The sequence below is a fragment of the Luteibacter sp. PvP120 genome, assembly GCF_054055715.1.
Genome location: NZ_JBSRXP010000005.1, coordinates 54,608 through 112,278, shown reverse-complemented (window position 1 = coordinate 112,278; position 57,671 = coordinate 54,608). Strand labels below are relative to the sequence as shown.

49 protein-coding genes (2 of these 49 running past the window's edge) are annotated in these 57,671 nt (G+C 67.0%); 7 read left to right on the top strand and 42 right to left on the bottom strand.

The window, feature by feature from the left end:
* A protein-coding gene (locus ACVKN3_RS11760) for a YggT family protein (RefSeq protein WP_285404036.1) crosses the window boundary here: on the top strand, positions 1 to 307 show its 3' portion. Its footprint begins 269 nt before the window's first position; the window shows 307 of its 576 coding nt (coding positions 270-576); its start codon lies beyond the left edge, outside the window; the stop codon is at positions 305 to 307.
* A 99-nt stretch (positions 308 to 406) separates the two neighbouring features.
* A complete protein-coding gene (locus ACVKN3_RS11755) occupies positions 407 to 1,924 on the top strand; it encodes a glycosyltransferase (protein ID WP_354515509.1) in 1,518 nt (505 codons plus the stop codon).
* A gap of 1 nt (position 1,925) precedes the next feature.
* Here the strand turns inward: ACVKN3_RS11755 and ACVKN3_RS11750 are convergent, their stop codons facing one another.
* Together ACVKN3_RS11750 and hrpA are read right to left on the bottom strand one after the other, a co-directional pair.
* A complete protein-coding gene (locus ACVKN3_RS11750) occupies positions 1,926 to 4,031 on the bottom strand; it encodes a bifunctional (p)ppGpp synthetase/guanosine-3',5'-bis(diphosphate) 3'-pyrophosphohydrolase (RefSeq protein ID WP_354515511.1) in 2,106 nt (701 codons plus the stop codon).
* Entirely contained in the window at positions 4,028 to 8,026 is a 3,999-nt protein-coding gene (gene hrpA, locus ACVKN3_RS11745; RefSeq protein ID WP_354515513.1) for an ATP-dependent RNA helicase HrpA, read from the bottom strand. Before hrpA ends, ACVKN3_RS11750 begins: the two co-directional genes overlap by 4 nt.
* 116 nt (positions 8,027 to 8,142) lie before the next feature.
* Between hrpA and ACVKN3_RS11740 the strand changes: the two genes are divergently transcribed.
* From ACVKN3_RS11740 to ACVKN3_RS11720, 5 genes are all read left to right on the top strand, one after another.
* On the top strand, positions 8,143 to 8,610 hold the full coding sequence (locus tag ACVKN3_RS11740; protein ID WP_036136949.1) for a Dps family protein: 468 nt from the start codon (positions 8,143 to 8,145) through the stop codon (positions 8,608 to 8,610).
* A gap of 160 nt (positions 8,611 to 8,770) precedes the next feature.
* Entirely contained in the window at positions 8,771 to 11,407 is a 2,637-nt protein-coding gene (locus ACVKN3_RS11735) for a glycosyltransferase family 2 protein (RefSeq protein WP_456991799.1), read from the top strand.
* A gap of 89 nt (positions 11,408 to 11,496) precedes the next feature.
* The gene (locus tag ACVKN3_RS11730) at positions 11,497 to 13,263 is read left to right on the top strand and encodes an autotransporter assembly complex protein TamA (RefSeq protein WP_285404040.1); all 1,767 of its coding nucleotides are present in this window, start codon (positions 11,497 to 11,499) and stop codon (positions 13,261 to 13,263) included.
* Between the two features lie 11 nt (positions 13,264 to 13,274).
* Complete coding sequence (locus ACVKN3_RS11725) at positions 13,275 to 17,021, top strand: translocation/assembly module TamB domain-containing protein (RefSeq protein ID WP_354515516.1); 3,747 nt, start codon at positions 13,275 to 13,277, stop codon at positions 17,019 to 17,021.
* A gap of 1,068 nt (positions 17,022 to 18,089) precedes the next feature.
* Positions 18,090 to 20,396: an FdhF/YdeP family oxidoreductase gene (locus ACVKN3_RS11720; RefSeq protein WP_354517218.1), complete on the top strand. Its 2,307-nt coding sequence runs from the start codon at positions 18,090 to 18,092 to the stop codon at positions 20,394 to 20,396.
* Between the two features lie 58 nt (positions 20,397 to 20,454).
* Here the strand turns inward: ACVKN3_RS11720 and ACVKN3_RS11715 are convergent, their stop codons facing one another.
* From ACVKN3_RS11715 to flgG, 40 genes are all read right to left on the bottom strand, one after another.
* Positions 20,455 to 20,859: a DUF2802 domain-containing protein gene (locus tag ACVKN3_RS11715; RefSeq protein ID WP_354517220.1), complete on the bottom strand. Its 405-nt coding sequence runs from the start codon at positions 20,857 to 20,859 to the stop codon at positions 20,455 to 20,457.
* 85 nt (positions 20,860 to 20,944) lie between these two features.
* Entirely contained in the window at positions 20,945 to 21,394 is a 450-nt protein-coding gene (locus ACVKN3_RS11710; RefSeq protein ID WP_285406125.1) for a chemotaxis protein CheW, read from the bottom strand.
* The gene (locus ACVKN3_RS11705) at positions 21,391 to 21,963 is read right to left on the bottom strand and encodes a chemotaxis protein CheW (protein WP_285406127.1); all 573 of its coding nucleotides are present in this window, start codon (positions 21,961 to 21,963) and stop codon (positions 21,391 to 21,393) included. Before ACVKN3_RS11705 ends, ACVKN3_RS11710 begins: the two co-directional genes overlap by 4 nt.
* Entirely contained in the window at positions 21,963 to 22,772 is an 810-nt protein-coding gene (locus tag ACVKN3_RS11700; protein WP_285406130.1) for a ParA family protein, read from the bottom strand. Before ACVKN3_RS11700 ends, ACVKN3_RS11705 begins: the two co-directional genes overlap by 1 nt.
* Positions 22,772 to 23,722, bottom strand: coding sequence for a flagellar motor protein MotD (motD, locus tag ACVKN3_RS11695; protein ID WP_354517223.1), 951 nt, complete (start codon positions 23,720 to 23,722; stop codon positions 22,772 to 22,774). The genes ACVKN3_RS11700 and motD overlap by 1 nt, the downstream gene beginning before the upstream one ends.
* Positions 23,719 to 24,459 carry a flagellar motor protein gene (locus ACVKN3_RS11690; RefSeq protein ID WP_285406136.1) on the bottom strand — a complete coding sequence of 247 codons (741 nt, stop codon included), beginning with the start codon at positions 24,457 to 24,459 and terminating at the stop codon, positions 23,719 to 23,721. Before ACVKN3_RS11690 ends, motD begins: the two co-directional genes overlap by 4 nt.
* Positions 24,459 to 26,534 (bottom strand): chemotaxis protein CheA, encoded by a 2,076-nt coding sequence (locus ACVKN3_RS11685; RefSeq protein ID WP_285406138.1) that lies wholly within the window; start codon positions 26,532 to 26,534, stop codon positions 24,459 to 24,461. Before ACVKN3_RS11685 ends, ACVKN3_RS11690 begins: the two co-directional genes overlap by 1 nt.
* 7 nt (positions 26,535 to 26,541) lie before the next feature.
* Complete coding sequence (locus ACVKN3_RS11680) at positions 26,542 to 27,183, bottom strand: protein phosphatase CheZ (protein WP_285406140.1); 642 nt, start codon at positions 27,181 to 27,183, stop codon at positions 26,542 to 26,544.
* Positions 27,184 to 27,193: 10 nt separating this feature from the next.
* Complete coding sequence (gene cheY, locus ACVKN3_RS11675; RefSeq protein WP_036136973.1) at positions 27,194 to 27,595, bottom strand: chemotaxis response regulator CheY; 402 nt, start codon at positions 27,593 to 27,595, stop codon at positions 27,194 to 27,196.
* A gap of 56 nt (positions 27,596 to 27,651) precedes the next feature.
* The gene (locus tag ACVKN3_RS11670) at positions 27,652 to 28,383 is read right to left on the bottom strand and encodes an RNA polymerase sigma factor FliA (protein ID WP_036136975.1); all 732 of its coding nucleotides are present in this window, start codon (positions 28,381 to 28,383) and stop codon (positions 27,652 to 27,654) included.
* Positions 28,380 to 29,255 (bottom strand): P-loop NTPase, encoded by an 876-nt coding sequence (locus ACVKN3_RS11665; RefSeq protein ID WP_036136977.1) that lies wholly within the window; start codon positions 29,253 to 29,255, stop codon positions 28,380 to 28,382. Before ACVKN3_RS11665 ends, ACVKN3_RS11670 begins: the two co-directional genes overlap by 4 nt.
* A 69-nt stretch (positions 29,256 to 29,324) precedes the next feature.
* Positions 29,325 to 30,707: a flagellar biosynthesis protein FlhF gene (gene flhF, locus ACVKN3_RS11660; RefSeq protein ID WP_354517227.1), complete on the bottom strand. Its 1,383-nt coding sequence runs from the start codon at positions 30,705 to 30,707 to the stop codon at positions 29,325 to 29,327.
* Between the two features lie 27 nt (positions 30,708 to 30,734).
* Positions 30,735 to 32,846 (bottom strand): flagellar biosynthesis protein FlhA, encoded by a 2,112-nt coding sequence (flhA, locus tag ACVKN3_RS11655; protein ID WP_285406147.1) that lies wholly within the window; start codon positions 32,844 to 32,846, stop codon positions 30,735 to 30,737.
* 3 nt (positions 32,847 to 32,849) lie between these two features.
* On the bottom strand, positions 32,850 to 33,995 hold the full coding sequence (flhB, locus tag ACVKN3_RS11650; protein ID WP_285406149.1) for a flagellar biosynthesis protein FlhB: 1,146 nt from the start codon (positions 33,993 to 33,995) through the stop codon (positions 32,850 to 32,852).
* A gap of 6 nt (positions 33,996 to 34,001) precedes the next feature.
* Entirely contained in the window at positions 34,002 to 34,769 is a 768-nt protein-coding gene (gene fliR, locus ACVKN3_RS11645) for a flagellar biosynthetic protein FliR (protein WP_354517230.1), read from the bottom strand.
* The gene (fliQ, locus tag ACVKN3_RS11640) at positions 34,769 to 35,038 is read right to left on the bottom strand and encodes a flagellar biosynthesis protein FliQ (protein WP_036136992.1); all 270 of its coding nucleotides are present in this window, start codon (positions 35,036 to 35,038) and stop codon (positions 34,769 to 34,771) included. Before fliQ ends, fliR begins: the two co-directional genes overlap by 1 nt.
* The gene (fliP, locus tag ACVKN3_RS11635) at positions 35,035 to 35,805 is read right to left on the bottom strand and encodes a flagellar type III secretion system pore protein FliP (protein ID WP_285406153.1); all 771 of its coding nucleotides are present in this window, start codon (positions 35,803 to 35,805) and stop codon (positions 35,035 to 35,037) included. Before fliP ends, fliQ begins: the two co-directional genes overlap by 4 nt.
* A complete protein-coding gene (gene fliO / locus ACVKN3_RS11630) occupies positions 35,802 to 36,215 on the bottom strand; it encodes a flagellar biosynthetic protein FliO (RefSeq protein WP_285406155.1) in 414 nt (137 codons plus the stop codon). Before fliO ends, fliP begins: the two co-directional genes overlap by 4 nt.
* A 5-nt stretch (positions 36,216 to 36,220) precedes the next feature.
* Entirely contained in the window at positions 36,221 to 36,496 is a 276-nt protein-coding gene (gene fliN, locus ACVKN3_RS11625; RefSeq protein WP_240003940.1) for a flagellar motor switch protein FliN, read from the bottom strand.
* Between the two features lie 273 nt (positions 36,497 to 36,769).
* Positions 36,770 to 37,792 carry a flagellar motor switch protein FliM gene (gene fliM, locus ACVKN3_RS11620; protein ID WP_285406157.1) on the bottom strand — a complete coding sequence of 341 codons (1,023 nt, stop codon included), beginning with the start codon at positions 37,790 to 37,792 and terminating at the stop codon, positions 36,770 to 36,772.
* A gap of 16 nt (positions 37,793 to 37,808) precedes the next feature.
* A complete protein-coding gene (locus ACVKN3_RS11615; protein ID WP_036137000.1) occupies positions 37,809 to 38,309 on the bottom strand; it encodes a flagellar basal body-associated FliL family protein in 501 nt (166 codons plus the stop codon).
* Positions 38,310 to 38,509: 200 nt separating this feature from the next.
* Positions 38,510 to 39,679, bottom strand: coding sequence for a flagellar hook-length control protein FliK (locus tag ACVKN3_RS11610; protein WP_354517234.1), 1,170 nt, complete (start codon positions 39,677 to 39,679; stop codon positions 38,510 to 38,512).
* Complete coding sequence (fliJ, locus tag ACVKN3_RS11605; protein WP_354517236.1) at positions 39,676 to 40,113, bottom strand: flagellar export protein FliJ; 438 nt, start codon at positions 40,111 to 40,113, stop codon at positions 39,676 to 39,678. Before fliJ ends, ACVKN3_RS11610 begins: the two co-directional genes overlap by 4 nt.
* The gene (gene fliI / locus ACVKN3_RS11600) at positions 40,113 to 41,474 is read right to left on the bottom strand and encodes a flagellar protein export ATPase FliI (RefSeq protein WP_036137006.1); all 1,362 of its coding nucleotides are present in this window, start codon (positions 41,472 to 41,474) and stop codon (positions 40,113 to 40,115) included. The genes fliJ and fliI overlap by 1 nt, the downstream gene beginning before the upstream one ends.
* Positions 41,471 to 42,142 (bottom strand): flagellar assembly protein FliH, encoded by a 672-nt coding sequence (locus tag ACVKN3_RS11595; protein ID WP_354517238.1) that lies wholly within the window; start codon positions 42,140 to 42,142, stop codon positions 41,471 to 41,473. The genes fliI and ACVKN3_RS11595 overlap by 4 nt, the downstream gene beginning before the upstream one ends.
* A complete protein-coding gene (fliG, locus tag ACVKN3_RS11590) occupies positions 42,142 to 43,131 on the bottom strand; it encodes a flagellar motor switch protein FliG (protein ID WP_285406213.1) in 990 nt (329 codons plus the stop codon). The genes ACVKN3_RS11595 and fliG overlap by 1 nt, the downstream gene beginning before the upstream one ends.
* A gap of 13 nt (positions 43,132 to 43,144) precedes the next feature.
* Positions 43,145 to 44,851 carry a flagellar basal-body MS-ring/collar protein FliF gene (fliF, locus tag ACVKN3_RS11585; protein ID WP_285406171.1) on the bottom strand — a complete coding sequence of 569 codons (1,707 nt, stop codon included), beginning with the start codon at positions 44,849 to 44,851 and terminating at the stop codon, positions 43,145 to 43,147.
* A gap of 51 nt (positions 44,852 to 44,902) precedes the next feature.
* Complete coding sequence (gene fliE, locus ACVKN3_RS11580) at positions 44,903 to 45,232, bottom strand: flagellar hook-basal body complex protein FliE (protein ID WP_354517241.1); 330 nt, start codon at positions 45,230 to 45,232, stop codon at positions 44,903 to 44,905.
* A gap of 67 nt (positions 45,233 to 45,299) precedes the next feature.
* The gene (locus ACVKN3_RS11575) at positions 45,300 to 46,724 is read right to left on the bottom strand and encodes a sigma-54 interaction domain-containing protein (protein WP_285406176.1); all 1,425 of its coding nucleotides are present in this window, start codon (positions 46,722 to 46,724) and stop codon (positions 45,300 to 45,302) included.
* A 290-nt stretch (positions 46,725 to 47,014) separates the two neighbouring features.
* Positions 47,015 to 47,590, bottom strand: a complete 576-nt coding sequence (locus tag ACVKN3_RS11570) for a PilZ domain-containing protein (RefSeq protein WP_354517243.1) — start codon at positions 47,588 to 47,590, stop codon at positions 47,015 to 47,017.
* Positions 47,591 to 47,617: 27 nt separating this feature from the next.
* Positions 47,618 to 47,914, bottom strand: a complete 297-nt coding sequence (locus ACVKN3_RS11565) for a flagellar protein FliT (protein WP_285406181.1) — start codon at positions 47,912 to 47,914, stop codon at positions 47,618 to 47,620.
* A complete protein-coding gene (gene fliS / locus ACVKN3_RS11560) occupies positions 47,911 to 48,327 on the bottom strand; it encodes a flagellar export chaperone FliS (protein WP_354517246.1) in 417 nt (138 codons plus the stop codon). Before fliS ends, ACVKN3_RS11565 begins: the two co-directional genes overlap by 4 nt.
* Positions 48,328 to 48,347: 20 nt before the next feature.
* On the bottom strand, positions 48,348 to 49,709 hold the full coding sequence (gene fliD / locus ACVKN3_RS11555; RefSeq protein ID WP_354517248.1) for a flagellar filament capping protein FliD: 1,362 nt from the start codon (positions 49,707 to 49,709) through the stop codon (positions 48,348 to 48,350).
* 136 nt (positions 49,710 to 49,845) lie between these two features.
* Complete coding sequence (locus tag ACVKN3_RS11550; RefSeq protein ID WP_354517250.1) at positions 49,846 to 51,300, bottom strand: flagellin N-terminal helical domain-containing protein; 1,455 nt, start codon at positions 51,298 to 51,300, stop codon at positions 49,846 to 49,848.
* Between the two features lie 310 nt (positions 51,301 to 51,610).
* The gene (gene flgL, locus ACVKN3_RS11545; protein WP_354517252.1) at positions 51,611 to 52,807 is read right to left on the bottom strand and encodes a flagellar hook-associated protein FlgL; all 1,197 of its coding nucleotides are present in this window, start codon (positions 52,805 to 52,807) and stop codon (positions 51,611 to 51,613) included.
* Entirely contained in the window at positions 52,807 to 54,678 is a 1,872-nt protein-coding gene (gene flgK, locus ACVKN3_RS11540; RefSeq protein ID WP_354517254.1) for a flagellar hook-associated protein FlgK, read from the bottom strand. Before flgK ends, flgL begins: the two co-directional genes overlap by 1 nt.
* A gap of 15 nt (positions 54,679 to 54,693) precedes the next feature.
* A complete protein-coding gene (gene flgJ / locus ACVKN3_RS11535; protein ID WP_354517256.1) occupies positions 54,694 to 55,701 on the bottom strand; it encodes a flagellar assembly peptidoglycan hydrolase FlgJ in 1,008 nt (335 codons plus the stop codon).
* Position 55,702: 1 nt separating this feature from the next.
* Positions 55,703 to 56,827: a flagellar basal body P-ring protein FlgI gene (locus ACVKN3_RS11530; protein ID WP_285406193.1), complete on the bottom strand. Its 1,125-nt coding sequence runs from the start codon at positions 56,825 to 56,827 to the stop codon at positions 55,703 to 55,705.
* Positions 56,827 to 57,507 carry a flagellar basal body L-ring protein FlgH gene (gene flgH / locus ACVKN3_RS11525; protein ID WP_354517259.1) on the bottom strand — a complete coding sequence of 227 codons (681 nt, stop codon included), beginning with the start codon at positions 57,505 to 57,507 and terminating at the stop codon, positions 56,827 to 56,829. The genes ACVKN3_RS11530 and flgH overlap by 1 nt, the downstream gene beginning before the upstream one ends.
* Positions 57,508 to 57,515: 8 nt before the next feature.
* Positions 57,516 to 57,671, bottom strand: the 3' end of a protein-coding gene (gene flgG, locus ACVKN3_RS11520) for a flagellar basal-body rod protein FlgG (RefSeq protein ID WP_036137032.1). The gene runs 630 nt beyond the window's last position; the window shows 156 of its 786 coding nt (coding positions 631-786); its start codon lies beyond the right edge, outside the window; its stop codon occupies positions 57,516 to 57,518.

Below are 57,671 nucleotides of genomic sequence, written 5' to 3'. Positions count from 1 at the left end.
CGCCCCGAACGTACTCGGCCTGGCGATCGCCGGCCTGGGCGAGACGCTGGATATCTTCCTGCTGACCTGGGTGGTGCTGGTGTTCGCCTGGTCGATCATGAGCATGCTCTCGACCGATCGCTACCACCCGGTGGCGCGGCTGGTGACCAGCCTGGCCGAACCGCTGGTCCGTCCGTTGCGCGGGCGCATGACCATCGGCGGACTGGATTTCTCGCCGACCGTGGTGATCCTCGGGCTGATCCTGGCGCGGATGCTTATCGCGGCGCCGATCAAGGATTGGGGCGTGGCGATGATGATGGGTGCCTGACGCCCGTAAAATCAGCGTTTTACCGAGGTACGCAGGACGCGACGATTCCTAGGCTTTGAAGGCCTGCCCAACCGGGCGGGTCTTCCCAAGGAGATCGTCATGAGCAATATCCTCATCGTCCTGCCCTTCAGCGGCAGGACCTTCGGCGGTGGCCTCGCCGTGTTCAACCAGGAATTCACCCGGGCACTGCTCGCCAGCAGGACCGGCGAACGCCCAAGGCACAGCGTGAAGCTGCTGACCCTCAATCTCACCGATGCCTCGCGCCCGCCGCCGGCCGAGTCGATCAATCCCACGAGTGAGAACCACGGCGGGGCGGAAATCATCTTCCTCAACGACGCCCCGACCAACCTGGTCAATCCCCGTGGTATCGACAGCGAGCGCGAAGGCCTCTACGCGTGGATCAACGATCCGGCCAAACTCCTCGCCAAGGCGGACATCCTGGCGACGAAAATCGGCGGCAAGGACAAGTCATGGGTCCCCGACATCATCATCGGGCATTCCCGGTTTTCCGGACCGGCGGCGATCCTGCTGAAACAGCAGCTGTTCCGCACGGCGAAGGTGAATTACTTCCTCCATTCCTACCCGGTGGAAGGCACAGTCCTGACGGGCTACAACGCCTACCACGAGCAGATCGACACCGCCTCCGCCGCGCGGAAGATCGCGATGGAGGCGGAGTGGATGAAGAAGGCCGACGTCGTCGTGCCTGTGGGGCCGTTCCTGCGCGCAGGCGCGCTGAAGTTGCTCGGCGGCGCCAAGGTACGCGTGCACGAATGCATCGGTGGCACCGATGGCAAGGAGGCACAGGCCACGTTCAACGACCCCGGTCGCGACGGCAGGCGCAAGATCCTCTTCAACGGCCGCGCCAACGCACCGATCAAGGGACTGGAAGACATCCTCCTGGCGGCACAGACCCTGCGCGACGATCCCGCTTGCCCGCCGATCGATATCAGCGTCCGTTTCTGGGAATCCAAGGATTTCTACCCGCCCGCGCAGGACGCACCCAGGACAGCCGGCACGCACGTCGTGGACGTCGCGTACGTGCAGGAGTTCGCCAACGCCATCGTTGGACGCCAAGGTACGTCCGACAAGATCACGGTCACGATCGGGGCGGCCACGAAAGAGATCATGAACGAGGTGCGCGCGTCGCACGGCGTGCTGATGCCCTCATACATCGAGCATTTCGGACTGGTGCCCATCGAAGCTTTGGGTGTGAACGTACCGGTGCTGGTCAACGAGGTGAGCGGTTCGGGCATGTTCCTGGCCGATGCGCATCGCTTCGGCACCGCGGGCGGGCACTGTGTCGTCGCAGACTTCCATAAGCGTGTATCGCCATCGGTACCGGACGATTTCCTGGACCCGGCCCGGGTGCCGTCCCGGGCCTTCGATGCGCGTCCGACGGCCTGGGCCGCGGCCATCAAGGCGTTGGTGCTAAACCTGCCCAACCGTTTCGCCGAAGCGAAGACACTGGGCAACACACTGCGCGAGAACTACACATGGACGCACTGCGCGGAGGGTGTCGTCAACGCGAACCGCGTGGGTTATGCCACCAGCGCCATCACCCAGCAGGGACCGCAAGGCGTGGTGTGGGACCCCACCGGTAACACGATACCGACCTGAGTCAGCGTCCGCCGAGGCGGCGGGCGTCCGTCACGTTGGGCAGCGCGCTCAGCCTGCCCAACACCATCGACAACTGCTCGTAATCCTTCACCCGCAGGGTAAAGCGCATCTCCACTTCGCCGGTGCGCACCTGCACGCGGCTGGACGATGCCACGATATGCGGACCGGTGTTGCTGATGGTGGTGGCGACGTCTTTTTGCAGGCCCTTGCGGTCGTAGCCGCGCAGCTCGATGTCGATCTCGTAGCTCTGCACGTCCACCCTGCCCCAGCTGACGTCGATCACGCGCTCGGGGCTGCGACGGGCCAGCCGTGACAGGCTGGCACAGTCGGCGCGATGCACGGAGACGCCACGACCGCGCGTGATGAAGCCGCGCACCGGGTCGCCCGGCAGCGGCTGGCAGCAGCGCGCCAGGGTGGTCAGCAGGTTGCCCAGGCCTTCGATGGAAAGGGCCCCGCGGTCGTGCTGCGCGGCGCGCGACGCCACCGGATTGGACGACTGCGTGATGCCCGGCTCGGCCGGCTCCTGCTGCGAACGGGCCACCTGGCCCAGGGTCACTTCGCCCAGGGCGATGGTGACATACAGCTCCTCCACCGATTTCAGGCGGAAATGCGTGGCCAGCTTCGCCAGGTCCACGTCGTCCAGGGCCAGGCGGCGCAACTCCTTCTCGAGGCTGAGCTTGCCGGCCACGATGTTGGCCTCGTGTGCTTCACGACGGAACCAGGCGCGCACCTTCTCCTTCGCCCGCGACGTGTGCAGGTAACCGTGGTGCGCCGAGAGCCAGTCGCGGCTGGGCTCGGATACTTTCGTGGTCAGGATCTCGATGCGATCGCCGCTGCGCGGCTGTGTGGTCAGCGGCACGATCCGGCCGTTGAGCTTGGCGCCACGGCAGCGATGACCCACTTCGGTATGGATGTGGTACGCGAAATCCAGCACCGTCGCGCCGCGCGGCATGTCGATCACCTCGCCCTTGGGCGACAGCACGTAGACGCGGTCTTCCATCAGCTCCGTTTCGAAGCCGGCGGCCAGTTCGGCCTCGTCTTCCCCACGGGGCTCCAGCAGCTTGCGCATCCAGGCGATCTTGGCCTCGAACTCCGCATCCGCCCCGCCGCCTTCCTTGTAGCGCCAGTGCGCGGCGACACCCAGTTCGTTGGCGCGGTGCATCTCGTGGGTGCGAATCTGTACTTCCAGGGTCTTGCCCTGCGGACCCAGCACGGCCGTGTGCAGCGAGCGATAGCCGTTGCCCTTGGGCCGCGCCACGTAGTCGTCGAACTCGCCCGGCACATGCGGCCAGAGGCTGTGGACCAGCCCCAGCGCCGCGTAGCAGTCGGCCACGCTGTCGACCAGGATGCGCACGGCGCGGATGTCGTAGAGGTCGGAGAATTCCAGCCCTTTTTTCTTCATCTTCTTCCAAATGGAGAAGATGTGCTTCGGCCGGCCCGCCAGGTCGGCGCGCACGCCGGCGGTATCCAGCGTCTCGCGCAGGGTGGCCAGGCTGGAGGCGATGAAGGTTTCGCGGTCGGTGCGGCGTTCGTCCAGCAGCCGCGCGATGCGACGGTAGGTGTCGGGCTCGAGGTAACGGAAGGCGAGGTCTTCCAGTTCCCATTTCAGCTGCCAGATACCCAGCCGGTTGGCCAGCGGCGCATGGATATCGGCAGTGAGCTGGGCCAGCTCGCGCCGCTCGTGGTCCGGCAGCGCCATGGCGGTGCGCATGGCGGCGAGTTGGCGCGCCAGCAGCACGAACACCACGCGCAGGTCGCGGATGATCGCCAGCAGCAGCCGACGCAGGCCCTCGGCACCGCTGGCGGGCCCGCGCTGCGCATGCAGCGCCCAGACCTTCTCCGCCTCGCCCTGCCCTTCGACCAGCCGGCGCAGGGTCGGCGCCCAGGTCGCCGCCGCCTCGTTCGCCGCCCCCGGCAAGCCGTTGACCAGCGAAAACCACAGGGCCGACGCGCAGGTTTCATCGTCGCATCCCAGCAGCCGCAGCAGCTCGATGACGGTTTCGCCCTCGGCCCGCGCGGCCACGGGCAGCACGGCGCAGGCCTGCCTTGCCTGCTCCGTCAGGGGCATGCCCGGGTCCTTCGCCGCCATGGGCCGTGCGTCGCTCATCGTGATGCCGCCTGCGCGTTGTCCAAAGCCTTGGCCAGCCGTTTGGCCGACACCGGCTCCGCGGTTTTCAGTTCCTGGGCGAACAACGACACGCGCCATTCCTCCAGCAGCCAGCGCAGTTCCCCCCAGGCGTCAGCATCCAGCGCCGTGCCGCCGCCCTGCAGCAGGGCGCGCCAGTACGGCAGCACCTGAAGCATACGCGACTGATCGCGGGCCGGGTCCTGGCGCAGTCGTTCGCCGCGCAGGCGCATGGCCTTGAGGTAACGCGGGATGTGCGACAGCCGCGCGGTGGGCAGTTCGCGCAGGAACCCCGGCTGGAACAGGGCCGCCAGTTGTTCGCGCAGGTCGTCGTAACTGGCCTTGGCAAAGCCCATCAGCGGCGGCTCCATCCAGGGCCTGAGTTCGGCCTGCGCCTCGATGATCGGCTCGGCAAGCTTCTGCCGTGCCATCGCCGCGCCGAACAGCTTCTGCGCGAACTCCGCACGCAACGCCTCGAACGCGGCATGCGTGCGCACATCCAGGCGGCGCCCCTCGAGCAGGTCGGCGAAGCCGCCTTCGACCAGGTCATCGCGCAGGCCATCGATGCTGCCCATGGGGGCGTACTTCAGCGACAGCGGGTTGGCGATGGGCAACTGCCGGCGCGCACGCTTGAACTCGGGCCCCAGGGCCTCGCGCAGCAGCCGTTCCACGCCGCCCGCATGCGCCTCGACGGCTTCGTCGGCACGCTCGAACACGCGCAGCGCCACAGCCTCGCCCAGATCCACCAGCGCCGGGTAGGCCACCAGGCCGGCGTCGGAGCGCACCTCCGCCGGAATCGATTCGAAGTCCCACGTCACGATGTCCTCGCGCGTGAGTTCGATATCCGTCTTGCGCGAGAAGGCCTCGCGCGCCTGGCTTTCCCATTGCGCGCGGATGGCCGTGAGGTCGCGGCCCTCGGCCAGCGTGCGGCCGTTCTCGTCGTGCACGCGGTACCGCATCAGCAGGTGTGGCGGCAGTTCGGCGTCGGCGAAGGCCGCCGCATCGACATCCACGCCAGTGGTCTTCTTCAGGAAATGGGCCAGCGCCGCCGGCAGCGACGCATCGCGTGGGGCCTCGGCTTCCACGAACGCACGGGCGAAATCCGGTGCCGGCACGAAGTTCCGGCGCAGCGCCTTGGGCAACGCGCGGATCAACTCGGCCACCTTGTCGGCCAGCAGGCCGCCGACCAGCCACTCGCCGCGGGCCAGCGGCAGCGCGTTGAGGAAGGCCAGCGGCACGTTGATCGTGACGCCGTCGGCAGGGTCACCGGGGACGAAGCGATATTCGAGCCGGTAGCGGTGCTGGCCGACGTCGATGGTCGCGGGGAACGCCTTGGGATCGAGGCCGCTGCCGGTGTCCATGACATCCGCCAGGGTCCAGCGCAGGGCGGCCTGTTCCCCGGGGGACGCCTTGCGGTACCACGCGTCGAGTGCGCGCACATCGGCGATCTCGGCGGGAAGCTTGCCCTCGAAGAAGGCGGCAAGCGCATCGTCGGATCGCAGCAGGCCCGCGCGCCGTTGCTTGGCCTCGATGTCGTGGGCCTGTTCCAGCACGCGTGCGTTGGCGCGCACGAAGTCGGCACGACTGTCGATATCCGCGCGCACCAAGGCTTCGCGCACGAAGATATCGTGGGCCAGTTTCGGGTCCTGCCGGTGGAAGGTCACCGGACGCCGCTCCACCAGCACCAGGCCGAACAGCGTGACCTGCTCGTAGGCCACCACGGTGCCGCGCTTGCGCGACCAGTGCGCGTCGCGTGCCGTGGCGCGCACCAGATGGCCGGCCTGGGATTCGATCCAGGCCGGATCGACGCGCGCGTTCATCATCGCCCAGATGCGCCCGCCGATATCCAGGATCTGCGCGGCGAAGATCCAGGCCGGCGGCGCCTTGGCCAGCGCGGAGCCCGGAAACACCTGGAAACGGCGCTCGCGCGTGCCGCGGAACACGCCCTTCTCGTCCTTGTGCCCGACCTGGGTGGGCAGGCCGGCCAGCAGGCTGCGGTGCACCGCCTCGAACAGTCCATCGCCAAGTGCATCGCCTGCGGGGGCACCCTTTGGGGCGTCCTTGGCGTCCTTGGCCCTGGTGTCGTCCTTGGCGTCCCTGGTTCGCTTCGTGTCGCCGGGCACGGGCCCGGCGGGCTCCTTGCCCTGCGTACCCCAGTCGATGTCGCGCACCACCAGCACCAGCTGGCGGTGCAGCTCGCGCCATTCGCGCATGCGCATGAAGCTGAGGAAATGCCGCGAACACCAGTCGCGCAGTTTCGACGAGGTCAGTTCCTCGGCGGCGGCGAGGTAGCCGCGCCAGAGGTTGAGCACGCCGACGAAGTCCGACTTGGGGTCGGCGAACTGCGCATGGGCGGCATCGGCCTGCCCGCGCGCCTCGGGCGGACGCTCGCGTGGGTCCTGGATGCTGAGGAAGGCGACGATGGTGGTCAGTTCGGCCAGCGCGCCCAGGCGCCGCGCTTCCACCATCATGCGCGCCAGCTGCACGTCGATCGGCAGCCGCGCCACGGTGCGCCCCGTCGCGGTCAGCCGGCGATCGTCGTCGATGGCACCGATCTCGGCGAGACGACGGTAGCCGTCGGCCACGACGCGCGGGTCCGGCGCCTCGAGGAAGGGAAAATCCTCCACCTCACCCAGGTCCAGCGCCAGCATGCGCAGGATCACGTTGGCCAGCGACGAACGCAGCAGTTCCGGGTCGGTGAACTCCGGCCGCAGGTTGAACTCGGCTTCCTCGTACAGGCGGTAGCAGATGCCGGGGCCCACGCGCCCGCAGCGGCCCTTGCGCTGGTTGGCGGCCGCCTGGGAAATGGGTTCGATGTGCAGGCGTTCCAGCTGGCCGCGCTGACTATAGCGTTTGACCCGCGCCGTGCCCGGGTCCACCACGTAACGGATGCGCGGCACCGTGAGTGAGGTTTCGGCGACGTTGGTCGCCAGCACGATGCGCCGCTTGGGTCCCGGACGGAACACCCGGTCCTGCTCCTGGGCGGACAGCCGCGCGTACAGCGCCAGCACTTCCGTCTCGCGGTACTGCTTGCGCGACAGCAGCAGGTGGGTATCGCGGATCTCGCGTTCGCCAGGCAGGAACACCAGGACGTCGCCGCGGGGGTCTTCGCGGGTAATGTCGTCCATCGCGTCGGCCACCTGCTGGGCGACGTTGCCCTCGCCGCGCTCGCCCGGCGGCCGATAGCGCACTTCCACGGGGAACGTGCGGCCTTCCACCTCCACTACCGGGGCGTTGCCGAAGTGCGCAGCGAAACGCTCCGTATCGATGGTGGCGGAGGTGACGATGATCTTGAGATCGGGGCGGCGCTGGGCCAGCCGGCGCAGGTAACCCAGGAGAAAATCGATGTTGAGGCTGCGCTCGTGGGCCTCGTCGATGATGATCGTGTCGTACGCCGACAGCCAGGGATCGGACTGGGTCTCGGCCAGCAGGATGCCGTCGGTCATGAACTTGACCAGGGCCTGGTCGGACACGCGCTCGGTGAAGCGCACCTGGAAGCCGACCTTGTCGCCCAGCGGCGTCGCCAGCTCCTCGGCCACGCGGGTGGCCACGGACCGGGCGGCCAGGCGCCGCGGCTGGGTGCAGCCGATCATTCCCGCCTCGCCGCGACCGGCGGCCAGGCACAGCTTGGGCAGCTGCGTGGTCTTGCCCGAGCCGGTTTCGCCCGCAAGCACCACCACCTGATTCTCACGGATGAGCTTGATGATGTCTTCCGCCCGCGCGGCGATCGGCAGGGAGGCATCCACCGTGATCGGCGGCTTGGAGGCGGCCCGCGCGGCGCGGCGCTCCCGGGACACGGCGATATCGCCCGCCAGGGCCTCGATGCGGGCGGCGTCGGGCTTGCGGGACAAGGCACGCCAGCGCCCCAGCAGCCGCCCGACATCGCGGCTGCTCACCGCATCGAGCGCATGGCGAAGCTCGCGAAGGCGCGGATGATCGGGCGACGGAGGGCGTGCGGGACGTGTGGGCGTACTCATCGACACCCATGATAGCGTGCGCCTATGGTCCGGATCGGAACGTTTCATTTCACAGCGGTTCCCGGCGGGCGGTAAAATGCCTCATCGCAAACAAAAAAACCAAGGAGAGTCGCAACATGGCCATCGATATCGGCATTGCCAAGAACGATCGTGAAACGGTTGCCGAGCACCTCTCGAAGCTGCTCGCCGATACGTACTCGCTCTACCTGAAGACCCACAATTTCCATTGGAACGTGACCGGACCGCAGTTCAACAGCCTGCATGCCATGTTCGAGGTGCAGTACAACGCCCTGTGGCTGGCCGCCGACGAGGTCGCCGAGCGCATCCGTATCCTCGACGTGTTCGCGCCCGGCTCCTACAGCCAGTTCGGCAAGCTCACCTCGATCAAGGAAGAAGCCGGCGTGCCGGACTGGAAAACCATGGTGGCCCAGCTGGTCGAAGGCCATGAAATCGCCGCCGCCACCTCGCGCGACACCATCCGTGCCGCCGAGACCGTGGGCGACGAAGGCACCGCCGACATGGTCACCGGCCGCCTGAAGGAACACGAGAAAACGGCCTGGATGCTGCGTTCGCTGCTCGCCTGACACCCTGGCGGCCCGCCCTTTCACCCGTGGCGGGCCGCGGTTTCTCTGAGGCCAGCCTGACCGGCTATGCTGCAATGCGTTGAGCCGGTCCCCTTCGTTGGTTAAGCTCCCCCGGTTACCATCTGACTCCACTCGGGGGCCGACCGGTCCGGGGATTGTTTTGAGCGCTGCCACCAAGACCGACCGAAGCCACCCCATCCTTGCCGCGCTGATCCTCGCGGTCCTCGTCGCTGGCCTGAACTTCGGCCTCTGGCTGGTCGCCAACCTGCCCAACGGGCCGAGCGACTGGCACGGGCCCATTCCCGGTTTCGCGTTCACCGCGTACCAGCGCTACCAGAATCCCATGAAGGGCGATTTCTCCACGGATCCGGAGATCGACAGCGACCTGAAGCTGGTGCGGCGTTATTCCCCGCGCATCCGCACCTACTCGATGCTGGAAAACCCCCAGACCATCCGCCTGGCCGCGAAAGAGGGCCTGGATGTCATGGCGGGCGCCAACATCGACACGCGCCTGGAAAACAACGAGCGCGAGATCGAAGCGCTGATCGCCCAGGCCAACCGCTACCCGAAAACGATCTCCCGCGTGATCGTGGGCAACGAGTCGTTGTTCCGCGGCGACATGAAGCCAGCGCAGATCATGGCCTACCTCGACCGGGTGCGCGCCGCGGTGCGCCAGCCGGTGTCGGTGGCCGAGCCGTTCCACGTGTGGATCCAGAATCCCGAACTGGCCGACCACGTCGACTTCATCACCGTCCACCTGTTCCCCTACTGGAACGGCATCGAGGCCCGTGCCGGCGTGGCCGATTCCATCGGCACGCGCAACGCCGACGGCAGCAACGACACCGAGGGCAGCTACCAGGCCCTGCAGAAGGTCTTCCCGGGCAAGCACATCGCCATCGGCGAGATCGGCTGGCCGTCGAATGGCGATCGTTTCAAGTACGCCTACCCCAGCGTGTCCAACGAAGCCATCTTCCTTCGCGAGTTCTTCAACGTCGCCAAGCGCAAGGGCATCGACGACTACTACGTGCTGGAAGCCATCGACCAGCCGTGGAAGGAAAACCTGGGCGAAGGCCGCACCGGCGCGTACTGGGGCATGTTCAACGCCGATCGCCAGCTGAAATTCCCGTTCACCGGCCCGGTCACCGAGGACGTGGGCTGGCCGTGGAAGGCGTTGGCCGCCTCGCTGCTGGCGTTCTTCCCCATGCTCTGGTTCGGCTACCGCTTCAGCCGCTTCAAGCTGATGGGACGCCTGTTCTTCATGGCGCTGGTGCAGCTGGCCTGCGGCCTGATCGTGTGGTCGGCCACCCTGCCCTTCAACTTCTACCTCAGCCCGTTCGACTGGGCGATGCTGATCCTGCTGTTCCCTGCGCAGATCGCCATCCTCAGCATCCTGCTGATCAACGGCTTCGAGTTCACCGAGGTGCTGTGGCGGCGCGAGTGGATTCGCCACGCCGGCATGCTGCCGAAGGACCCGGTGGAGCGGCAGCCCTTCGTGTCCATCCACCTGGCCTGCCACAACGAACCGCCGGAGATGGTCCAGGTCACCCTGGATTCCCTGGCCGCGCTGGACTACGAGAACTACGAAGTGTTGGTGCTGGACAACAACACCAAGGACCCGGCGGTCTGGGAACCGGTCAAGGCCTACTGCGAGCAGCTGGGCGCGCGGTTCCGCTTCTTCCATCTCGAACCGTGGCCCGGCTACAAGGCCGGTGCGCTGAATTTCGGCCTCACCGCCACCGACGAGCGGGCCGACGTGGTCGCGGTGATCGACGCGGACTACGTGGTCCGCGAAGACTGGCTCGCGTCGCTCACGGGCTACTTCCACGACGCCAAGGTGGCCGTGGTGCAGTGCCCGCAGGCCCATCGCGATTTCGAGAACAACCGCTTCCGCCGCATGACGGCCTGGGAATACGACGGCTTCTTCCGCATCGGCATGCACCACCGCAACGAGCGCAACGCCATCATCCAGCACGGCACCATGACCATGGTGCGCCGCTCCGCGCTCGAGGGCACCGGCGGCTGGTCCGAGTGGACCATCTGCGAGGACGCCGAGCTGGGCCTGCGCCTGATGCACGCCGGCTACGAGCTGGTCTATGTCGACGAGCTGATGGGCAAGGGCCTCACCCCTGCCGACTTCAAGGCCTACAAGAGCCAGCGCTACCGCTGGGCCTTCGGTGCCATGCAGATCCTCAAGGGCCGCTGGACCTGGATGACCCGCAAGGGGCCGTTGTCGGCCGGCCAGCGCTTCCACTTCCTCACCGGCTGGTTCAGCTGGTTCGCGGACGCGCTGCATTTCATCTTCACGATGATGGGCCTGTTGTGGACCGCTGGCATGATCTACGCGCCGCAGTACTTCAACCTGCCGATGCAGCTGTTCCTCATTCCGGTTATCGGGTTCTTCTTCGCCAAGGCCATCTTCGGCTTCGTGCTCTATCGCGCGCGTGTTCCGTGTAGCTGGTACGACACGATCATGGCCTCCGTGGCCAGCATGGGCTTGTCGCATGCCATCGCGCGCGGCATCCTGCACGGGCTGACTCGCGAGAAAACCGCGTTCGTGGTGACCGCGAAGAGCCGGCGTATGGGTGGCAGCAGCTTCGCCGCCTTTGCACCGGTGCGCGAGGAAGGCCTGATGGCCATCGCACTACTGTGCGCCGTGATCGGCATGGCGCTGCACTACGGCACGGCATATACGGAAAGCGTGCTCTGGATGTTCATCCTTGCGGCGCAGTCCATTCCGTATGTGTCCGCCCTGGTCGGTGCGTGGATCGCACACCGCGCGGGCGACGAGGCGGGCTGATTCGGCCTCGTTCACCTTTGTGTATCGACCTTACACATCCGGCGCGGTAAGTTAGGCCGGAGACAAGCCACGAACGGAACAGGACGCTCATGCGCCTTAAAAGACGCCATGGACTGCTGCTCCTGCCGTGGTTCCTCCTCCCCGGCCTGGTCCACGCGGGCATCGTGCTCACGGTGGACGGTGTCGACGACACCCTCAAGAGCGCAGTCGTGGCGGGTGTCGACCTGTCGCAGTACACGCAGCGTGATGTCACCGCCGCGCAGGTGCGCCGGCTCTACGAAAAAGCGCCCGAACAGGTCCAGGCCACGCTGCGGCCCTACGGTTACTACGAAGCCTCGGCCACGGGCGACCTGAAACAGGTCGGCAAGGACTGGCAGGTCACCCTGCATGTCGTGCCGGGCCTGCCGGTCAAGATCACTGCCGTTAACGTCACCGTGGACGACGATGCCGGCAAGGTGCCCGCAGTTCGTCGTGCCGTCCGCGGTGTTACCGCGTTGAAGGACCAGCCGATGAACGACGGCGCCTACGAGGGTGCGCGCGATGCCGTCAGCGGTGCACTCACCGCCACGGGATACCTCGACGCGCGCCTGGTCACGCACACCGTGGAGGTGAACCGGGCCGAGCACAGCGCCACGGTGAACCTGGCCTGGGACACCGGCAAGCGTTACCGCTACGGCCATGTCGTATTCAAGAACTCGCAGTTCCGCGACGGTTTCCTCGATCGCTACGTGCCGTTCAAGAGCGGCGACTATTTCTCGCAGGGGCAGTTGCTGGACTTGCAGCAGGCGTTGAACGGCGCCGATTACTTCGCCGTGGTCAACGTCATCCCCGATACGGACAACGCGAAGGACGGCACCATCGACATCGCCGTGGAACTGGCGCCGGCCAAGCGCACCATCTACACGGGCGGCCCCTTCTACGGCACCGACACCGGTCCCGGCCTGCGCGGCGGCATCGAAAAACGCTGGATCAACGACCGCGGCCACAAGTGGAAGAACGAGCTGGTCGTGGCCCAGCGGCTGAAGACGATCTCCACGCTCTACCAGATTCCCCTGCCCGGCCCCAACCAGCGCAGCTTCAATTTCGGCGCCAATTTCCGCGATGCGGACACGGTAACCTCGCAGTCGCGCACGCTGCAGCTGGTGGCCAACGAAACCCGGCTCTGGCACGGCTGGACCCGCACCATCGGCGTCAGCGCGCTGTCCGGCACCTTCACGGTCGGCAAGCGCGGCGACGAAAGCGACACCGCCGAAGGCCTCGAGCACGGCCGCAGCACCCTGCTGTATCCGGAAGTCACGCTGAGCCGGAAGAAGGGCGACAACCCCACCTTCGTGCGCAGCGGCTGGTCGCTGACGCTGACCGCGCGCAGCACCGCCGGCGGCCTGCTCTCGGATGCGCGGTTCTCCCAGGTGATCGGCGACGCGAAGTGGATCCAGTCGTTCTGGGGCCGCAACCGCCTGATCCTGCGCGGCACCGCCGGCAAGATATGGACGGACGATTTCAGTGCCCTGCCCCCGCAGCTGCGTTTCTTCGCCGGTGGCGATCGCTCCGTGCGCGGCTACGATTTCGAGAGCATCGGCCCGCGTAACGCGTTCGGCCGCGTGATCGGCGGCGAAGGCCTGCTGGTGGGCAGTACCGAGGTGGAGCACTACTTCACACGCAACTGGGGCATGGCCGCGTTCGTCGACGCCGGCAACGCCTTCACCGGCACCGATTACAGCCCGCGCGTGGGCGCCGGCCTGGGTGTGCGCTGGCTGTCACCGGTGGGCATGATCCGTGCCGACGTCGGCGTGCCCGTCGGCGACAAGAACGAGCATGGCATCCATCTGCATGTCGTCATCGGGCCCGACCTGTGAGGAGCGTCCGCATGACATGGTTCGTCCGTATCGCCGTGGCGCTGGGCACGTTATTGCTCGTGGTCGTCCTCGGCGTCTGGTGGCTGGTCGGCAGCGCATCCGGCCTGCGCTTTGCGCTGGCCCGCGCGCAAGGTTTCACCGATGGCGCCCTCACGGTGCAACAGGCCGAGGGCCGCCTCGCCGGGCCGCTGGATATCACCGGCCTGCGCTACCGCGACGGCAAGGGCATGGATGTGCGCGTCGCCACGGCGCACCTGGACGTCGCGTTCGGTGCGCTGCTGCGCAAGCGCGCCCACATCTACACGCTGACCGCGGACGGCATCGATGTCGCCCTCGGACCCAGCCAGCCGGACACCCAGCCCTCCGAGCCCTTCTCGCTCAAGCCGCCGCTCGACATCGTGCTGGACCGGGTCAAGGTCGGCCATGTGCGGGTCACCCAGGAAGGCAAGCCGCTGTTCGAGTCGAACTCGCTGGACCTGGCCGGCTCGTGGACGGCGGACGGCATCGCGCTCAAGACACTGGCACTGCGCGCACCCGATGGCCAGGCGGACCTGGGCGGCACGCTGGCGGTGGGCAAGCAGTACCACGGTGACGGCAAGGCGAGTTTCCGCTGGAAAGTCGGCGACATCGACTACGCCGGTGATATCGAAGCCCACAGCGATGGGTCCCGGGCGCACACCATCGTCAAGTTGACCCTGCCGTTGCTGGCGCAGGTGGATGCCAACCTGCAGCAGAGCGGGGATTTTCCCTGGACGGCATCCATCGATGCGCCGTCCTTCGATCCGAAGCCACTGCTGGGTGAGACCAGCCTGACGTCGCTGGCCCTGGCCGTGAAGGGCAGCGGCAACCGCTACGGCGCCAACCTCACGGGGGACCTGTCGCTCAACGATTACGTCGTGCGCCTGGCGCCCTTGAAGGCCACCTTCGATCACGACTACAAGCGCCTGACACTGGACGAACTGACCGTCGGCTCGCCGCAGGTCAAGGGCTCGCTCACGGCGAAGGGCACGGTGGACATCGCGGCCGCGCCCGTCTCGGCCGATCTGGCACTGAGCTGGAAGGACGTACTGGTGCCGGCCAACGTCGCCGGGCAGGACCTGGCCAGCACGGGACAGCTCGGCTTCAAGGGCAGCGCCGACGCCTACCACGCTGCCGGCGATGTCGATATCGGGCCGCCGGGACGGCTCGGCAAGTTCACCCTGGACGTGGACGGCACGCCGGATCTCGTCACGCTGCACACGGTGGAGCTGAAGCAGGCCAACGGCAACCTGGGCGCCAGCGGCACGCTCACCCTGAAACCCGCGCTGGCGTGGAAACTCGACGTCAAGGGCAACCGTTTCGACCCCGGCCAGTTGCTGGCCGACTGGCCCGGCGCCCTCAACCTCGACCTCTCCACGGAGGGGCACCTCGTCGACGGTCAGCCCCTCGGCACGCTGGCCCTGCGCAAGCTGGACGGCACGCTGCGCCAGCGTCCGTTGCGCGGCAACGGCGAACTGACACTGAAACCGCATGAGGTGGTCAACGGCACGCTCGACCTCGCCTCCGGCGGCAGCACCATCCGCCTGGATGCCAAGGGCGACACCGCCAACGATGCCACGCTCAAACTCGCCATCGCGTCGCTGGGCGACTGGCTGCCCGATGCCGGCGGCCGCGTGCAGGGCGACATCACCGCGCGGGGCAACCTGCCGAAGCTGGCGGTAACGGCGAAGCTGCGTGGCGGGGCCATTGTCTACGCCGGCCAGAAGATCGACGCGCTTACCGTCGACGCCGACATCCCCGATATCAGCGCACCCGGCGGCAAACTCGATCTCGTCGGTACCGGCGTCAACGCGGGTGGGCTGGCCTTCGACCGCCTTGCCGTGGACGCCGACGGCACGCAGGAAAAACACCAGCTCAGCATCGATGCCCGCGGCCGCCCGCTCACGGCCGGCCTGCGTCTCTCGGGCGCACTGCGTGACGGCGCCTGGAGCGGCACCCTGTCGGCGCTGGACCTCGATTACCAGGGCCTGCCGCGCTGGCGCCTGCAGAATCCCAGCCAGCTGGCCTACAAGGACGGCGCGGCCAGCCTCGGCGACCTGTGCCTTACCGCGGGCGATCCTCTGCTCTGCATCAACGCCCGCCAGGACAAGGCTGGCAACCTCGATGCCAGCTATCGCCTGCGCCAGGTGCCACTGGCGCTGCTTATGACGGCAGCACAGGCCTCCGACAGCCCCATGCGCGCGGACGGCATCATCGAAGGCGACGGCACCATCCGCCGCACTGCCGCGGGTGCCCTGTCGGGGCAGGCCGATGTGCGCTCGGCCCACGGCACGGTGGCCTATGCAGATCGTGCGGACCAGCCGCTGGTGGTCTACGACAACCTGTCCGCCAACGCGCAGCTGTCACCCGGCAGCCAACGGCTCACCCTCAACGCCAACCTCGACCACGGCGGCACGCTCGCGGGCAACGTCTCGCTCAGTGGGGCGCAACAGGCCCTGGGCGGCACCATCGCCCTGCACCTGAAGGACCTCGGCATCATCGAGCTGTTCACCACGGAAGTTGCCGAAGTGAAGGGCGGCCTCGACGCCGATTTCAACCTGGGCGGCACGGTGGCCGACCCGTCGATCACGGGCCAGGCCGTGGTGTCGGGCTTCGCGGCCGAGGTGCCCAGCGCCGGCCTGAAACTGAAGAACGGCCGCATCAGCGTCACCACCGCCGACGCGAAGAACTATGTGGTCGACGGCACCGTCGGCTCGGGCGACGGCACGCTGGGTATCAAGGGCACGGCGCTGCTGGGAACGGGCGCCACGATGCGGCTCGGCGTGACGGGGTCGAAGTTCACCGCGGTGGATATCCCGGCGGCCAAGGCGATCCTCTCACCGGACCTAACCATCGTGCAGGACGCCAAGGGCATGAACGTCAGCGGCAAGCTCAATGTCGACCTGGCCGACGTCAACGTCGAACGCCTCCCCGGTGCCGGCGCGACCAAGGCATCTTCCGACGTCGTCGTGGTGGACGACAAGAAGCGCGAAGCCGCCGCCGAGGCGTCGCCCATCCGCGCCGACATCCGCGTCGATCTTGGCCAGAAGGTACACCTGGTCGGTTTCGGCATCGACGGCCGCATCACCGGGCAGCTCGACGTGCGCGAACGCCCGGGCCGCGCGACGACCGGCCAGGGTCAGATCGGCGTGGACGGCACCTACAAGGCCTACGGTCAGGACCTGAGGATCGAGCAGGGCCAGCTGTTGTTTGCCAGCACCCCCATCGACAACCCCGGCCTGAACATCCGTGCCGCACGCACCCTCAACCCGAACGCCACCGTCGACGAAGGCCAGAAGGTTGGCCTCTACGTCTCGGGCACGGCACAGCGCCCTATCCTCACGGTGTTCTCCAACCCGGTGATGGAACAGTCAGACGCGCTCTCCTACCTCGTCACCGGCAAGCCCCTGTCGCAGGTGAAGGGTGGCGAAGGCAACATGGTGGGCGCGGCCGCGCAGGCGCTGGGCTCCGCCGCCGGCGACCTGCTGGCCAAGCGCGTGGGCTCCCGCATCGGCGTGGACGATATCGGCGTGACCAACAGCGACGCCCTCGGCGGCGCCTCGGCATTCACGGTGGGCAAGTACCTGTCGCCGCGCCTCTACCTCAGCTACGGCGTCGGCCTGTTCGACCCCGGCCAGGTCATCACGCTGCGCTACCTGTTCAGCCACAAGTGGAATTTCGAGGCACAGAACGCTACCGATTTCAGTCGAGCTAGCTTGAATTACCGGCTCGAGCGGTGAGGGTTTGGGGCTAGAGCTTTGGTACTTTGGGCCTGAGAGCAAAAGCCAGCGGGCTGGGGCAAGAGCCGGCGGGTGCCACCCTCGTGGCCACGCCTGCGGCGACCCGGAGGAAAGGCCGCTAGCGCGGCCGTGTATCTGGTTCGCGCACATCGTGCGCTCCTACGCGCGGCCGTTTATGGATTGCCCTACGGGGCGGGTCGGGCTTCGCACGGGGGTTTCCGATTCGCCATCCATGGCTCAGCGGAAACGGCCGGCCGTCCTGGCCGGCCCCCTGACGGGCCTTTTCCGTTCGAAGCCCTCGCCTGCGGCTACCGGCCCCGAGGGTGGCACCCGCCGGCTCTTCCTGACACTGAGGTTGTGTGTGGAGAGAGCTTGGAGCCAGGTTTCGCCTCGTTGCTGGGAACGCTCGCTTGCCTGGTTTGCATGGCATCGGTCGCCTTAGGTATGTCGAGGGTTCGCGCACGTGCGTGCGCTCCTACCCAGCTGGCGGATCACGCGTTGGATATTCCACGGGCTGCCCTACCCCTGGGGTAGGAGCGCACGATGTGCGCGAACAGCCAATAAAGCGGTGAAGCCGTACCACGACCCCTGCTCGTTCACCCCACGCGCTGCTCACCCAACACGCAACCTCCGTTTGAGGAAGAGCCGGCGGGTAGCCCCCTCGGGGCCGGTAGCCGCAGGCGAGGGCTTCGAACGGACAAGGCCGCGCCGCGGGGCCGGCCAGGACGGCCGGCCATTTTCGCTGAGCCATGGATGGCGAATCGAAAATCCCCGTTCGAAGCCCGACCCGGGGCCGTAGGGCAATCAATAAACGGCCGCGCGTAGGAGCGCACGATGTGCGCGAACCAGATACACGGCCGCGCTAGCGGCCTTTCCTCCGGGTCGCCGCAGGCGTGGACCCGAGGGGGCTACCCGCCGGCTCTTGCCCCAAGGCGCCAAGGCTCGAAAGCTAAACGCGATGCCGAAGGCGAGCCCTACGCCGAGGCAAAACATCCTTACCAATAGCTTCCCACCCCCCTCACAGCCCACGTGATTCCCTCGACCAGGTAACCGCATGGGAGACCCACGATGGCATCCGGTAAAGAACAGGGCATCCAGCACGAAGGCGCTGCCGGCGGCTGGGGATCGGTATCGGGCATGAGCCAGGTGCTGTTGCGCGAAAAGCCCACGCCCGCGTCGATGGACACCCTGCTCCACCAGAACAAGCCACACGGCTTCATGTGCACCTCATGCGCGTGGGGCAAGCCGAAGAAACCCCATCGGTTCGAGTTTTGCGAGAACGGCGCCAAGTCCACGCTGTGGGAGCTGACGTCCGATCGCTGCACGCCGGCCTTCTTCGCCGAACACACCGTCACCGAACTGCTTGACTGGGCCGACTTCGACCTGGAAATGCAGGGGCGCCTGACCGAGCCGATGCGTTACGACGCTGACACCGATCGCTATGTCGCATGCTCGTGGAACGAAGCGTTCGAAGGAATCGGCGCCACGTTGAAAACGCTCGACCCAAAGTCCGTCGTCTTCTACGCCTCGGGCAAGTCGGCGCTGGAGCAGTCCTACCTGTACGGACTGACCGCGCGCTTCTACGGCAACAACAACCTTCCCGACAGCTCCAACATGTGCCACGAGACCACCTCGGTCTCGCTGAAGCAGGTCATCGGCTCGCCGGTCGGTACGTGCGTGCTGGAAGACTTCGACACCTGCGACGCCATCTTCTACTTCGGGCAGAACCCGGGAACCAACAGCCCGCGCTTCCTGCATCCGTTACAGGAAGCGGTGAAGCGCGGTTGCCGGATCGTGACGTTCAACCCCGTCCGCGAACAGGGGCTGGTGCGTTTCGTCAATCCACAGAACCCGTTGCAGATGCTGACCGGTCATGCGACCGAGTTGTCGCACATGTACCTGCAGGTAAGGCCGGGCGGTGACATCGCCGCGCTCATGGGCGTGTGCAAGCATGTCTTCGCGCTCGACGAGGCGCGGCGTGCCGCTGGCGACGAGGGCATCGTCGATCGCGCTTTCATTGCTCAGCACACCAGCGAATTCGACGACTTCGCCGCCAAGGTGCATGCCACCGCGTGGGATGACATCGAGCGGGAATCGGGCCTGGCACGCTATGACCTCGAGGCGGCCGCAGAGGTCTACGCCACGGCGAAGCGCGTGATCGCCGTCTACGGCATGGGGCTGACCCAGCATGTCCACGGTTCGCAGTCGATCGGCGTGCTGGTCAATCTCCTGTTGCTGGGTGGACACATCGGCCGCGAAGGCGCCGGCATCTGCCCCGTGCGTGGTCATTCCAACGTGCAGGGACAACGCACCGTGGGCATCTCGGAGAAGCCCGAGCTGGTGCCACTGGACGTACTGGCGAAACAGTTCGACTTCGAACCGCCACGCGACAAGGGCATGGGGACCGTCGAGGCGTGCGAGGGCATCATCGCGGGCACGGTGAGCGGTTTCATCAGCCTCGGTGGCAACTTCGTTCGCGCCGTGCCGGATCGCGACGTGGTCGAGGCGGCGTGGACCGCCCAAGCGCTCACGGTCTACATCGCGACCAAGCTCAATCGCAGCCATCTCGTCCACGGCAAGGCGTCTTACCTGTTGCCATGCCTTGCGCGCTCCGAGGACGACGTGCAGGCCAGCGGAAGCCAGTCGGTATCGATGGAGGACAGCTTCAGTCACATCCACGGCTCCATCGGCAAGCGCACGCCGGCCAGCGAGCACCTGCTCTCCGAGGTGGCCATCGTGGCCGGCATCGCCAAGGCCACATTGCCCTCGAACCCCGCGTGGCGGTGGGACGCATGGACGGCAGATTACGGTCTCATCCGCGACCTGATCGAACAGACGTACCCGGAACAGTTCAAGGATTACAACGCGCGCATGTTCGACGCTGGCGGCTTCTATCGCGGCAACCCCGCGCGCGAGCGCGACTGGAAAACGGAAACGGGCAAGGCGCGCTTCACCACGCCATCCGTGCTGTCGGCCGTGGGCGTCGGCGATGCGCCGGGACGCTATCACCTGATCACGATGCGCTCCAACGACCAGTTCAACACGACCATCTACGGGCACAACGATCGCTTGCGTGGGCTGGAAGGATCACGCGCGGTGTTGCTCATGAATCCCGCGGATATCGACCGCGATGGATTGCACGCGGGACAGGTCGTATCGCTGGTCGGGGATGCCGGCGACGCGGCATCGCGCGCCGTGGCCGGGCTGACGGTCACGCCGTTCAACCTGCCGTCCGGTTGCGTCGGCGGTTACTACCCCGAGATGAATCCGCTGATGCCGCTGTGGTACCACGACGTGGCGTCGAAGACGCCCGCGGCGAAAGGCGTACCGGTGCGTATTCTCGCCGCCACGCCGGCCGGGCACGTTACCGCCTGATAGTCGGCCTGGTCGTCGGGACGCGCGCCGACCGGGCCGCGTCCCGCGTTGCCGGGTGTCAGCGCGCCGCGTGCAGGCGATGCAGCAGCTCGGCCTCGGTAAGGGAGATGCCGCAGGTTTCGGCAATGTCCTTCGGCGTGGCGCCCTGCCGCGCCAGGCGCTGGGCCAGGGCCAGCGAACGGTCGCTGGTGCTGCCCGGTTCGGAGGCCAGCGTGACCGTGGGTGCATGGCGCACCTGCTCTTCGATATCCCCCAGGCGGTTTTCCAGCCGCCGCAGCATCGTATTGAGCGTATCGGGGGCGATCACGGGGTCCGCGGGCGCCGTGGGTGGCGGCGCCGGCTCGGCCACGGGCGTCGCTGCCGGGGTCATGGCCGCCCTACCCAGCCGGCGAAACACCAGCAACAGGCCCAGCAGGTTGACGAGGGCCAGTCCGACGAGGACGTATCCGACGATGGGGTTCATGCGGTAAGGCTCCCGGTATGAGCGCGGACACGTTAGCGCAACGCGGCGGCGCTGCCTACCGACGCCGCAGCTGACGCCGCTCGCGTCAACTGCGGCACAGCCGCGCCACGTCGATCAGCGCGATGAACCCGTCGTCGCGGGTGATGACGCCGGTGACCGGATCGTCGCGCCGGTCGGCACGGCCGGGCGGCGGCACGTCCACGTCGACGGCATCGAACTGCAGCATGTCGCCGATCACGTCGATGAGCATGCCGACGATGCTGCCGCTATCGTCGAACACGATGACGCGGTGGGTATCCTCCGCGCCGGGCTCCACGTGGCCGTCCAGGCCGAAACGGCGCCGGCCGTCCAGCACGGGGACGATCTGGCCACGCAGGTTGACGATGCCCAGCACGTCCGCCGGCCCGCCGGGCACCGGCGTGATGTCGCCCGGGCGGATCACTTCGCGCACGCTGGCCAGGGGCACCGCATAACGTTGGCCCTTGAGCGAGAAACCCAGCCAGGTGCCCTGGCCGTTGCCTTGTGAGTCGGTCACGGATCCAGCTCCTTTTCCAGCCATTCGATCAGCGCGATGGTATCCACCACGCCGCATTTGGGATCTTGCGACATGCCGGCCAGCCACGGCCGGGTGGTCGCACCATGGCGCCATTGGATGACGTCCGTATGGAGTTCCACCGGCTCGTCCACGACGATGCAGGCCAGCGCCCAGCCGCGCTCGCCGAGCAGCACCAGGGTGGATGCCAGCGCGCCGGCCATGTCCGGGGAAAGGATGGCCGCAAGATCGGCCACCCGTGCTTCACCGCCAGGATGACGCCACCGGCCCAGGCAGATCGGATTGGGCGTGTTCGGCGGCGACAACGGCGGAATGGGCAGCACGTGGCTGACCTCGGCCATCGGCACGGCCAGCTTCACGCCAGCCGCGATGCACAGCAGATAGCGGGCGTCCACACGCGGGCCGACGGGCTGCGAGGGTGCATTGCGCCAGGTTTCGATGGCCACCACCGCGCCGCGCGTTTCGGGAACGGCCGGCGGCGCGACGGCCGGTGTCAGCAGTTCGGCCAGGTAGTCGGCCACCACCTGTTCGGCGTCCTGCTTGGCACGCATCACGCTGCCGCGCCGGTGGTGCTGGTGGCGACGGGTGCCTCGCGCGCGGGCAGGCGCAACTCGTCGAGCAACTGCCGATACGCCAGGCCGCCGCGTTTCGCGGCCGGCCACGACGCCAGCGGAATACCCGCCGCGCTGGCCTCGCGAATCTGCGTGTCGGTAGGGATCACGGCTTCGCTCACGCTGTCGCCGTACTGTTCGCGCAACTGCGCGAGGCAGGCACGCGAGGCGTGGGTGCGCGCGTCGTAGAGAGTGGGCACGATGGTGCGCGGCAGCGGCCGGCCGCGCGAGCGTTCGATCATCGACAGGCTGCGCAGCATGCGCTCGAGGCCGGCAAGCGCCAGGGCCTCGGTCTGCGTAGGCACCACCAGGCGATCGCTCGCCGCCAGGGCGTTGACCATCAGCACGCCCAGGGTCGGCGGGCAGTCGAGCAATACATGGTCGAAATCGGGTGCCAGTTCCGCGAGCGCCTGCGACAACACCAGGCCCTGCCCGGCACGCGTGCCCAGCTGGCGATCCAGCGTGATCATGGCGGCCGAGGCCGGCAGTACGCTCAGTCGATGCCACTGGGTGGCATGCACCAGCGTGCGCACCGGCAGGGGGATGGCGTTGCCGCTGGTGCCGAACAGGTCGTAGACGCTGCCATGCGTGCCACCTTCGACCCCGATGTAGCCGGAGAGCGAGGCGTGCGGGTCCATGTCGATCAACAAGGTGCGCTCGCCAGCCGCCGCCAGCAGGCTGCCCAGCGCCACCGTCGTGGTGGTCTTGCCCACCCCGCCCTTCTGGTTGGCGATCGCCCAGGTCTGCATCAGCGATTGGCCTCGCTCGGGGCCAGGTGCGCGGTATCGCTGTAGAAACGGGCGGGCGCGGCCTTGTCGCTCATCACCACGATCAGCACGCGCCGGTTGCGGTTGCGGCCGTCGTCGGTGTCGTTGGCCACGATGGGACGGAACTCGCCCCAGCCGATGATGCCCACGCGATGCGGATCGACACCCATGGTGGTCAACAGCCGCGCCACGGTGGCGGCGCGCGCCGCCGACAGTTCCCAGTTGGACGGGAACGTGGGCGTGGCGATGGGGGTGTTGTCGGTGTAGCCCTCGATGCGCATGGCATTGGGAAACGGCGCGAGGATGCCGGCCAGCTTGCGCAGGACTTCGTCGGCGGGCGGTTGCAGCTTCGCCACGCCCACGGGAAAGAGCATGTCCGTCTTGACCTCGATCTCGAGCCAGTCCGGCGTCTGCCGCACATTGACCAGGCTCTTGTCGATCAGGGGCTTCATGGCCCGCTTCACCTCGTCGGATATCTGACTGAGGCTGGCGTCGTTCGTCTTGCCGACGCTGGCCGTGTCGGCCGCAGCCGGCACCGCGACGGAGGCCACGGAGGCGACGGAGGCTGCCGGGGCGATGTTGGCCTTCGTGCCGTCCTGGCGCTGCGCGGCAGCACCTTCGTGGCCCGGCAACGGCAGGTTTCGCGGCGGCACGGGCACGTCGATGCGCGCGATGGGCGCGGCGGCCGGCGCGCGTGACTGGTTGGGCAGCGGCACCTGCGCCGGCGTGGCCTCGCGGATCGGCTCGATCACCTTGCCGGTACCGTTGAAAGCCTCGTTGATGGACTGGGCCATCACCTTGAACTTGGTCTCGTTGACCGCCGACACGGCGTACATCACCACGAACAGGGCGAGCAGCAACGTGATCAGATCGCCGTAGGGGATAGCCCAGCGCTCGTGATTGATGTGCTCTTCGTGGTGGCGACGCTTCACGTCAGGAACCCCTGCAACTTGCTCTCGATGTGCCGCGGGTTGTCACCCTGGGCGATCGAGACCAGGCCTTCGACGAGGATCTCGCGCATCTGCGAACGGCGACGCGCCAGGCCCTTCAGTCGCGAGGCCATCGGCAGGGCCAGCAGGTTGGCCAGCCCGATGCCGTAGATGGTGGCAACGAAGGCCGCGGCGATGCCGTGCCCGAGCTTGCTGGGGTCGGCCAGATTCTGCATGACCGACATCAGGCCCATGACGGCGCCGATGATGCCCATCGTCGGGGAATAGGCGCCGGCGTTCTCGTAGACCTTGGCTGCCTCGATGTCGTTGTGCTCGCGCGCGAGCACTTCCACTTCCAGGACCGAACGCATGGCGTCGGGCTCGGTGCCGTCCACCAGCAGCTGAAGCCCCTTACGGATGAAGGGGTCCGACTCGCGCTCGATCGAGGGTTCCAGCCCGAGCAGGCCGGTGCGCCGGGATATCTCGCTCCAACCGACGATGCGGCCGACGAGGTCCTCCGACTCGATGTCGGGCGGACGGTAGACCCAGGGCAGCATGCTCCAGGCACGCTTGAGCACGGGCCCCGGTGTCTGCACCAGCAGCGCGGCCAGCGTGCCGAGGAAGACGATGACGAAGGCCGCCGGGTTCCACAGGGCGTCGAGGCTGGAGCCCTTGAGGATGGTCCCCACGATGATGACCACGAAGGCCAGGATCGTGCCGACGACGCTGACGATATCCATCAGACCGCCATGCGCAGCGACGGCAAGACCTGCCCGCTGTCGTCGGCCAGGCCGGACAGGTCGAGTACCAGCGAAATCCGCCCGTCGCCCGTGATGGTGGCACCCGCCACGCCGGGTACGTCCTTGAGGAACGGGCCGAGCGGCTTGGCCATGACGTCCTCGCGGCCGAGCACTTCGTCGACCAGGCAACCCAGGGTCTGGTGACCGATCTGCACGACGACCACGTGGCCGCCCTTGCCGCCGGTGCCGGCCCAGTGGCCGAGGTCGGCCAGCGGCAGCGCGCGCTGGCGGTGTGCCGCGACGATGCGGCCGTCCAGTTCCTGGATCTGCCCGGGCACCAGCTCGAATACCTCGCTGACGTTGGACAGCGGCAGCGACAGCAACCGATGCCCCACGCGCACCATCAGTACACGCATGATCGCCAGCGTGAGCGGCACGGAGAGGCGCACGGTGCTGCCGTGGCCCACGCGCGAATCGATGGACAGCGTGCCGCCCAGTTCGACGATCTTGGTCTTGACCACGTCCATGCCGACGCCGCGGCCGGAGATGTCCGATACCTGGCTGGCCGTGGAGAAACCGGGCCGGAAAACGATCTCGTAGCACTCGCGCTCGTCCAGGCGTGCGGCCTGCTCGGCATCCATCAGGCCCTTCTCGACCGCCTTGCGCCGGAGCACTTCGGGATCCATGCCCTTGCCGTCGTCGGTGACGGTAATGACGATGCGGTCGCCATACTGGCCGGCCGCCAGGCGCACGGTGCCCAGGCGCGGCTTGCCTTCGGCCGCACGCGCATCGGGCATCTCCACGCCGTGGTCCACCGCATTGCGCAGCAGGTGGACCAGGGGATCGGCCAGGGCCTCGACCACGGTGCGGTCGATGTCGGTGTCCTCGCCTTCCGTGACCAGCTCGATTTCCTTGCCGAGCTGGCGGGCAAGGTCGCGAACGATGCGCGGAAAACGGGAAAACAGCTTGCCGACCGGTTGCATGCGCATGCGCAGCACGGCGTTCTGCAGGTCTTCGGCGACGCGCTCCAGCTCGCCGATGGCGCGCTCCATCGGATCGTTGCCGCCGCGCGGCGCCAGGCTGGTGAGGCGGTTGCGCACCAGCACCAGTTCGCCCGCCGCGTCGACCAGGCTGTCCAGGCGGTGGGTGTCCACACGCACGGTAGTGTCGGCGGTGGAAGAAGCGCGCTTCTCCGCGCTGGCGGCCGGGGCAGGAGCCGGGGCAGACGCGACGGGTGAAGCTGCGGCAGGCGCAGCGGCAACCGGCACCGCAACGGAGGGAACCGCAACGGCGACGGGAGCCGTCGGCGGCACGATCGCGCCCGGTGCGGCCGCACCGTGCAGGGAATCCAGCAGCGCCTCGAACTCGTCGTCGCTGATGGCGTCGTTGTTCGCCACGGGCGCCGGGGCCACGGCAACGACCGGGGCGGGCGGCGGCGGAGCGGACGCACCCTCGGCGCCGGGCGCACCGGTGCCGTAGAGCGAGTCGAGCAGGGCTTCGAATTCGTCGTCGTTGATCGTGCCCGACGGTGCCGCCGGCGTGCGATCGGTGCGGGCGGCGTCGAGCATCGCCTCGAACTCGTCCTCGATCGGGTCGTACGGCTTCTGCGGGCCGGGGGCTGCCGCGGTCGCCGTCGACGTGGCGGCCGCCGAGATCGGCACGGCAAGCGCCACCGGCGGCGCGGACACGGCGCGACCGGGGATCAGCAGGCGATCGAGCAGCGAACGCGGTGCGGGCTCGATCGGCACGCCGCCGTCGGCGGCACGCATCATGTCGTTGAGCAGGTCGAGCGATTCGAGCAGCGCGTCCATATAGGCGGCGTGCAGCACGATCACCCCGTTGCGGGCCTCGTTGAGCAGATCCTCGCCACGATGGCACAGCTCGACCATGGCGTTGAGGCCAAGGAAGCCCGCCCCGCCTTTCACCGTGTGGAAGGCACGGAACACCGCGTTAAGCAGCTCCACGTCGTGCGGAGAGGCTTCGAGATCCACGAGCTGTTCGCCCAGGCTCTCGAGCAATTCGCGCGCTTCGATCAGGAAGACATTGAGCAGCTCGTTGTCCAGCTCCACGCTCATAGGGTACTCAGAAACCGAATTCGCTGAGGAGCCGGTCCACTTCGTCCTGGCTGACCTTCTCGGCGGCCGGCGCATTACCGCCCGCGAGCGAACCGGTGAGTCGGACCAGCTCGACGAGCGAGGATTCGACCTTGGCCATGAAGGCCTCGACCTGGGCCACGCGCTGACCGGAAAGATCCTGCCAGGACTGCGCCTCGACCATCTCGCCCAGCCCGATGTCGCAGCTTTGCGCGAAGTCGCCGACACGCACGGCCAGTGCCGTGGCGTGGGTGCCGAACGCCGGATCGGCGTGATCCAGCACCAGAATCTCATCGGCCTGCTTGGCCAGCGCCTGAGCCTGCGGACGCAGCTTCTCGCTGAAGTCCAGCGTGCGATGGGCCGCCGTGGAGCTCATTTCCAGCACATCACGCAGATGCTTGCGCGCATCGCTCATGTTGCCCGGCACGCCATCGGTGGAGATGTCGGAGGCCAGGCGACGCGCGGATTCGTGCAGGTCGCGCGCGAGGTGGCCCAGCGCCAGGAACAGGTGCTGCTCGCGGCTGCGGATCAGGTCGTCGAGCGCTTTCTCGAACGCCGCCGAGTCGTCGGCATCGAGCAGTTCACGCAACTGGGGGGCCACGTCCTGGCCGGGGGAAAGCATCGTGTTCATCGTCATTCCCTCAGCCCGCTGCCGCGGCAAGTCGTTCGAATATCTTGTCGAGCTTTTCCTTCAGCGTCACCGCCGTGAAGGGCTTGACCACGTAACCGTTCACGCCGCTCTGCGCGGCGGCGATGATCTGGTCGCGGTTGTTTTCCGCGGTGACCATCAACACGGGCATGGACTTCAACGCCGCATCCGCGCGAATGGCGCGAAGCAGGTCGATGCCCGTCATGTTGGGCATGTTCCAGTCGGTGACGACCAGGTCGATGGGCTGCGCGCGCAGCAGCGCGAGCGCCGCGTTGCCGTCTTCGGCCTCCTGGATGAGCGTGTTGGTGAAACCCAACTCGACCAGGAGGTTCCTGACGATGCGCCGCATGGTGGAAAAATCGTCCACCACGAGGATCTTCATGTTCTTGTCCAAAACTGCTCTCCGCCTCGTACGCTTTTTTCTTTACCGGCGACGGCACCGCGATGCCGTCACTGCTTGTCTTTCCAACCCGACATGCGTGCGCGGAGGCGAATCAGGGCCTGGCCATGGATCTGGCACACCCGCGACTCGCTCACACCCAGCACCGCACCGATTTCCTTCAGGTTGAGCTCTTCATCGTAGTACAGGGACATGACCAGCTTCTCGCGTTCCGGCAAACCGTCGATCGAATGGGCCAGCGCGTCGCGCAGGCCGTTCTTCTCGAAGTTGCCTTCCGGACCCGCGGCGTCCGGGTCCGCCACGTCGATCGCCGCGCCTTCGTCGCCTTCCGGCGCCGTCAGGCTGAGCAACCGCGCGCTCGCCGCGTCGGCCAGGATCTGGTTGTACTCCATGGCGTCGATGCCCAGCCGCTTCATCACTTCCGCGTCTTCGGCGTCGCCACCCGTCTCGTTCTCGATCTGTCTCGTTACCTCCGCCACCTCGCGCAGCTTCCGATGGACGGAGCGCGGGGTCCAGTCCGTCTTGCGCAGTTCGTCCAGCATGGCGCCACGAATGCGGATTCCCGCATAGGTCTCGAAGCTGGCCGCGCGAGTCGGCGAGTAATTCCTTGCCGCCTCCAGTAGCCCGATCATCCCGGCCTGCATCAGGTCGTTCGCATCCACGCTCGGCGGCAGGCGACCCATCAGGTGATAGGCGATCCGGCGCACCAGCGGGGCATGCGTCCTGACCAGCTGGTCGGCCGAAACCTTTGTTACTTCAAGGTATTCGCTTGCAACACTCACAGTGGCAGCCCTCCCCCCATGTGGTTCCGTTCGGCGAAAAAGCCGATGCGGCCCTGCACCCGGGGTTCGGGTTCACCCCATGTATCGACCGACCGGGCAAGATTCTTGAATCCCACGGCCGAACGGCTGCTCGGCCAGGCGTCGACCACGGCCGACTGGCGGCGGATGGCCTGTCGCAGGTACTCGTCGTGCGGCACCATGCCCATGAAGTCCAGGGACACGTCCAGGAAGCGATTGGTCACGCGGGCCAGCTTCTCGAACAGCTGGCGGCCTTCCTGGGCGTGGCGGACCATGTTGGCCACGATGCGGAAGCGGTTGACGTCGAATTCGCGGCTCATCACCTTGATCAGCGCGTAGGCGTCGGTCAGCGAGGCCGGCTCGTCGCAGACCACCACCACCACCTCGTCCGACGCGGCGGCGAACATCGAGACGCTGTCGGAGATGCCGGCCGCGGTGTCGACGATCAGGTATTCGGGGGCCACGGGGTATTCGTCGAACGCGCGGATCACCGCGGCGTGCTCGATGTTCGGGAGCTGCGCCATGCGGCGCGCGCCCGAGGTGGCGGGGATCACCTTCAAGCCGTGGTTGGCATGGAGGATCAGGTCCTCGATGCGGCACTCGCCCTCGAGCATGTGACCCAGGTGGCGCGTGGGCTGCAGGCCGAGGAGCACGTCGATGTTGGCCATGGCCAGGTCCGCGTCCAGCAGGACCACGTCGCGCCCGCCCATGGACAGCGCCATGCCCAGGTTGACCGCCACCGTGGTCTTGCCCACGCCGCCCTTGCCGCCCGCGATCGCGATGCTGCGGGTCGGGCGACGGTCGGCAAGCCAGTTGAGTCCGGCGGCCTGGGTGGAATCGACGTGTGTGCTCATGAAGGAATTCACTGCCGTGAAAGGGTGTGCGGATGCGGATGCCGTAGTCACGTTACTTCAGTTCCGGGGTCAGGCGAGGGCGGGCGTGGCGGCGAAGCCGAAACGGTCGGCGAGGATCGCGTCGTCCGGTTCGTCGTTGCGCTGCCTGACCAGTTGGGCCGCAAGGCAGACGAGCTTGCGCGCGTCCGCCGAGGCGATGTCTTCCGGCACGCGCTGGCCGTCGGTGGTGTAGTCCAGCGGCATGCCGTGCCGGATGACGGCCGAGAGGGCGCCACCGATCAGCGGCGCCTCGTCGAGCTTGGTCAGGATCGCGGCCTGCGGGGACAGCGGCGCGTAGGCGCGCACGGCGTTGTCGATCGCCTGCGCCTGGGCGTTCGCCGCGAGCACCAGGCACACGCGTACTTCGGTCATCGCGCGCAGCGTTTCGAACTGCTGCTGCAGCTTGGGGTCATTGCCGGCCAGGCCGGCGGTGTCGATCAGCACCGTGTGCTTGCCGCGCAACTGCAGCAGCACGTTGCGCAGGCTCTGCGCGTCGTGGGCGTTGTAGACACGCACGCCCAGCAGGCGGCCGTAATGTTCAAGCTGCGCGCCGGCACCGATGCGGTACTGGTCGGCGCTGATCAGGGCGACGTTGGATGCGCCGTGACGCAGCACCGCACGGGCGGCCAGCTTGGCGATGGTGGTGGTCTTGCCCACGCCGGTGGTGCCGACCAGCGCGGTGACTGCGCTGCCGGCCGTGTCGGCGTTGCGCCCGCTGGTGCGGATGTTGCGCGAGAGGATGCCCAGCGGCAGGTAACGGGCCTGCTCCGGGGTCATGCCCGGCGGCAGTTCGGCACACAGCGCGCGGGCCACGTCGCCGTCGATACCAAGACGGGTCATCTCGCGCAGCACGCGGGCACGCAGCGGCTGCTCGCGGTCCATCTGGTTCCAGGCCAGCGTCGACAGCTGCACTTCCAGCATCTCGCGCAGGTTGTTGATCTCGGCGCGCACGCCGTTGACGGCGGCGTCGTTGTTCGCGGCGTGCGGACCGGTCGTGGCGGCGCGCACCACGTCGGCGACGCTGGCGGCCAGCGCGGCGCTGGACTGGCGCTGCGGCGCATTCGGATGCAAGCCCTGCGGCGCCATCGTGGAGGCCGGTGCCGGACCGCCGCGCACGACGCGCTCGACGGCGGCGGCGGTGGCCGCCTTGGCCTGATCGATGCGGGCGGCGAAGTCGTGCTCGCGACGCGCCCGCACCGGGGTTTCCTCGCGTGCCGTCTCGCGCGCCGCCGGCGTTTCGCCACCGAAGCCCGCTTCACGCACCAGCGCTTCGTCGTAGTCCAGCGCGGCGATGATCTCGATGCCGTCGTCGAGGCGACGCGTCGACAGGATCACGGCGTCCGGACCCTGCTCGTCGCGCACCTGGCGCATGGCCTGGCGCATGTCGGGAGCTACGAAGCGTTTGATTTTCATGCGTTCGATCCTGTGTCCGTCCAAGTCTTACCTGCCGAGGGCCGTCACCAGCTTGACGCGCCGGTTGTCCGGGACCTCGTTGTAGGCAAGTACATGCAGGTTTTGGGCCACATGACGGGTAAAGCGCGAAAGCCATGGACGCAAGGCCGGGGAAACGAGCAATACCGCCGGTTCGCCCGCCGCTTCCTGCCGACGCGCGGCATCGGCCACGCTCTGCTGCAGGCGATCGGCCAGGCCCGGCTCCACGGCGGCGCCGGTGGGGCCGCCACCCTGCAGGGACTGCAGCAGGATCTGCTCCAGTTCCGGCGCCAAAGTAATGACGGGAACCTCGGAACCCAGGCCGGCGATTTCCTGCACGATCTGACGGCCCAGGGTGACGCGCACGGCCGCGGCAAGCACGCCGGGGTCCTGGCTCTGGCCGGCATGCTCGGCCAGCGATTCCACGATGCCGCGGAAGTTGCGGATGGGCACGCGCTCGGCCAGCAGGTTTTGCAGCACCTTGACCACCGCGCCCAGCGACAGGCGCTTGGGCACCAGGTCTTCCACCAGCTTGGGCGTCTGCTGGGCCAGGCGGTCGAGCAACTGCTGCACGTCCTGGTGGCCGATCAGTTCGTGGGCGTGGTTCTGCAGGATGTGCGAGAGGTGCGTGGCAATCACGGTGGCCGGATCGACCACGGTGTAGCCCAGCGTCTGCGCGTGTTCGCGCATGCCCGGTTCGATCCATACCGCGTCCAGGCCAAATGCCGGGTCGCGGGTGGCGATGCCGTTGATGGTGCCGTGCACGCGGCCCGGATCGATCGCCAGCATGCGCTCGGTATGGATCTCGGCCTCGCCCATCGGCACGCCCATCAGCGAGATGCGGTAGCCGTGTGGGGCCAGGTCGAGGTTGTCGCGGATGTGCACCGAGGGCACCAGGAACCCGAGTTCCTGCGACAGCTTGCGGCGCACCGATTTGATCCGCGCCATCAGTTCGCCGCCCTGGGCCTTGTCCACCAGCGGAATGAGCCGGTAACCCACTTCCAGGCCGATGGTGTCCACCTGGGCCACGTCTTCCCAGGACAGCTCCAGGCGCTCGGCCGGCGGCGTCGACTCCAGCGCCAGGTCGGTACCCGGAGCGCCCGCGGCGCCGGCCGTGCCGGCAGCACCGGCCAGGTCCTTGCGCTGCTGCAGCTTCCAGGCGCCAAACCCCGCGCCGGCCGCCAGCAGCAGGAAGGGAATGTTCGGCATGCCGGGGATCAGGCCCATGGTGCCCAGCACCGCGGCCGCCACGCCCAGCGCCTTGGGCTGGCCGAACAGCTGGCCCATCACGTGCTTGCCCATTTCCTGGGACTTGGACACGCGGGTGACGATCACCGCCGTGGCGATCGACAGCATCAGGCCCGGCACCTGGGCGACCAGGCCGTCACCGATGGTGAGCAGCGTGTAGGTGCGCGCCGCCTCGGCGGCCGACAGGCCGTGCTGGAACATGCCGATGAAGAAACCGCCCAGCATGTTGATGGCCAGGATCAGCATGCCCGCCGTCGCGTCGCCACGCACGAACTTGGACGCGCCGTCCATGGAGCCGTAGAAATCCGCTTCCTCGCGCACTTCCTGGCGACGCTCGCGGGCCTGTTCCTGCGTCAGCAGGCCGGCGTTGAGGTCGGCGTCGATCGCCATCTGCTTGCCGGGCATGGCGTCGAGGGTGAAGCGCGCGGTGACTTCGGACACGCGCGTGGCGCCCTTGGTCACCACCACGAAGTTGATGATGGTGAGGATGGCGAAGACGACGAAACCGACGGCGAAGTTCCCGCCGATGACGAATTCGGCGAAGGCCTCGATCACCTTGCCCGCCGCACCGGGGCCATTATGGCCGTGCAGCAGCACCACGCGGGTGGAGGCGATGTTGAGCGCCAGGCGCAGCAAGGTGGCGAACAGCACCACCGTGGGGAACGAGGCCAGCTCCAACGGGCGCATGACGTACATCGTGGCCAGCAGGATCACCAGCGACAACGCGATGTTGAAGGTGAACAGCAGGTCCAGCATGAAGGGCGGCAGCGGCAGCATCATCATGCCGAGCATGATCAGCATGGCGACCGGCGCCGCGACGCCGCGGCGGCCGATCTGCCGGAAGGTGCCCATCAGGTTGGAGGAAGCAGCCATTCGTCAGTTATCCATGCGGTAGGGGCCGAGCAGGTCCGGATCGATGTCCTGCGTGGGCAGCTCGGGCGGGAGGTCGCCCATGGCGATCGCCTGCTTGAGCCGGAACACGTAGGCCAGGATCTGGGCCACGGCGACATACAGCGCCGAGGGGATTTCGCGCCCGATGTCCGTGGTGGCATACAAGGCTCGTGCCAACGGCGGTGCCTCGACGACAGGAACCTTCGCCCCGCCCGCCACGTCGCGGATCTGCTGGGCGATCAGGTCGACGCCCTTGGCGACCACGCGGGGCGCTCCCATGCGGTTCTCGTCGTATTTGAGGGCCACGGCGAAGTGGGTCGGGTTGGTCACGATGACGTCGGCCGTGGGCACGTCTTCCATCATCCGGCGGCGGGACATCTGCTGCTGCATCTGCCGGACTTTTGACTTCAGCTCGGGACTGCCCTCGCTTTCCTTGTGCTCGTCCTTCACCTCCTGCTTGGTCATCTTCATCTTCTTGGTGAAGCTGTACTTCTGCCAGGGCGCGTCGACCAGGGCCACCGCGCCCAGCGCCACGGCGAACACCAGCGACGCATGGCCGAACAGGCCGAAGGCATGCGCGATGCCCTCGGCGACGGGTCCCGTACCGCCCGCGTACATCTCGCGGGTGCTGCGATTGAGGAACCAGACCAGCGTGCCGCCGATCAGGGCCAGCTTCAGCAGCGACTTGCCCAGCTCCACCAGGCCGTTCATGGACACCAGCCGGCCGAAGCCCTTGATCGGGTCCATGCGGTCGAACTTGGGCACCAGCGCCTCGAAGGAGAAATTGAGCCCGCCCATCACCGTGGGCGCGGCGATCGCGGCGATCATCGTGGCGATGAACACGGGCGCCAGCATCCAGAAGCCTTCCATCACCGCGGTCATCAGCGCGTGGTACAGGCCGTTGGCGGCGAACAGGTCGTCGCGCCCGTAGCGCAGGCCGACATGCATGATGTTGGCCGCGTGCACGGCCATCTGTTCGCGCGAGGCGATCAGCGTGGACACGCCCGCCAGCACCACGATGGCGGTGGACAGGTCGCGCGAGCGCGGCAGGTCGCCCTTTTCGCGCGCTTCGCGCAGTCGTTTGTCACTGGGTGATTCGGTTTTGTCCTCGTTGTCGGCGCCCTCGCTCATGGCCGGCTACCTCCCGATCAACTGGCGCATGGCGGTCCAGGCGGTGACCTGCAGGGACTCGAACGCGCCGGGCAGCGCCCGCAGCGACAGCCACACGGCCAGCACGCCCAGGCAGATGGTGATGGGAAAGCCGACGGCGAACAGGTTCATCGACGGGGCCGAGCGGCTGATCGCGCCGAAGCCGAGGTTGACCACCAGCACCGCGGTGAGCGCCGGCAGGGCCACCCGCACCGCACCCGCAAACAGGTGCGTGGCGAAGGTCAGCACCCCCCACAGGCCTTCCGCACCGATCCCCTGCGTGCCCACGGGCAGCGTGCGGAAGCTGTCGGCCAGCAGCGAGATCAGCTGCAGGTGGCCGTTCATCACCAGGAACAGCAGGGTCACCAGCATGGTGTAGAACTGGCTGATCACCGGCGTGGTGCCGCCCACGCCCGGATTCACGGTTTCGGCGAAGCCCAGGCTCATGGCCTGCGAGACGAACTGGCCGCCGAAAGCCACCGCCTCGAACACCAGCTTGAGGATGAAGCCCAGGGCGGCGCCGATAAGCACCTGCTGGGCCAGCACGGCGACGCCGGCGGCCGACAGCGGGCGGATATCCAGCGGCGCCAGGGGCGCCAGCGTCACGGTCAGCAGGATGGTCAGGCCGATCCGGATACGCATCGGGATCATGTTGGAGCCCAGCACGGGCGCCAGGAGCATGAGGCCGGAGATACGCGCCAGCGCCCAGAGGGCGCCACCCACCCATCCTTCCAGCTGGCTGAGGTCGATCGGCATCAACGCACCGCCTGGGGCAGGCTTTCGATCAGGGTACGGGTGAACTGCACCAGCGTGCGCAGCATCCACGGGCCGGTGACGATCATCACCAGCGCCATGCAGATCAGCTTCGGGATGAAGCTGAGGGTCTGTTCGTTGATCTGCGTCGCGGCCTGGATCATGCCCACCAGCAAGCCCACCGCCAGCGCGGTGAGCAACAGCGGCGCGCCGATCAGCATGGCGATGTGCAGCGCCTGCTGGCCGAAGGCGATGACGGATTCCGGTGTCACTGGTAGAAGCTCCCCGCCAGGGTCCCCAGCAACAGGGTCCACCCGTCGACCAGCACGAACAGCATGATCTTGAACGGTAGCGAGATGATCATCGGCGACACCATCATCATGCCCATGGACATCAGCACCGAGGCCACCACCAGGTCGATGATGAGGAACGGGATGAACAGCAGGAAGCCCATCTGGAAGGCAGTCTTCAGCTCACTGGTGACGAACGCGGGCAGCGCGACGCGGTAGGGCACGGCGTCCTTGTCGGCATAGGGCTGCTCGCCGGCCAGGCGGGTGAAGAGCTGCAGGTCGGGCTCGCGGGTCTGCTCCAGCATGAAGTGGCGGAACGGCGCACCGGCCAGCGGCAGGGCGTCCTGCACGCTCATCTGGCCGTCCATGTAGGGCTTGATGCCGCTGTCATAGGCCTTGTTGATCACCGGCGACATCACGAACAGCGTCAGGAACAGCGACAGCCCCAGGATCACCTGGTTGGGCGGCGTACTGTTGGTGCCCAGCGCCTGGCGCAGGAAGCCCAGCACGATGATGATCCGGGTAAACGAGGTCATCATCAGCAACAGCGCCGGCAGCGCGGTCAGCGCGGTCATCAACGCCAGCATCTGGATCGACAGCGACCAGGTCTGGCCACCGTTGGCGCCCGGCTGCACGTTCAGCAGCTGGATGCCGGGCGGCGGGTCCGCGGCGAACGCGGCCAGGGGCAGCAGCAGGAGCAGCACGAAAGCGCTCCAGCGCAGCAGCGGGTGACAGCGGCGGGCGGTCATGGCCGTTTCCACTGGGCAAGCACGTCGCGGAAGCCGCGCAGCGCCGGCGGCGTGGCGGCGCCCGGATCGTCCTGCACCGGGGTGGCCAGCACGTGCAGCGTGCGCAGGCCGCCGGTGGGCGAGGCCCCGACCAGCAGCTGTGTGCCGCCCACTTCGATCAGCATGACCTTTTCCTTGATGCCCACCGGCATCGATTCGATGACGCGGATCTTCCGGCCGCCCGGGCTCACGCGCGCCTGGGCACGACGGGCCATCCAGCCGACGAAGAAAATGAGCGCCACGACGCCGAGCAGGCTGACGAGGACGCGGATCACGTCGGCGCCCGTATCCACCGGCGCGGGAGCGACCGGGGCTGCCATCAGGGCGCAGGGAAGGAAGCCACCCGCGAAGGCGACGAAGATGCGGCGCATGGCGGTCACCGCAGTTTGCGGACGCGCTCGGCCGGGCTGATCACGTCGGTCAGCCGGATGCCGAATTTTTCGTTGATGACGACCACTTCGCCGTGGGCGACCAGAGTGCCGTTGACGAACACGTCCAGCGGCTCGCCCGCGGCGCGGTCCAGTTCCACCACCGAGCCCTGGTTGAGCTGGAGCAGGTTGCGGATGCTGATCTTGGTGCGGCCCACTTCCATGGCCATGGTCACCGGCACGTCGAGGATGACGTCGAGATTCACCTCGTTGCCCAGTCCCATGGTGCGGGCGAGGGAGGCGTCCGAGGCGCCTTCGATGGGGTCGTGCGGGGTGGGTTCGTTCATGTCCGTTCCAGAAGTGATTTACCGGGATACGGAACGTAGAAAGCAAACGCCGTGCCATGCCGTAAAAGGGAAAGAAAGCGTGAATTTCCCGTGTGCACTCAGTGCCTTGCCCATCCCTCGCCGGTCGTGGACCACGACCGGAAAGTGACGCTCGCCGGAAACCTGACGCTCGACGGCACTAAGACACCATGCCGGTCCATTGACGGCGTATCACGCCAGTACGGGCATCGGCTCGGTGGTAGTGACGGGCATCGCCCTGCCCTCGCCGCGCTTGCGCATCAGCGACTCGAACTGCACCGCCTTGTTACCCCCGGAGTTGGCCATGCGGCCGCGGAAGATCGGCACGTCCTCGGCGAACACGGTGGCCGTTTCGGGCAGCGAGATCGGAATGATGTCGCCCTTGCGCAGGTGCAGGAAGTCGCCGATGGTGAGGCGTGCCTCGGCCAGCATGGAGGTGATCTCCACCTCGGCGTCGAGGATTTCCTCATGCAGGTTCTGGATCCAGCGCTCGTCGCGCTCCGCCCGGTCGCTCTGCACGCCTGCATCCAGCAGCTCGCGGATCGGCTCGACCATCGAGTAGGGCAAGGTCAGGTGCACTTCGCCGCCACCGCCATCCAGTTCGATATGGAAGCGCGACACCACCACCGTCTCGGTGGGGCTGACGATATTGGCGAACTGCGGGTTGATCTCGGAGTTGAGGAACTCGAACTGCATCTTCAGCACGGGTGCCCAGGCTTCCGCCATGGCCGTGAAGGCCTCGGCCAGCACGATCTGGATCACGCGGTTCTCGGTGGGCGTGAAGTCGCGACCCTCGATGCGCGCGTGGTAGCGGCCGTCCCCGCCGAAGAAGTTGTCAATCACGGTGAAGACCATGCGCGGCTCGAACACCATCAGGGCGGTGCCGCGCAGGGGCTTGATACGGATGAGGTTGAGGTTGCTGGGCACCGCCAGCGAATGCACGTACTCGTTGAACTTGGTCATCTTCACGCCCAGCACCGAGACTTCGCACGACTTGCGCAGCACGTTGAACAGGTTGGCGCGGAAATAACGGGCGAAGCGATCGTTGACCATTTCCAGCGTGGGCAGGCGACCGCGGACGATGCGGTCCTGCTGGGTGAAATCGTAATCGTGGATACCACCGGGCGGCGGAAGCTCGACCTCGGTATCGACGGCCCCGCCTTCCACACCGGCCAGCAGCGCGTCGATTTCTTCCTGGGTGAGAATGTCGCTCATCGCCGTTGGCTTCCCGTCACTGCATGATGAAGCTGGTGAAGTAGACGGCATCCACACCCGGACGGCCGATCTTTTCCTTCAGCACGCGCTGGATTTCGGCCAGTGCGGCCGCCTGCAGCTTCTGCTTGCCCTTCACGTCGGAAAGGCTCTTGACGTCCTGCGCCGAGAACAGCATCAGCAGCGCGTTACGGATCTCCGGATCGGCTTCCTTCGCGGCAGCGATCGCTTCCGGATCGTGGGACATGACGTTGACGCCGATCTGCAGGAAGCGCAGCGCGTTCTCGTCCTGGAAGTTGACCACGAAGGCCGGATCCATCTGCAGGTACACGGCCGGCTTGGCCTTGGCCGCTTCCGCGGCCGCCGCGGCGCCGGGCTTGCCGTGGCCGCCCTTCATCATGAACCAGCCGCCGGCACCACCGGCCGCCAGCACGACGATCGCGGCAATGACCAGCAACTTGCCCTTGCCCTTCTTTTTCTTCGGGGTGCCCTCGGGGGCGTCCTGTTCTACGTCGGCCATGCCTGAAAAACCTCTGTGGTGCGAATGCGGTGGAATCGTTGCCCGATGGGCCCGAGGGGTTTATTGCAAACGACGTGCCAGCCGGGGTCAGGCGATGCGGCTAGCGGAAACCGCCCTGCGACGCGGCACGGGCGTTCGGGCGGTTCGCCGTGGCGCGTCGAAAGCTTGACGCGCGCCAATGCAATGCCGCCGAAGCGCCCTCAGGCGCGCTCGTCGACCAGGCCCCGCGACACGCGGGAGGTGGCGAGCACCGTAGCGACGGCCGGCTCGTCCGTTCCGCCCTGCCCGTTACCGCCGTCGCTCGTGCCCTGACGGCCCTGCCCGGCCTGCTGCTGGCCGACATCGGCCTGGCCCAGGGACAGGCCATGGTGGGCGAGCATGCTGTCCAGCTGCGACAGCGTCTGCTGCACGGCGTGCACGGCGGCCGGATGCTGGGCGAGGATGGCCACGTTGACCTTGCCGCCATCCATGCTCACGCGCACGTCCATGCTGCCGAGTTCTTCCGGGTGCAGCTTGATCCGGGCCTCCTTGATCTGGCCGCTACCCATCCACGCGATCTGTTCGCCCAGTTCCTGCGCGAACTGCGGCGCGGTGGCGGCCTGGGTGGCCTGCACCTGGACCATGGCGCCATCCACGGGGGCCAGTCCCGGCGTATGCACCAGGGGCATGGGACTCGTGGTCGGATCGGATGCCGCGTCGTCCTTGGCACCCGTGGTCACCGCCGCGCGGGCGGCGAGCAGCGTGGCCAGCGGCGATACCGCGACAGGCGATGCCGTGGCCGCAAGCACGCCGGACGAGGCCGCGGTATCGGTCGAGGTGAGCAGCGCCTTGGCGGCATCGCCGCCCGCCGGGGCCGGCACGCCATGCGCCAGCGGCAGGCCCATGGCCAGCGCACCGGCGGCCAGCTCGCCGGTCTTGCCGCCGGCATCCTTGAGCGCGCCGAGCGTCTTCGTTGCCAGTTCGGTGACCTTGGGCGGCACACCGATCAGCGCAAGCATCGTCGTGGCGATGGAATGGTCGTCGTCGGAGGCGTCGTCTTTGTTCGGTTCGTCCTTCGCGGCCGTGGCGTCCTGCTTCGCGGCGGCATGGGACGTGGCGCTGGTGTCGGCGTCCTTGTCGTCGCCGGCGTCCTGCTTTGCCGTGCGCGCATCGTTCTTGTGGTCCGCACGCGCTGCCGCGCGGCCGGCATCCGCGCGCGGCGTGGCGTGCACACTCGCATGCGCCTGCGCATGTACCTGCGCACGGGCATCGCCGAACACCGCATCGAAGCGCTTCGACGGCGTCGTATCGTCCGTCGCCTTCGCCGAAGCGGACGACGGCGCCTGGCTGACCGGGCGAGCGATGTTGAGGGCGACGTTGGCGTTGTTCATGCGTTTCTTCCGGTGGGGTTCTTGCGGTATTGCGAGCGCTCGTCGGCCTGTTCCTGCTCGCGCCGGTCCTGCGACTTGCGCTCCTGCTCGCGGTATTTGACGGTGACCGAATCCAGCGCCTTGGCCCGTCCGCGTGCATCGGACCAGCCCTGGCGGGCATGCTCCAGCGCCTGCTCGCGCCGTTGCACCTCGCCCAGCTGCTGCACGATGGCCATGTCGATCTTCTGCAGGAACTGCTGGCGGTTGAGCAGCGCGCTGACGCCGATGCCGTCGGGCATGGAGGCGTATTCGTTGCGATAGCGACGCAACTCGACCAGTTGATGCTCGCTCTCGGCCAGCGCGCGCTGGTGCGACGCGAGTACCCGTGTCGCTTCCTCCGCCTTCTCGGCGGCCAGGTCGACGACGGGCTGCAGGCGGTCGGCGCGTGATGCCATCAGCCGGCACTCGCGGCGTCGACCAGTTCCGCCTCGGCTTCGGCGAGGTTTACCGGCATGTCGGTTTCCTGCTGGAGGAACGCGGAAAGACGCGGATACAGGGCGATGGCCTCGTCCGTACGCGGATCGCTGCCCTTCTGGTACGCGCCCACGGCGATCAGGTCGCGCTGCTGGCGATACGCGGAATACACCTGGCGGAACCGTTGCGCCGAGCGCATGTGCTCCTTGCTGACCACCGCCGGCATGACGCGGCTGATCGAGGCCTCGATGTCGATGGCCGGATAGTGGCCCGCCTCGGCCATGTCGCGCGACAGCACGATATGACCATCGAGGATGGCGCGGGCGGAGTCGGCGATGGGATCGTGGCGATAGTCGTCGCCCTCGGTGAGCACGGTATAGAACGCCGTGATCGAGCCGATGCCTTCGGCATCGTTACCCGCGCGTTCCACCAGCGCGGGAAGCATGGCGAACACCGACGGTGGGTAGCCCTTGGTCGCTGGCGGTTCGCCGATGGCCAGGGCGATCTCACGCTGCGCCTGGGCGTAACGGGTCAGCGAGTCCATCAGCAACAGCACGCGCTTGCCCTGGTCGCGGAAATGCTCGGCCACGGCGGTGGCAACCTGGGCACCACGCAGCCGGCTCAGCGGCGGCGCATCCGCCGGGGCGGCGACCACCACGGCGCGACGGCGGCCTTCCTCGCCCAGCGTGTGGTCGACGAATTCCTTGACTTCGCGACCGCGCTCGCCGATCAGTCCGACCACGACGACGTCGGCATCGGTGAAGCGCGTCATCATGCCCATGAGGGTGGACTTGCCCACGCCGGAGCCGGCGAACAGGCCGATGCGCTGCCCGCGGCCCACGGTGAGCAGGGCGTTGATGGCGCGCACGCCGACGTCGAGCGGCGTGTCGATCGGCCGGCGCAGCATGGGGTTGATGGGCGCACGGCGCAGCGGCGCGCGTTCACGGGCCAGCAGGGGCCCCTGCCCGTCCAGCGGGACGCCATCCGGGCCGATGACGCGGCCCAGCAGCGAATCGCCCACCGGAATGCCGGAGATGGCGGCCACCGGGGTTACTCGCGCATTCGGCAGCACACCGTGCATTTCGCCCGTGGGCATCAGCAGCAGGCGACCGTCGGAGAAACCGACGACTTCGGTTTCCAGTTGCTTGCCGTCGGCCGACGAGACCATGCAGCGGGCTCCGACGGGCGCCTCGCAACCCACCGCCTCGAGTGTCAGGCCGACCACCCGGCGCAGCTTGCCTTCGGCCTGCATCGGGCGGACACCCTCGGCGCTGGCACGCTGGGCAGCCAGCGATTCGCGCCAGTGGGCGATGCGGGATGCGTTATGCGACTCGGCGCTCATGTCGGCTCGTCCTGCGGTTCGTCATGCGACTCGTCGGACGGAGCCCGACCGTCGAGCACGCTGTCGATCACGGCGGCCAGGCGCGTACGCACCCGCGCATCCAGGCGCGAATGTTCGCTTTCCAGGCGTACGTCGCCGCGCTGGAGCGTGGCGTCGTCCACCACCGTGCCCTCATGGTCGGCCGACGCGCGGTGCTCGCGCACGATGGCGGCGTCCGCGGGGTTCAGATGGATCTTCAATTGGCGGCTGCCGGCCGGCAGCACGTCCACCGCCTGGCGGACCACCTCCAGGATGGTTTCCGGACGCGTGGCGATGTCGTGGCCGAGCACGCGCTCGGCGATGATCGTGGCCAGCATGGCGAGGTCGCCGGCCACATCGGCGTCCAGGTCCGCGAAGGGACGCTCCACCGCGGCGAAGAGAGCATCGAGGCGGGCAACCTGGGCTTCCAGTTCGCGCCGGGCCATCGCGCGCCCTTCATTGAGGCCGGCATTGAAGCCTTCCTCGCGCGCCTGGCGCTCGATCGATTCGATTTCGGCGACCGTGGGACGGTGCGGGCCTTCGTCTTCGGGTTCCACCACCTCGTGCGGCACGGCGCCACCCACCAGGGGCAGCTCCCAGCGCTCGAACTGGTCGACGCGTTCGCGGGCGAGGATCGAGGTGAGGCTCATCAGACGAACTCTTCCCCGCCGCCGGCGAGATTGATCTGGCCCGCGTCAGCGAGACGACGCGCGGTGGCCAGCACTTCCTTCTGCGCCGCATCCACCTCGGAAAGACGGACCGGACCCTTGACCTCCAGGTCGTCGCGCAGCATGTCGGCGGCGCGCTTGGACATGTTGGCGAAGATCTTCTCGCGGATGGCAACCTCGGCACCCTTGAGCGCCGTGATGAGACGGGCCGAGGGCACTTCGCGCAGCAGCGTCTGCATGCTGCGGTCGTCCAGGTCGGCCAGGTCGTCGAACACGAACATCAGCTCCTCGATGCGCTCGCCCAGGCCGGAGTCGATACCACGGATGGAGGCCATGAGTTCGGCCTCACGCGCGGTTTCCATCGCATTGAGGATGTCGGCCGCGGCCTTGAGGCCACCGACCGTGGACGACTTCAGCTTGTTGGAGTTGCCGGAGAACTGGCGCTCCATGATTTCATCGAGTTCGTTCAGCGCATGCGGCTGTACGCCATCCAGCGTGGCGATACGCATCACCACGTCGCTGCGCGTGCGCGCCGGCAGGTAGCCGATCACCTCGGCGGCCTGGTCGGATTCCAGGTGGGCCATGACCAGCGCGATGATCTGCGGATGTTCCTGGCCGATCATTTCGGCGATGGCCCGGCTTTCCATCCACTTGAGGGATTCCAGCCCCTTGCTGCTGCGACCCAGCAGGATGCGATCGATCAGGCCACCGGCCTTGTTCTCGCCCAGCGCGTTGACCAGGATGCGGCGGATGTATTCCTCGGTGCCCACGCCGATGGAGGTGTGCTGGCCGACATCGTCCTGCAGCTTGGTCAGCACCAGCTCGACCTGCTCCTTGCTGACGTTTTTCAGCGCGGCCATGGCCGAGCCGACGGCCTGCACTTCACGGGCACCCAAATGCTTGAGGATGGAGGCGGCGTCTTCCTCACCGAGCGTGAGCAGGAGGATCGCGGCCTTCTGCGCACCGGTCAGGGGTTCTTTCGGATCAGCTGCCATCGTCGGATACCCAGCTCTTCACGACCTGCGCCACTTGTTTGGGGTTTTCGGCGGCCATGCGCTTGGCCAGGCCGATCTTCTGTTCATAGGCCAGCAGCGCGGGCGAGCCCAGCTGCGGCGACGTGCTGACACGATCGGGCGTCATGTCGTCGTCGTCCACCATGACCGACACCGTGGGCATCGGACCGGCCAGCGCGACGTTGTTCATCGTGATCGGCGCGGGCTTCAGCAGGCCCTTGAGGATCGGCCGGAGGACGAAGAAGCCGACGATCAGCGCGATCATCACGCCCAGGCCCTGCTTGATCAGGTCGAGCATACCGGGGCGCTCGTAGAACGGCGTGCCCTGCGGTTCTTCTTCCGCCACCGCGCCGCGGAAGGCTTCGTTGATGACGCTGACGCTGTCGCCGCGCGTCGCATTGAAGCCGACGGCGTTCTTGGTGAGTTCGGTCAGCCGGGTCAGTTCTTCCGGGGTGAACGGCACGCTGGTGGACTTGCCGTCCTTACCCACCACCTGCTTGTTGTCGACCACCACGGCCACGGAAAGACGCGCCACCTTGCCGGCGGGATCGGTGACATGGCTGACCGTGCGGTCGAGTTCGTAGTTGCGCGTGGCGTTCTGCGTCTGCTGCGTCGGCGTGGCGGCCGTCTGCGTGCTGGCGTTCTGCCCGGCGGGCTTGCCGCCGCCCGCCGCCGGGTTGGCCGCCGTCGGGTTGCCGCCGGTGTTGGGCGGCTGGTTGCTGAGCGCGCCCGGCACGCCCGCGTTGGCGTTCGGCTCGGTGCGCGTGTCGCTGCTGGTCTGCTCGCTGCGCAGGGCCGGGTTGTCGTGGTTGAACGTTTCGCTGGCCTTCTCCGTCTGGGAGAAATCCAGGTCGGCGAACACCTGGGCGCGCACCTTACCCGCACCCACCAGCGGCGTGAGCAGGTCTTCGACGCGCTGCGTGTATGTGGACTCGATGCGGTTGGACAGGCGCAGGCGGCTGTCGCCGATGGCGGAGGCGCTGTCCGGATCGCTGACGGTGAGCAGGTTGCCGGTCTGGTCGATGACCGAGACCTGACGCGTGTCCAGTTCCGGCACGCTGGCGGCGATCAGGTGAACGATCGCGGCCACCTGGCCCTGGTCGAGCTGACGTCCCGGATACAGCGACACCACCACCGAGGCTGACGCCGGCTTGTTGTCGCGCACGAAGGCGGACGGCTTGGGCAGCGCGAGGTGGACACGCGCGCCGCGCACCGACTGCAGACCGGCGATGGTGTTGGAGAGGTCGGTTTCCAGCATGGACTGGTAACGCGAGCGCTCGGCCATGTCGCTCATGCCGAACGGCGAATCGGCCTGTGGCAGGGCCGCGGCGGCGCTGCCCTGCGGCAGGCCCTGGCCGGCCAGCTTGAGACGCACGCCGGCGACATCGGCGGCGGGCACGAAGATCGAGCTGCCGTCGGTGCTCAGCGTGTAGGGCGTGTTGCCCGCCTGCAGCGCCTGCGTGACCGCGGCGGCATCCTTCTGTTCCAGACCGCCGTAAAGCAGCCCGTAGTTCGGTGCGCGCGACCACATGACGGCGGCGATGCCGATGGCCACCGCGCCGGCGATACCCGCGAGCATGAAGAGCTGCCGGGCCGCGGGCGTCTGCGACAGGGACTTCAATGAGTCCATGCGCCGTGACGCGTTGCTATCCGTGTTGGCTACGCCGTTATCTGCCATGGGGGAACCGGAATCCTGTGAGGTGACGCGTGCCGTGTGTGATCAGGACGATCAGACCGACATGTTCATGATTTCTTTGTACGCATCGACCATCTTGTTGCGCACTTCGGTCATGGCGCGGAACGAGAGATCGGCCTTCTGGCCCTGGATCATCACCTGCGCCAGATCGATACCCGGATCGCCACGTTCGAACGCGGAGGACATCTGCGCCGCCTTGGCCTGCGTCTGCGACACGCCCTCGATGGACTGCTTGAGGACATCGCCGAACGAACCCTTCGCCGCCTGCCCCGTCTCGCCGACGCCGCGGATCGCGGGCATCTCGGTCTGCGCGCTGATGCGGCGCATCTGGAGCAGCAGGCTGTTCACATCGATCGTGGTCATGACGGTTTTCCAACGCGTTATCGGCTTACCGACACCCGATGCACGAGGTGTGCCAAGACGGTGGAACTCAGCCGACCTGCACGGTCTCGGAAAGGCCGTACTTGCGCAGTTTTTCGACCAGGGTGGTGCGCTGGACGCGGAGCAGCTTGGCCGCATGCGCCACGACGCCGTTGGCCGAGTTGAGCGCCTGGCGGATCAGGCCGATCTCGATACCGGCGAGGTGATCCTTGAGGTCGAGGCCACCCTGCGGCAGCACCGCCGGATCCATCTCACCCGCGAAGCCGAAGGCTTCGGCCACCACCTCGGGCTCGGCTTCCATCATGGCGATCAGCGCGGCACCGGACACTTCCTCGATGGGCAGCGCGCCGCGGTATTTCTCCGGCAGGTCGGCGCCGCGCACCTCGCCCTGGGGCATCAGGATGGCCATGCGCTCCACCAGGTTGGACAGCTCGCGGACGTTGCCGGGCCACGGATGGCGGCAGAGTGCCGCCATGGCGCTGGGCGCGAAGCGTACGGAGGTGAGGCCACGCTGCACCAGCCGCTGGTTGAACTCGGTGATGAGGGCCGGCAGGTCTTCCAGGCGCTGACGCAGCGGCGGCATTTCCAGCGGGAACACGCTGAGGCGGTAGAACAGGTCTTCACGGAAGCCGCCACGCTCGATCGCGCCTTCGAGGTCGCGATGGGTCGCTGCGATGATGCGCACGTCGCAGCGCTGCGGGCGGTTGCCGCCGACGCGCTCGAACACGCGCTCCTGCAGGACGCGCAGCAGCTTCACCTGCATCGGCAGGCTCATGTCGCCGATCTCGTCGAGGAACAGCGTGCCGCCCTCGGCCATCTCGAAGCGGCCCTTGCGCGTGCTGATCGCGCCGGTGAAGGCGCCCTTCTCGTGGCCGAACAGCTCGCTTTCCAGCAGCTCGGCGGGAATCGCACCGCAGTTGATGGCGACAAACGGCTTGTCGCGGCGCGGCGAGCATTCATGGATGGTGCGGGCGACCAGCTCCTTGCCGCTACCCGACTCGCCCAGCACCAGCACGCTCGAATCGAACGGCGCCACCTGGCGGATCAGCGCGTTGACGCGCTGCATCGGGCCCGACTGACCGACGAAACGCAGGTTGTTATTTACCGGCTGCATGCGCGCCTGCAGGGTACGCAGGGCTTCGGACAGGCGCTCGTAGCGCAGCGGCAGCTCGATCAGCTCGATATGCTGGGTCTGCGCTTCGTCGCCGGCGATCAGCGCGCTGGCCACCGGGGAATCGGCGGACACCAGCAGCGGCAGGTTGCGACCGTGACGACCCAGGGCAGCGAGGTAGCCTTCCAGTTGGGCTTCGTCATCCACCGTGCCGACATAGGCGCCGCGCCAGCCGTCGGCGGCATCGGCGGCCTGCATGCGGCTGGCAAGCACCGGACGGTAGCCCAGGAAGGCCAGCGCGGAGGCAGCGGCTTCCGCGCGGGAAGCGTCGGATTCGACGACGAGAAAGTTGGAAGACTTCACCTGGGATACCTCACGTTGCATGTGATCGAAGGCCCCTGACCGGGTTCGCGATGGAATCCCGTCGCCTTCGTTGCAAGGTATCAATCAAGGAGCGTGCCAACGTCGGAATTCCGGCGCTATCGGGCCTCAATCCATGTCCGGAAGCGGCGCCAGACGACGTGAGGAAACCCTTCATGTCGCGTGAGGAGCCCGTGAAGCGACGCACCAACGTCAGCCGTGACAACACGCGTCACGAATGTGACGCAGGACGCCACGCGACGTTCCAACGTCACGTGACGTAAAAGGTCACTTCACTCCCCTGAGCCGTCCTGGGGCCGCGCGTGGGCCCTGGCCTCGGCCACCTGCCGGCGGTGCTGGCGGAAGACCAGGCGCTCGATGCCATCGCGCACGGCATCGGTGAGGCCGTCGAAGGCGACAAAGCCCTTGCCGTCTGTGGGACCGGCCATCCGCAGGCCGGGCAATTCCAGGGGCAACGCCCGGCAGGCATCGAAGTGGAGCTTGAGCATGACGGGCGTGCCAACCGGCGGCAATCCGTCCCAGGGCAGCGCGGCACCGGCGGCATTCACGCGGACGGGAATGCGCGGTGGAAGCCCGGCCTGCGGCAGCAGAAGGCGGTTGACGATTTCCATGAGGACGTTGAGCTTGGCGTCCAGGCGAGCCACTTCCTGGGTCAGCGGGCTGTCGTCCTCGCCGGTGTCGCTACGCCGGTCCATCAGGGCCGACACCGCCACCAGCACACTGGCATTACGGTCGTTGATCAGGGCCAGTTCGGTGGTGTCCGGTCGTTCGGCGGCCAGGCAGACGGCATGGAAGCGCGAGTCCCAGGCCACCCGGTCGGCAAAAGCCTTCCATGATTCGTCAGTCATCCGACCGCCCGCCATGCCATGAGTAGGTCAGAACGAACTATACGCGGCAACGGCGCGGCGCACGCGGCGCGATTCGTCCCACTGCGCGGCGGTCTCGTCGCGCGCGGCCGCCACCAGGTCCTTGATGAGGCCATCGAGCAACATGATGGATTTCAGCGATTCGAGGGTTTCCGGCGCCGGACGCATGCTGCCCTGCATGAGCACGGGCTCGCGCTGGGCCTCGAGGGCGGTCAGTTCGTCCCAGCGTCCCTCGCTGGCGGCGGCATGCATGGACTCGGTGAGGTCCAGCACACGGGGCAGATCGCACCACGTGGCGTCGGTCATGCGCCGGCCCCGGCCATCTGCCGCGCCTCGACGGGGATGGCGACCCAGCTCGCGCGGATCTGGCCGAGCAACCGGGCAACCTCGTCGAGGGCGTCCGGATCGCTGTGCAGGTTGGCGTGCAGGAGGCGCCGGCTCATGTAGTCATAGAGGGCGTCGAGCTGGGCCACCAGCGGCGAGGCCACCTCGTGGTTCAGGCCCGACTGCAGGCCGCCGACGATCTCGATCGTCTTGGAGATGGCCTCGCCCTTGCCCGGGACGTTGCCCGTGGCCATGCAGGCCTGCGCAAGACGGATGCGCTCGAGGCCACCGTCCATGAGCAAGGTGATGAGACCATGCGAATCGGCCTGCTCGAGCCCACCGCCGGTGCGGATCTGCTGGTAGGCACCAGCGCCGCGGGAATATCCAAGTGCCATGTCGGTTTCCTGTCCTTCGATCAGGACGATTTGGACAGCGAATCGAACTGCTGCGTCAGAAAGCTGCTGGTGTTGCTGAGCTTGGTCATCATCGCGTCGAGCGCGCCGAATCGCGAGGTCAGCTGGGTCGAGTAGTCGGTCATGGTCCGATCGTAGGCGGTCTGCTGAGCGGCCAGATCCTTCACCTTCTGGTTCAGGTTCTCGGTGCGCTGGGTGAGGATGCCGGAGGAGGATGTCCAGCCGGTGATCAGGGCGTCCAGCTTGGGCGCGATGCCGTTGCTGCCGCTGAGCAGCGCCTGCACGCCGGACGGGTTGGCCGCCAGCGCGCCCGTCAGCTTCGTGGCGTCGTACTTGAGTGTGCCGTCCACCTGGAACTGGACGCCCAGGTCGCTCAGCGACCGCGGGCTGGCGGTGGCGCCGGTGAGCTGTGAGCCCAGCAGCGTGGACACCTGGTTCTTGATCGAGTTGATCGTGGCGTCGCCGATGAGGGCGCCGACCTGCTGGTTGGTCGAGTCGTACTTGGTCAGCGTGCTGTACGTCGAAATGAACGCGTTGTACGAGGTGACCAGCGACTGCATCGCCGTGCTGGTGGCGCTGGTGTCCCTGGCGATCGTGACGCTGCTGCTGCCGATCTTGGCCAGCGACAGCGTGACGCCATCGATCGCCGTGGCCGTGGTGTTGGTCGGACTGCTGGCCGCCGTACCGTCGATGGTGAACAAGGCGTCCTGCGCCTTGATGGTCGGGGTGGACGTGGCCGGATCGAAGTCGAGCTTGGCCAGGCCACCGTCACCACCGCTGGAGGTGACGGTAAACGCGTTCGCCGCACCGGTATTCAACGAGGTCAATACGAGATGGGCGCCATCCGTACCGGTCACGATGGTGGCGCTGACGCCGGGGTTGCTCTTGGAGTTGTTGATCGCGTCGCGGACATCCTGCAGCGTGTTCGCCGGCGAGGCGATATCGACGCTCATGGTGTTCGAACCCACCGAGAGGGTGAGCGTACCCGTACCCACCGCCGTCTTCGCGTCGGTGAAAGCTACCGATGTGGTCTTCTGCGACGCGGCGAGCTGGGTGACGTTGAGGTTATAGACGCTGGGCCTGGCCGTGGCGTCGGCCGTAGCCGTAAGGACGGTGGAGTCGCCGATCGTGGTCTTCTGTGTCTTGAAGGCCGTACCGTCGCTCAACGCCTTGATGGCGGACTGCAAGCTCGTCAGGGACGAGTTGAAATTGCCGATCGCCGAAATCTGGGTGGTGGTACTGCTTTGCGCCGTCGCGATCTGGCTGTCTTTGGCCGCGCGTTTCTTGGCGACGAGGCTGGTGACGATCGAGTTGACGTCGATGGAGCTGGAGCCGATCGAGACGCTGGTTGAACCGGTGGCCATGAGACTCTCCGTGAAGACGCCTCACTGCCTGGGCGCCAATTTGCCGACGGCTGGCCCCGTGATGGAGCCAGCCATGGACAACTAAGCAATTACCCTGCCAACCCCGGGATGGCCCGGGGCGGCGGTGTCTCCGCTGTTACTGGAGCAGCTTGGTGACGATCTGCTGGCTCTGGTTGGCCTGGGCAAGGACGGACACGCCGGCCTGCTGCAGGATCTGAGCCGAGGACATGTTCGCCGTCTCCTGGGCGAAATCGGTGTCGGTAATGGCCGACTTCGACGAGCTCAGGTTCTGCGAGATGTTCTGCAGGTTGGAGATGGTCGACTCGAAACGGTTCTGCACCGCGCCGAGGGTGGAGCGCAGGTCGGACACCGACTGAAGGGCGGCATCGATGCGGTTGATCGTGTCGTTGGCGCCATCGACCGTCTTCACGCTGGAATCGGCCAGGGTGGATGTGGTGGAGACAGCAACCGTGCCGGCGGTGAAGCCCGAAGCCGCCGCCTTGGTGCCGCCGACCGTGATGGCCGAGGCGGACGAGAACTTCAGCGAGCCGTCGGTGGCAACGTAGGCGTTGACGCCTTCGCCGGACTTGGAATTGATCGCGTCAGCCATGTCCTGCGTGGTCTTGAAGGTACCCGTGACACTGAAAGCGGCGTTGCTGCCGATCTTCAGGGTCAGGTCGCCCGCAGCCAGCGTGATCGGCGTGGCATCGCCCACGGCGACGTCGGCCGTACCGGCCGTCGAGGTCGTGGTACCGAACAGCGCGGCAGCGCCAGCACCGCCGACGGTCGGCGAGGTCGCGCCGTTGGCCGTATTGGTGAAGGTGAACGTACCGCCGGTCTGCGTGGCCGACGCGCCGGAACCGTTGGCCGACAGCTGGGTATTGATCGCGGTGGCGAGGCCAGCGGCGTTGGTGTAGTTCTGGTTCAGCGTGACCGTCTGACCGTTGACCGAGAACGACGACGCGGTGGTCGAGAAGTCGAAGTTGGTCGTGGCGGCGCCAGCGACGGTCGTGCCCTTGGTGCCGGCGACAGCGGCCGTGGCGACGAGCGACGGGGTGGCGGAACCGGCGGCCAGCTGGCCGACCTGGTTGGACTTCATGCCCTGGTTGAGGCTGACGTTGATGACTTCACCGACGTTCGCGCCGACCTGGAAGCTGAGGTTCTGGGCGGAGCCGTCCAGGACCTTCATGCCGTTGAAGTTGGTCTGCGTGGCGATACGCGTGACTTCCGACAGACGCTGCTGCACTTCGGCGTCGAGCGCGGCGCGGTCCGACGAGGAGTTGGACGCGTTGGTGGACTGCACGGCCAGCTCGCGGATGCGCTGCAGGTTGTTCGTGACTTCGTCGAGGGCCGACTCGGTGGTCTGCGACAGCGAGATACCGTCGTTGGCGTTCTGCACCGCGCGGTTCAGGCCGTTGATCTGGGTGGTCATGCGGGTCGAGATGGCGAGGCCGGCGGCGTCGTCCTTCGCGCTGTTGATCTTCATGCCCGAGGAGAGACGCTCGATGGCCGTAGACAGCTTGGTCTGCGACGCGCTCAGGTTACGCTGAGCGTTCATCGACATGATATTGGTGTTGATGGTCATTGCCATGGGATAGATCCTTTTTTAAGCGGAACCGAAATGCCGGAGGTTGTGCGGCGTAGTCCGGCGGGGTTCCGTGAAGGAAGCCTTCCGCCTCAGAGAGGTTTACGGCACGCCGGGAGGAAACTTGAGAGCTTTTTCTACCTGTCAACTACTTTCTTGCTGTGGAGCCCGCCTGCGGTGACGCCCAGGCTCCGTCAGTCAATTTATCGGCAGCACCCCAAAAGGGTTTAGGACCGATCGACTGAAACCTTGTAAGTGGAATCGGCAGGCCACCCTGCCTCGACGCATACGCACGGTTTTACGAATGAACGATCGACTACTTCAGGTAATTGAACAGCGAGAGGTTCTGCATCTTCACGTAGGCCTGCTGGGCGGCATCCAGCGCCGTCTGCTGCTGCGTGTACTTGCTGGCGGCGCTGGCGTAGTCCAGGTCGTTCAGGTCCGAAAGCGTGCTGTCGTAGGAAAGCTTCACGTCCGAGCCGATGTCCGACTGCTGGTCCAGCGTGTTCATGCGCGCACCGATGCGGGTACGCGTGTTCATGAAATTGGTGGCGGCCTGGTCGAGGTTCTGCAGCTGCCCGTTGACCTGGTTGTTCATCCCCGCGCCGCCGCCCGGCGCCTCGAACGCCTGGATGATGCCCGCGATGGTGGAGAAGACGTCCTGCGAGGAGGACGGACCCACACTGAAGGAGTCGCCCGCCGCGGGCGTGCCCGTGACGTTGAGCTGCGCGCCCTTGAAGTTGATCGTGCCGACATCGCCCGTATACGTGCCCGTGGACAACGCCGGCCCGGTCGGGTTGGTGGCGTCATGCACTTCATATGTGGTGGCCGACGTGAAGTTGACCGAGTACTGGCCGCCGTCCCACTGAGTGGCATCGGTGACCGACGTGGAGCCGACCACCGCCGTGCCCGTATTCGCAGCCGCGGCCGAAGTCACGAAGGTGCCGTTGCCGCCGCGGATCGCCATGAACACGTCGTCGCCGCTGTCGCCTGTGGCGACCTGCAGGCCGGCGGCCGCGGCCACCATGCGTTGGGACTGGTCGCCGCCGTAGCTGACCGACAGGCCGTCGATCGTAAAAGGCTGCGTCGTGGTGCGGCTGCCGGCAAAGACGTATTCGCCCTGCCCGTCTTTCGTATTGCCCAGCGCCACGAGCTGGTTGAGCGTCTGCCGTAGTTCGGTGGCGATCGACTGCCGCGACTGGTCGGTCTGCGTGCCGTTGACGCCCTGCAGGGTGAGGGTGCGCACGCGATCGAGGATGTTACCGGCGGACGACAGCGTGCTTTCTTCCGTCGACAGCCGCGTGGTCGCCGCATTGATGTTGCGCGTGTACTGGTCGTTCTGTGCGCTGGCCGAACTGATGTCCACGGAGCGCGCGGCAGCGGCCGGGTTGTCGGCCGGTGACTGGATGGCCTTGCCGTTGCCCAGCGCAAGCTGCGTCTGGGACAGCTGGTATTGACGATCCAGCATGCTGTTGACGGACTGCTGGGCACCCCATGAGGTCGAAATACGCATCAGTTTCTCACCGCGCTCAGGAGGGACTGGAAAATGGTGTTCGCCGTGGTGATCACCTGGGCGGACGCGGAATAGGCCTGTTGGAAACGCAGCAGGTTGGCGGCTTCCTCGTCCATGTTGACGCCGGACAGGCTCTGCTGCGACGCGGTGGCCTGGTCGAGGATGCTCTGCTGTGCGGACAACGCCGTGTTGGCCTGCGAACCGGCCGTACCCACCTGCGCGATCAGCTGGCTGTACGACTTGCCCACCGTGGTCACGCCGTTGTCGAGGATGCCCTTGTTGGCAACATTCGCCAGCGCCAGCGCATTGCCGTTGTCGCCGCTGGCCGTACCGGCCGGCTTCACCGTAAACGTGTCGTTAGCGGCGGGCACGCCGGAAAGCTTTAGCGTCCAGCCGTTGCCAGTGATGGTGTCGCCAGAGGCGTAAGTCTGCGCGGCACCGCCGTTGACGGTATACGTGGTGGGCGACGTGAACACGATGCTGGCCGGGGTGTTGAACGCCGGATTGGAGACATCGGTGACGGTGAGGTTGCCCAGCGTCGCCTTGCCCGTGTTGGACGAACCCTTGAGGGCGGAAAGTGGGCCGGATGCGGCGATCTTGCTGGTATCGCTGATGGCCACGCTCATCGACGCCGCAGCATTGCGGGTCGGCTGGACCTGGAAGGAATCACCCGCCACCGCACCCGCGCCGACCACCATCGACAAGCCACCCACCTTGAACGGGTCCGTGGACGAGCCTGTGCCGGTCATCGGTACCGTGACGCCGGCCGTGGTCGATGCCGTCCACTGGGCACCATCGAAACGCATCACGTAGTCGGAGGCATCGAGTTTGGATAGATCGGTAACGGTCGCCGTGATCGACCCGGTGCCCTTGTTCGTCGTGCTGTTGAACACCGCCGGATTGGCGATGTTGAAGAAGTTGCCACCGGCGGCGCCGTTGAGGTCGATGCCCTGCGCGTGCTGCTGGTTGAAGGCGTCGGTCATGGCGATGGCGGTCCGACCGAGCTGGTTGCGCGCGGGATCGAGGACGTTGGTGCGGAAGTCGAACGTGGCACCCAGCGAGCCCGAGCCCAGCTGGCTGCTGATCACCGCGCCGCCGGGACCGGTGACTTCCAGTCGCGAGGAATCGTAGGCGTTGGCCGCCGTCGCCAGTTTGGCGGAGTCGGTGCCGTTGACCAGCGACAGCCCGTTGCCCACCGTCACGGTGACCATGTGGTTGTCGTTCTGGGTAACGTTGACGCCCACCAGCTGCGACAGCTGGGAAATGGCCTGGTCGCGCGCGTCGAGCAGGTCGTTCGGTACCGCGCCGCCGGCGTAGCCCTGCTGGATCTGGCCATTGAGGCCGGCGATGCTCTTGGTCAACGCGTTGATCGAATCCACCGCGTTGCTTATCTGCGTGTTGGTCTGCTGGTCGATCTGCTGGAACTGCGAGGACAACGACCGGAACGTGGACACCAGCGTGCTGGCCTTGCCGAGCAGCGCCTGCCGGCTGGCGGTATCCACCGGCGCGTTGGCGACGTCACTGACCGCGCCGAAGAAACCGTCCAGCGCCGTCTGCAGGTTGGCCGAGCCGCTGACCACGTTGTTTACCGAGGCCGTCAGCGTGGCGTACTGGGACGCACGCGACTGGCCCGAGTTGGCCGACCACATGGACTGGGTGAGGAACTGGCTGTAGGCGCGCTGCACGCTGACCGCATCCGCGCCCTGGCCGACGTAGAAGCCGCCGTTGTATTCGGGTGTGCGTGCATTGAACGACGTCGTCTGCCGCGTGTAACCCGCGGTGTTGACGTTGCTGATGTTGTGTCCGACGGTGGACAGACCCACTTGCGAGGCAAGCAGCCCTGAAACACCTGTGGAGAGCAGATCGGCCATCGTTGCATTCCTTCCTTACAGTTCGGCGGCGATGTGTTCGAGGGCGGCCAGCGCCTGCTTCATCACCGGACCGTTGGCAATGGCAGCAAGCTTCTGCGCGTAGCTGGGATCGGTGGCGTAACCGCCATCGACCAGCGCCTTGGCGAACCCCTTGACGTCATCACCGCGGCCCACCGCGTCCGCATAGCGTGGGCTGTTCGCGACCATGTCGGCGTAGTCCTTGAACGAATCCGACGGTGAGTCGTAGGCGCGGAAGCTGTCCTTCTTGCGCACCGCCACACCGTTTTCGTATTCGAGGGTAGGCACGTTGACGCGCTTGCCGTCCCAGCTGCTGCCGGCCTTGATGCCGAACATGTTGAAGCTGGTGGTGCTGCCCTGCGCGGGCATGTGCTTGCCCCAGCCGGTTTCCAGCGCCGCCTGGGCGAGCAGCGCGCGCACCGACACCCCGAGCTTCTTCGCCGCCTCGATGGCATGCGGCGCCAGCTTCTGCACGAATTCCTCCGGCGAACCGATGGTCAGCTTGCCCACCGCGCTGGCCACGGCACTGGCGCCGTCACCCACCGCCTTGCCGGCGTTGCCCAGGATGCGCTCGAGGGAGTTCATCAACCCGCTGTCCTGATCGGACTTGGACGACACGGCGTCGGCCGTGCTGGCCGCGCCGGTGACGCCGGCGAACAGGGCGTTGTCGGTGGAGCCGCCCTGGGCCGACTGTGCGCCGCCGAGTTGACGGATCAGCATGTCGGCGATACCGATGCCCTTGCCCTGCGACAAGGTGACCGACAGCTGCTTGTCGAACATGTCGCGGTAGGCATTGCCAGCCTGCGAGCCCATGATGTCGTCGCCCATCGCCGAACTGGCGTCGCGCATGGACTTCAGCATCATCTGGGTGAAGATCGATTCGAACTGCTTCGCCACGACCGGCAGTGCGGACGACTGGTCTTTCTGCGCGGCCGAACGCAGCCCCGCGAACCCGGACATATCCGTGTAGGTGCCAAGTTTCAGGTTGTCGACCGCGGTTACCATGTCAGATCACCACCAGCTCGGCATGCAGGGCACCGGATTCCTTGAGTGCCTGCAGGATGGAAATGAGGTCGCTCGGCGACGCGCCGACCTGGTTGACGGCCCGAACGATGGCGTCGAGGCTGGTGCCCGGACCGAACTTGAACATGTGCCCGCCGTCTTCGCTGACGGCCACCTGGCTGCTCGGCACCACGGCCGTCTGGCCGCGGCTGAACGCGCCCGGCTGACTGACCTGCGGCTGCTCGCTGATGGTCACCTGGATGGAGCCATGGGCCACGGCTGCGGCGCCCACCTTCACGTCGGAACCGATCACCACCGTACCGGTGCGCGAGTTGATGATGATCCGCGCCGGCGCGTCGCCCGGGGTCACTTCCAGTGACTGGATGGTGGACAACCAGGCCACGCGCTGCGAGGGATCGATCGGCGCGCGCACGGCGACAGAGCCGGAATCCATGGCGTTGGCGGTGCCGGCGCCGAAGTTCTGGTTGACCGCCTGGGCGATGCGCGCCGCGGTGGTGAAGTCGGCCGTGTTGAGGTTGAGCATGAGGTCGCCGCCCTTGTCGAACGACGAGGCCACGCTGCGCTCGATGCTGGCGCCGCCCGGGATGCGGCCGCTGGAAGAAATGTTGACCTGGACGCTGGAGCCGCTCTTGCCCTGGGCGCTGACACCACCAACGATGACACTGCCCTGCGCGATGGCATAGACCTGGCCGTCGGCGCCCTTGAGCGGCGACATCAGCAGCTGGCCGCCGCGAATGCTCTTGGCGTTGGCGATGGAGGCCACGGTGACGTCGATGCGCTGGCCCGGCTTGGCGAACGGCGGCAGGTCGGCCGTGATGGTGACCGCCGCGGCGTTCTTCAGCTGCGGACGCACGTTGGCTGGCACGTTGACGCCGAACTGCTGCAGCATGTTTTCCAGGCTTTGCGTGGTAAAGGGCGCCTGGCTGGTCTGGTCGCCGCTGCCGTCCAGGCCCACCACCAGGCCGTAGCCGATCAGCTGGTTGCTGCGCACGCCGCCGACCTGCACCAGGTCGCGGATGCGATCGGCGTGGGCGGGCAGCACGGCGCCCAGCGCGAGCACGATGGCAGCGCTGCGTACGAGGGTGAGGAAGCGCGGCAGGGCCTTCATCAGAACGGCATCCACTTGGAATCGAAGAACCGCGACAGCCAGCCGCGCGTGTTCGAGTCGGCCAGCGTGCCCTTGCCCACGTATTCGATGCGGGCGTCGGCCACGCGACTGGAAGCGACGATGTTGTCGTTGCCGATGTCCTGCGGGCGCACGATGCCGGAGATGCGCACCAGTTCCTCGCCCTGGTTGATCGTCAGCCATTTCTCACCGCGCACCACCAGCGCGCCGTTGGACAGGCGCTGCGCCACGGTAACGGTGATCTCGCCGGTGAGCTGGTTGCTCTGCTCGCTGGAACCGTCGCCGGTGAAGGCGTTGTTGCTGGCCAGCGAACTGTCGGCCGTGTTGCCACCGATGCGCAGGCCCTGGCCCAGCAGGGTGGGCGAGGTGATGGTGTTGCCGTTCTTCTTGCTGGTATTGGTCTTGGCCTTCTTGCTGGCCTGGGTGGATTCCACCAGCGTGATGGTCAGGATGTCGCCGATGCGATGCGCACGCGGGTCGGCGAAGAGTTCCATCGACTGCTGGTCGGCATAGATCGAGCCCGTGGCGCGCGGCTGCGCGGTCGGGTCTTCCGGCAGCGTGGCGGTGTACATCGGCCGCGGCGTGGGCGGCACGATGGCGCAGCCACCCAGGAGGGCCAGCGGCAGCGCGGCAGAGAAAACGCGGGCGAAGGTGCGATTCATGACGTGTCTCAGGTCTTGTTCGTGATGGTCTGGAGCATCTGATCGGATGCGGTGATCGCCTTCGAATTCATCTCGTAGGCGCGCTGTGTCTCGATCATGTTCACCATCTCCTCGACGACGTTGACGTTCGAGGTTTCGAGACTGTTCTGGTTGAGCGTGCCCAG

Bases quoted from the DNA above. Each gene is read 5' to 3' on its own strand.
- ACVKN3_RS11755 (WP_354515509.1), top strand. From the start codon at position 407: ATGAGCAATATCCTCATCGTCCTGCCCTTCAGCGGCAGGACCTTCGGC.
- ACVKN3_RS11750 (WP_354515511.1), bottom strand. From the start codon at position 4,031: ATGAGCGACGCACGGCCCATGGCGGCGAAGGACCCGGGCATGCCCCTG.
- hrpA (WP_354515513.1), bottom strand. From the start codon at position 8,026: ATGAGTACGCCCACACGTCCCGCACGCCCTCCGTCGCCCGATCATCCG.
- ACVKN3_RS11740 (WP_036136949.1), top strand. From the start codon at position 8,143: ATGGCCATCGATATCGGCATTGCCAAGAACGATCGTGAAACGGTTGCC.
- ACVKN3_RS11730 (WP_285404040.1), top strand. From the start codon at position 11,497: ATGCGCCTTAAAAGACGCCATGGACTGCTGCTCCTGCCGTGGTTCCTC.
- ACVKN3_RS11725 (WP_354515516.1), top strand. From the start codon at position 13,275: ATGACATGGTTCGTCCGTATCGCCGTGGCGCTGGGCACGTTATTGCTC.
- ACVKN3_RS11720 (WP_354517218.1), top strand. From the start codon at position 18,090: ATGGCATCCGGTAAAGAACAGGGCATCCAGCACGAAGGCGCTGCCGGC.
- ACVKN3_RS11715 (WP_354517220.1), bottom strand. From the start codon at position 20,859: ATGAACCCCATCGTCGGATACGTCCTCGTCGGACTGGCCCTCGTCAAC.
- ACVKN3_RS11705 (WP_285406127.1), bottom strand. From the start codon at position 21,963: ATGCGTGCCAAGCAGGACGCCGAACAGGTGGTGGCCGACTACCTGGCC.
- ACVKN3_RS11700 (WP_285406130.1), bottom strand. From the start codon at position 22,772: ATGCAGACCTGGGCGATCGCCAACCAGAAGGGCGGGGTGGGCAAGACC.
- ACVKN3_RS11690 (WP_285406136.1), bottom strand. From the start codon at position 24,459: ATGGATATCGTCAGCGTCGTCGGCACGATCCTGGCCTTCGTGGTCATC.
- ACVKN3_RS11685 (WP_285406138.1), bottom strand. From the start codon at position 26,534: ATGAGCGTGGAGCTGGACAACGAGCTGCTCAATGTCTTCCTGATCGAA.
- ACVKN3_RS11680 (WP_285406140.1), bottom strand. From the start codon at position 27,183: ATGAACACGATGCTTTCCCCCGGCCAGGACGTGGCCCCCCAGTTGCGT.
- ACVKN3_RS11665 (WP_036136977.1), bottom strand. From the start codon at position 29,255: ATGAGCACACACGTCGATTCCACCCAGGCCGCCGGACTCAACTGGCTT.
- flhF (WP_354517227.1), bottom strand. From the start codon at position 30,707: ATGAAAATCAAACGCTTCGTAGCTCCCGACATGCGCCAGGCCATGCGC.
- flhA (WP_285406147.1), bottom strand. From the start codon at position 32,846: ATGGCTGCTTCCTCCAACCTGATGGGCACCTTCCGGCAGATCGGCCGC.
- flhB (WP_285406149.1), bottom strand. From the start codon at position 33,995: ATGAGCGAGGGCGCCGACAACGAGGACAAAACCGAATCACCCAGTGAC.
- fliR (WP_354517230.1), bottom strand. From the start codon at position 34,769: ATGCCGATCGACCTCAGCCAGCTGGAAGGATGGGTGGGTGGCGCCCTC.
- fliP (WP_285406153.1), bottom strand. From the start codon at position 35,805: ATGACCGCCCGCCGCTGTCACCCGCTGCTGCGCTGGAGCGCTTTCGTG.
- fliO (WP_285406155.1), bottom strand. From the start codon at position 36,215: ATGCGCCGCATCTTCGTCGCCTTCGCGGGTGGCTTCCTTCCCTGCGCC.
- fliN (WP_240003940.1), bottom strand. From the start codon at position 36,496: ATGGGACTGGGCAACGAGGTGAATCTCGACGTCATCCTCGACGTGCCG.
- fliM (WP_285406157.1), bottom strand. From the start codon at position 37,792: ATGAGCGACATTCTCACCCAGGAAGAAATCGACGCGCTGCTGGCCGGT.
- ACVKN3_RS11615 (WP_036137000.1), bottom strand. From the start codon at position 38,309: ATGGCCGACGTAGAACAGGACGCCCCCGAGGGCACCCCGAAGAAAAAG.
- ACVKN3_RS11610 (WP_354517234.1), bottom strand. From the start codon at position 39,679: ATGAACAACGCCAACGTCGCCCTCAACATCGCTCGCCCGGTCAGCCAG.
- fliJ (WP_354517236.1), bottom strand. From the start codon at position 40,113: ATGGCATCACGCGCCGACCGCCTGCAGCCCGTCGTCGACCTGGCCGCC.
- fliI (WP_036137006.1), bottom strand. From the start codon at position 41,474: ATGAGCGCCGAGTCGCATAACGCATCCCGCATCGCCCACTGGCGCGAA.
- ACVKN3_RS11595 (WP_354517238.1), bottom strand. From the start codon at position 42,142: ATGAGCCTCACCTCGATCCTCGCCCGCGAACGCGTCGACCAGTTCGAG.
- fliF (WP_285406171.1), bottom strand. From the start codon at position 44,851: ATGGCAGATAACGGCGTAGCCAACACGGATAGCAACGCGTCACGGCGC.
- fliE (WP_354517241.1), bottom strand. From the start codon at position 45,232: ATGACCACGATCGATGTGAACAGCCTGCTGCTCCAGATGCGCCGCATC.
- ACVKN3_RS11570 (WP_354517243.1), bottom strand. From the start codon at position 47,590: ATGACTGACGAATCATGGAAGGCTTTTGCCGACCGGGTGGCCTGGGAC.
- ACVKN3_RS11565 (WP_285406181.1), bottom strand. From the start codon at position 47,914: ATGACCGACGCCACGTGGTGCGATCTGCCCCGTGTGCTGGACCTCACC.
- fliS (WP_354517246.1), bottom strand. From the start codon at position 48,327: ATGGCACTTGGATATTCCCGCGGCGCTGGTGCCTACCAGCAGATCCGC.
- fliD (WP_354517248.1), bottom strand. From the start codon at position 49,709: ATGGCCACCGGTTCAACCAGCGTCTCGATCGGCTCCAGCTCCATCGAC.
- ACVKN3_RS11550 (WP_354517250.1), bottom strand. From the start codon at position 51,300: ATGGCAATGACCATCAACACCAATATCATGTCGATGAACGCTCAGCGT.
- flgL (WP_354517252.1), bottom strand. From the start codon at position 52,807: ATGCGTATTTCGACCTCATGGGGTGCCCAGCAGTCCGTCAACAGCATG.
- flgK (WP_354517254.1), bottom strand. From the start codon at position 54,678: ATGGCCGATCTGCTCTCCACAGGTGTTTCAGGGCTGCTTGCCTCGCAA.
- flgJ (WP_354517256.1), bottom strand. From the start codon at position 55,701: ATGGTAACCGCGGTCGACAACCTGAAACTTGGCACCTACACGGATATG.
- ACVKN3_RS11530 (WP_285406193.1), bottom strand. From the start codon at position 56,827: ATGAAGGCCCTGCCGCGCTTCCTCACCCTCGTACGCAGCGCTGCCATC.
- flgH (WP_354517259.1), bottom strand. From the start codon at position 57,507: ATGAATCGCACCTTCGCCCGCGTTTTCTCTGCCGCGCTGCCGCTGGCC.